This window comes from Bacteroides sp. D1 (assembly GCF_000157095.2).
In the GTDB taxonomy this organism is placed as follows: domain Bacteria; phylum Bacteroidota; class Bacteroidia; order Bacteroidales; family Bacteroidaceae; genus Bacteroides; species Bacteroides xylanisolvens.
In genome coordinates this window covers 1,050,379-1,108,049 of the sequence record NZ_JH114350.1, presented here as the reverse complement: position 1 = coordinate 1,108,049, position 57,671 = coordinate 1,050,379, and the positions used below count along the sequence as shown (strand labels likewise).

Genomic DNA, 57,671 nt, shown 5'->3' with positions numbered 1-57,671 from the left:
GGGCAGGCTTACCCCCACGAACAATAGAATAAGATGTCTTTTCATTTTTGTCCTCCTTCCTCGTTATTTCCAGCAGAAAGCTCCCGGAATGATTCCCACGTAAAATTCATCGATCAGCTTGCCTTGCGGCGAATAGCGATACACGATACCTTGTTGCTGGTAATCAATAGCGTCGGCCACATATACCTCCCCGTTGTTGGGATTGACCGTAAGGCCGTAGTATTTGGTGTCCCGAAACTCCAGAAAAGGCCGGACGGGAACACGGTCGGCTTCCACCGGCATTCGCCAAATATCGTTGTTGATCCAGTAAAGTGTATCCCGTGTACCGTTGAGCTGGACTTCCGAAGGCCAGTCGCCCAGCTTAAACTTGAACTGTTTCTCTACGGTGAAAGTCTCGGCGTCTATACGATAGAGAGACGGTGCCTCGTAACCGTATGGGCTGCCCTCGTAACCGCCATCCGTGATGGTCCACATCTTGTTGTATTTGTCCATGACCAGCGAAGTAGGTTGTATGCCGATGGTCAGTTCGTCCACGACCTTGTCCGTCTCCGTGTCGATTTTCAGGATGCGGTTCTGGTACGACCAGCAGTTCACATAGACGTACTTGCCGTATTGTACCATTTGTTCGGTGGAACCCGATTCCATGTCCATGTCTGGACATTCGATATAGCCGGTAATCTCGTATGTCTTGGGGTTGATGATGAAGATACGGTAGTCCCATATCTGCGTCACATAGGCTTTCTCATCCGACAGAAAATGGATATACCGGGGTGAGGTGAAACCTGTGATACGGCCCACTTCCTTGAAAGTATTGATGTCGATGGCGAAAATCACATGCGAGTTGTTCACCACGATCCAGCCTATACCGTCCCGGATAACCATAGACTGGGCCACATCGCCCAACTTGAACCCGTTGGCACGGTAAAACACTTCATTCTCCACTTCGCACGTGGCGGGATCGTAGTAGGAAAGCGTGGCATTGCTGTACTGGAAATTCCCCTCGTTGGTAATGAAAAGACCAGAGGCCGATACAGAGAAATCTTCCATCTCTCCGTAATCCCATTTCATGCAACTGCCGAAAACTGGCAGGCAGAAAAGAAAAAGGCAAATCCGTTGTATTGTTCTGCTCATTGTCATTCGGATAAAAAAGAGTACCCGAATCATTACGGGTACTCTGGTTAAGGTATAAGGTTTAATCCTGCTGCGTATATTGTTTGTCCTTCATATTTTGGAAGGTTGGGTTATACCCACATTTCGTCACGCTCCAACTTTCCCCCGTAATCATTCCGTTTTCTATAAACTTGCCGAAGAAAGTGTAGTCGGTAAATTTCGTCAAACCGTCAAAAACAACCCCATGCAAGGTCTCCAACTTCTCCATGGAAAGTGTTTCCTGAGAAAGAGAAGTCGCACTTTTTATCTGTAGCGTACCATCTATAGTCTGTAATTTATCACAAGTAATGCCTGTTGCTTTATTAACGAACAACCCTTCACCTCCTACGTGAAGCAATTCCGGAATATCCAGCGATTTACTTTGTAAAGATATTGCTAACGAACCCTCTCCCTCTTTATAATATACAGGAGAAGCTGAACAACAAACTTTGGATAGTAAGGGCAAGTTACAACTGGTAAAATTTCCAGATAAATAGAACTGTCCTCCCACTTCTTTCAAGACTGGCATTGTGATTGAAGCAAACATGGGTATTTGGATATATCCATATCCATCTATGATTTCCAAGTCGGGAAATTTGGCATTGCTTCGCATTTGGCCTGTCACATTTAGATTTCCATATACATGTTGAATTGTCGATATGGTATAATCGGTATTGTTGGTGGTTGGCTTACAAGTGAAGTCTTTGATATTCTTGAACGTGATTTCAGGGAACTTATTATTCGTGAGACTGGTGATGACAAAATTTACATTTGACAAATCTTCGGCTGTTTCAATTTTGGAGAGCTGCACCTTGTTTATAATTTCAATCTGGGGCGCTGTTTCTCCGAAGGTTTCAAATCGGGCGTTCGGCAACAGCAGTGTTCCGCTCACATCTTCAAGATAATCCAGCGTGATGCTTCCAAGTGTGGTGATCTTGCTCCAGTCGGGAAGTTGTTTGAGTGCCGTGAAATTCTTTATCTTTATCTGTCCCTTTATCGTTGTCAGTTTGTCCATTCCACCGAAAGCCTGAAGCACGTCATTTCGTTGGGGAACAAAACTACCGGTAGGAGGAGCTTCCATATTGGCTTCCATAATAATACTTCCGTTTACTGTTTCGATTTCCGGAAGGTTGATGGTTTCCAACATCACGGGGACGGTATGGAAATCAAGGCCACCGGTCTCTTTCAGCTTAAGGAAGCTCATGGAAGTCAGCTTGGCAAGATTGTTTACGGACAAGACCCCTCCGACACTTGTCAGTTCCGGTATTTCCAAAGACGCAATCGAACCGGCTGCTGTGTTCTCTTCATTGAGTCCTTGAAGATTCAGATCCTGACCTACAGTAGTCAGAACCGGAAACTCAAAACTCTGTAACGACGACGCATTGAACATCACGCTTCCTTCAATAGTTGCCAGTTTCTCGAATAGGACATACGTCACTTGGTCGTTATATACCGATATGTCTCCGGAGAGCGTTTCCAATGCTTTCATGGAAATCATGTGAAGTTCCGTAGCTTTCGAGGCGACATCGGTCGAACCTACCTGTAAACCTCCGGCAGAAACGATATTATCCAACCCTGTCAAGTCTGCACCGTTGTAACTGTTACGAATGACAATGTTGCCAGTAACCTCTTTCAAAGATGCCAATGCAGATATGTCAGTGATTTTTTCTGCCTCTTCCGCATCAGAGCCGATAATCAGGTTCCCTTTGACAACGGTTGTTTTGGTTGCGGCAAAAGAAGCTACCTCCTCGGTGGTCTTCAACTCCACATCTCCGTCAGATTCTATCTCGCTTTTCACGACCTTATAGGTATATTCGCGGGCATCTCCGTTATAGGATGTCACCCGGAAGGTTCGTTCGTTATCCCAGTCCGTTACCGTTTCAGGATCAGGTATGATTGTTGCAGAAGTTGTGTACTTGAATTCCACTTCGGCGTTGTTCAGCGATACCGTATAGGGAACGGTTATTGTTACTGTATTGTCCGTAATGTCGGCCGTGTACGATTTCCCGTCCACGGTCATCACGACCGATGTGATGAAATTTTCATCTGCATCTTCAGGTATAATTTCATCGTTTTTGTCACACGCTCCCAAAAAGAACAAGGATAGGAGCATGGGAAGAAAATAAATTTTCATACTTGTAATTTTTATTATTTGGTTAGATCCTCAAAAGAAAATACCTCCGTAGAAACTTCGCCCAGCCAGCCGCTTTTGGCCAGAACACCGCATTGTATTTTGATAAAGTCAATATATTGCAGATTGGCTTCCGTTCCATCGGCATGGATGGCATTGGAAATTTTGAAACCGTTCCTTTGTCCGCTTCCATCCACCGTACTGCCGCCTTCTATCTGGTCGTTTCCGAAATTATCCACGTACCCCCAGTCATAACTCTGATTATCCCAATAACCGGTTTGAGAATCTTGGGTGTTGCGGGCGGCCAGACAAGTGCCTGTCAGGGTATAACTGTTTTCCGAAATCCAAGCCGGATAATAATAGTCTTGTGTATGATAAGCGGACAGATAGTCTACCCAGCCGTTTCTACCGTCGGAACTGATCCATTGGACATCCATTTTTTTGCCTTCCGGACGGTAATAGGTCACTTCAAAATTCTGTATTGTTTCTTCCTTGCCTGCTTCAGATCCTTTCAGTTCGTACCACTCGTCATCCGGCAATCCGTTTCCGTTTATATCTTGCATGACCCATACGATACCCGGTTCGGAACTGCCGTCAAAGGCGTTCCCCTGAACACAGAAATCATATTGGTTACCCGAATTGGGAATACTGTGGTCGAAGCCGACGATGATATAACCCCCGAAAGAACCTAAAGAGACGTGCAGTTTGTCTTTCAAACGCTGTGTTGCCCATGCGACAGCCGCTTCAGGGGATGTTTCGTTGCCGGTCATACCGCCTATCGTGCTCGTCTCGTTGATAAATTGGCCGGGAGCTGGGGTATATTCATAGACTTTATTCCAGAGCTTGGAACTTCCCGAAGCCCGGAAGCCGTCTTGTTCCTTTTTGTCCACACAAACGACTTTTACGGTGGCAGTGACAGCCGTTTTCCCTTTGTCGATATTCCTGCTTATTTTTTCCGTCGGTGTGTCTTCCGACACAGTACAGGAGACGGTGTATTCTCCGGGTGCGGACGGCGTGAACTTGAACATGCGTTCCACTTCTCCTTCCATGACCTGACCGTCCACACTCCACTCAAAACGGGGATTGTCGAAATACTCCAACAACGGACGCAGGAAAACAGGACGGTCGGCAAAAGTGTACCTGTCCGTGGATGTTTGCAGGTAAGACGGGGTCGGGAATTTGACAACGTAGGGCATCGTTTCCACGACCTCTACGCTTACGTCTTTCGTTGTTGTCCCATCTATATTGGAAGCGTTGATTGTCACCGTATAAACACCGAGTTCTTTTTCATTGAAAGTATAAGTATTCTCGGTGGAAACGATTTTTCCTTCCCGTACCCATTCGATTTTGAACCCTTCGACATCCGAATGCTGAATATCGGGAGTAAATGTGTAATCGGTATTCCGGACGACTTTTAGCCCCTGCGAAGGTAGTGCCAGTGAGATGACCGGAGGGGTGAGTTCTTTCACTTCTACTTTCAGTTCCTCTTCGGCATAGCCTTCCGCATTGTCTACTCTTAGTTTGACATAAAAATCCCCGCATTCATTCCATGTACGTTGAAGAGACGGACCCGAAGAAACCAGCGTACCGTCTATCGTCCAAGCAAAAAGAGCATCTTCAACATTCTGGTATGTCGGGGCGATAGTCAATTCGTGATCGACCTTGACCGTGTAAATACCGGTCTCGCTGTCAAGTTCTATTATAGGTTGTCCTCCTACTTCTTCGGTAATGACTTCATCCTTGTTGCAGGAGGTGAACAGCATACAGGCAGAAATAATAAAATAGTGAAAACGATGCATGATGTGTGGATTTTAGAAAAATAACAGGGATACCCCCGACAGAAGGGATATCCTTGTATTCTTTTTATTGTATGGTGATATCATCAATACAGATATAAGCCGGAGTATTCAAACCGTATGCTCCCGAATCCGAACCCTCGAAGTTGAATTTCACACTTTGCACCCCTTCGGCATTGATTTCCCAATAATCCCATGTCGTGATAGGATCAACCTGTTGTTGGCCGTTACGATAATCGGCTAAAAGACGTTTGTAAGTGCGGATCAGACCGCCATTCGCATCATAACATTCCAGATTCACTTGGAAATACCCTTTCATCTCTTTCAGAGGAGTCGCTACCCCCGTAGAACCGAACTGATTACCATAAGTAATGACACCATAAGTGTATGAGGTGTTGCAGATCCACAGGCCGACCAATTTCCGGGGAACATTGAAATAAAATTCTGGTTTAGCCATCCATGCCTGATTGTAAGCATCCACATATCCGTAAACGACACCGAAATTGGAACCGCTGTGCCCGGCTTCCTTATTCTGTCCTTCCGCTTCCACCGCAGTGTTATAGACAGAACATTGGTTTAGATAAGAATACCACCAGTCTCCGGTATTTCCCGACTGATTGGAGCGGATGTTCCAGTTGGAAAGTGCGATGCCGCCGCTGGAATACTCTGTGCTTCCACCTACAGTATTAAACATTGAAAGGAAGAGATATTCTTCCGGAGTATTGTCGTAAATGGTGGTTACTTGAGGATACCCTTGGTACGAATAAAGATTTTCTCCGGCCGAGGTAGGTCCTGCTAACATGCCGGGATCGAAATCATCGAAAGTGATAGTTAAAGTACCGTCCGAATTTGTCACAGCACGGGTTTGCGAAGTTCCGGAATCAACCGGGTCCATCAAAAAGTCATCGTCCGAGCTACAGCCAGAGAACAAGGCGGTTGCGGTAAATAGACAGGCACCTGCCAGAAAGCGTAATTTTCTTTTCATAGGTCACTCATTTTAATGTAAAACATATTATTAACAAACACAAAAAATTCCCGTTCGTGCGGACTTACACGAACGGGAATATGTCTGTCTTCAAATATTGAATGGCCGATGAGCTATTCCTTATTTGATTACGACCCGTATATCCCGCAGGTGTAAATCTCATTCCGGTCATGGCAGGTCTTCTGACTCGTCCCGGTCATCGTGCCTTCCCGGTATTACACCAGTGGCAAAAGTTCGATGTCCGTTTTTGTGGACTCACAGCAGCGGGTACTGTCCCGGATTTTCACCGGGTTCCCTTTTCATTCGGAAGGCGTAAACCTCCCGAAACCATTTCCCGACTGCAAAATTATCTATATTACATATCAATTCCAAATAATTCATAATATTTATAATAAAACACACAAAGCATGACAACCGTACTGTTTTAATTAGAGCATTCAAGTTTACGACAAACGAAGACGGTAATTATCATACACAATATCCATAAACCAACAAAACAGCTTGCCATTTTCCATAACAATGCGTTCTGGAATAGATAACTGTTAGCTGCAATTATGCAAGCAAAAAAAGCAGACAGAATAATGACTATTAATATCATGCACCAGAAATTAATCCTATAAATTTATGGAAAACAAGTAAGGGAATGGAAGTTCCGTTGCCGCATGGATGCAGGTGAAGGACCTTCTCTTTTAACGTTGGATACGCCAATGCACGCCAACGGAAGACTCTGATATTATCTGTTTGGAAAGGATATAGGATGTGCGTTACTTTGTCGCATATTCAGAATCTTAAAAAGAATTTTAGTATGGAACTGACAATTATTGAAACAAGCGCGTATTAGGAGTTGAGAAAGCTGGTCAGCACGCTGGTCGTACAGATGGGCGACTTCCAGAAAAAGATTGCCCCGCCTGCGCCGGACAAGTGAATGGATGCGCAGGACGTATGTGATGGACTTATGCCCAAACACTTTCTGAAGAGTTTCCAGCAGCATCCCCTTGAGTATGGCCAGAACGGCAAATGCGTGGCGTCCGATGTGCGGGGTGACCTCGCCCCGGAGTTGCATTTCCTGCCTATGATTCCAAGACTGAGCCGCATGGCATTGTATTCACCTACCGGAAAGACACATTCGGGGAGTCTTTCTTTTCATCCGTACCCCTATATTTTTCAATCAGTTCGATAGCAATGGGCAATAATTTTACGACATACGCCACTCCCGTTTTTATACGGTTGCCCATCAGCCATGTACCGCCGTCGGAGTCGGTATGGATATTATCGTATGTTATGGCTTTCAAGTCCACATAGGAAAGACCGGTGAAGCACATGAACAGGAACATGTCGCGCATGGCACGCTGGCGTTTGTATCTCGGTTCTATATGGATTATCCTTTGCAGTTCCTCTTCGGAAAGGAAAGAACGCCTCTTGTATTCGGGCATACACTCGAATGATGCGAACGGATGAACCCGTATCCAGCCTTTTTCCTGCGCGATATACATCAGCCACTTCAAGGTATTGACACGCCCGAAGACAGTGGAGTTTGCCAAAGCGCATGTACCGAGCATCCAGTTGTAGTAATCCTCGATGAATGATTTCTCAAGTTCTTCGATGACAATATCCTCTGCATTCTTCTTGCTTTTCATGAAAAGCAGGAGACTCTTGTAATCGGCAACCAGACCGCAGTAGGTGCTTTCGGCTTTCTCTATGCCGATTTTCTTTTTATACGGTTCCAGCTGTTCCCTGAAAAGGTTCATAAGGGTGTGGCATTCCTCTGAGAAGCCGACATAGCGGTTATAGACTTTCTTGGCTGTAACAAAACTGTCGTGGTCGCAGATGTACTGGTAGTGCCTGGTGATTTGCGCCTTGATATTGTCAAGCTCCTGATTGAGTGTACGGGCCTCCTCGGACTTGCCTTTGGCCCGGTTGGTTTTGACGTCCCACAAAGCGAGGGACACTTCTTTCTTACAACTGAAACCGGCTTGGGTTCCATTGATGGTGATACGGCCCATAATCGGTGTCTTTCCGTTTTTTACAGACTGTTTATTCTCAAAACACTTAGCTATACATGGTCTGCGATAAGCTAAGAGAGATTCCCCTTACACAAAAGCATGGCATCTCCTTGTCGTATCTCGCCTTTATACTTTTATGTATAGTAGTCTACCGGATCGAATGAACAAGACCTATCCCATACATAAACCAATTTAGACTGCTATGTTATTTTTGAGGAAGAAGATGGAATGAGACCAGATACCCTCTTTAAGGCTGACTGTAAGTCGATTAAATGTAGAAAAAGATTGCTTTTGTCACAAGTAAAGTGTATATTTGCATTGAAAGAATCGTTCTTTGACAGAGGCAAAAGAAAACAGAATATTGTAATTCGCTCGTTTCTAAATCGTTACCTGATATTAATTAAACAGAAATAACTGTTTAATTTTCAATTAGATAGAGATTGTATGATGTTTCGCCGCATACGAGCTTAAATCAGAAGTCAATGCAAGTACTTGTTTCAGCAACAGAAGCTGATAGTTAAAATTACGCAAAGCTATCTGATATTCCCTGTAGGTAGCTTCGGTACTCTCTCCGCCAGTCAGTATGGGAAAAAGATAAGGAGAAGCAGAATCGGTGTTCATATACTTTTTTATTAGTTTCATAGTTTCCGGCAGAAGCGTCACAGTTAGAAGCCGCCCGGTTTTTCTACGACGATAAGTAAGCACATTCCCCACCATATCCTGCTTTTTAAGATAGGCAAGATCTACAAACGGCATACCACGAAGCATGAACATTAAGAAAAAATACGCGCGCGTACGTTGTAATTCTTCCCTTCCCTGATGAATTTGTTTGGGAAGCTCTTTCATCAATCGTTCCATATCCTCCTTTTCCAGTGCACGCTTTCTGTCAGCACGCGTTCCTGTATAAACATACCGGAAATGATGCGGTATATAAGATGCCATACGACGGTCAACCGCGCGGTTGTACACCGCCCTCAATGTACGCATATAGGTTGAAACCGTGTTCCAACTACAATCCTTTTCCCGCAAATACGTTTCAAAACTTTTAAGAAACTCCTGATTCACTTTCTTGAATGACAGATTCCTGCTCCCGTTAAATGCAATGATAGCATTCATGCTACTCCTGTAAACATGAGCAGTTCCATAATTCCCACTTTTTCGAAGCCCTTCAGCTACTTCCTTCATAAATGAAATCAAATTCCCCATTTTTATTAATTTTAGTTATCACTCAAGCACGTCCCTGAAGAAAAGCGCCCTCACCGCAATTCCCCCCAATGCTCTTAATTCAAAATCTCAAAGTATCATCATACAAATATGATGAATTATGTTTTCTTTATATACACCCGATGTGTTCCTCTGCCATCAATCCCGATACCGGAACCGGGCGTATACGCCCATTGGCGCAATTCATTGGTAGCCGCTGTGCGCAGCAGACCTGTCAGCTTCCGGTATTCGTAGACTGTCAAAAAAGGATGTTCCTCCAAATATCTGACAGCCAATGCAAGCCGTTGCGCCGGAGTATACTTCTGTGAAGAACGTTGCGACTTCCACGGAGCTCTTTCCAGCAGACATCTTCCATTGATACGCCTTATCATCTTCCTGTCTACACGAAAGTTCACGTTTCCCACCACAATGCTTCGTGCGTTACGATGGGTTTCGCCTTCTCCGGCCTTTTCACGCTCTTTATCTTTGCATAACGCCAACGAAGGAGAGAATGTTCCAATGCCATCCAGCTTCACAGACTTGCCTTCTGCCATCTGATGTGCCATCTCAATACCTATTTGTGTAATTACGCCTTCCACATCTCCGACATTAAAACCACTGCTGGATGCTATCTGACGTATCAGCTCCTCGGTAGAAACCTGATCCATCATTGCAAACCGAGGATAAAGTACTTGTTCGCCCGTTCCATGAATATCGGGCATTTCTTCCATTACATACATTGCCATAGTACTAAAGTTTATTTGAAATATTGATTACTAATAGAAAACATCCTTGCTATAGGTAGAAAACTTGTTCTCCCCTAGAAGAAAAGTTCTTTTTCCCTTAGGGCAAACTAAAACCGCAAGTTCTGGTTTTATAACTGAAACTTCTGATTACATAATCAAAAGTTCCGGTTTTATAATCAGAACTTGCGGTTATAGTTTTCTTACCAACAAAGATACGTTTTCCTGCCGGGATAAGCAAGTTTAATCCCTATGAAAAGAAAGTTTGATTACAATTCAGTTACTATCACCGTTTCTTTACTTTATATCCTTTCAAGGTAAAACCTACTTCAAACAAATTCAAAAGGGCTATCCGGATGTTATCTTCAATATAGGTTCCCATAGTATCATATTTCGCAAAGTTGACGGGAAGCAACCTGTTATTTCTCCTATAGTTTTCATCCGGTATTTTACCAGTAAACCGTTCTTTCTTCTTCACTCCCCAACGAACGGTTTTACTGCAAGGGAGAGGTATACCGATCGTCAACACTTTTTCTTTTGTTGCCGTATCGGTGATTCCATGTTTCCGGATACTGATATGATTGGCTCCCAAATAAGTACCGATATACAGGACAATTGTCAGCTTCCAATCGTCCAAAGCCTCATCGGTTTGAATGCCATTTACCAAATCAGAGAAATAGTCCTCAACCATTTCTTTGTCAAAACTGTTTAGTTCGGGCCATTCACATTTCTCAAACAACTGATGCACATTGACAGGAACCAGTAAAGTGGTTATTTCTAATTGATATTTCATTCATTTCATTTTTATACCATTGCATTTTAAATCGCCTCAAATATCTTACCGACTATAAATATACAATTTTATCAAATCAAATGCTAAAGAACAGAGCTTTTTTATCAAACCACTTTCTAAAAAGAAAAGACTGTTTGACATACCCTCACTTATATAAATAGGGTTTATCAAACAGTCCTTTCCTTTCGAGTTATCATTCGTTTTTTCCAGTGAAGAACGTTATCGTTTCCAGCCTTTACGGCATTTCAGTCTCCATTTGGAATTTACGGCTTACTTTCATTAAGTTGATGGTGTAAGTGACTACGTTCTGTGCTTCCTGAACCATCGTGAGATATACCATGCTAACCCGGATACTTCCTGATTGGCTTTGGATGCGTTGCAGTTCCTTACGTTTCAATAGCGAAAGCTGTCCGTTGAGGTCGTTGGCACGACGGATTTCTTCTTCCAGATTGTTGTACTCGTTGTTTTCCATTTTCTTACGGCATTGCTGAATCAGATATGTAATATCTTCGGCAACATCGCTGAATTCACCTTTCTGAATGGCATCCAATGGGTTGAAGTTGTTGTCGGTATGTTCCAGGCAAGGTTCGCAGAGACGAGAAATACTGTAAACCAGTTCGCTGGCAAAGTCGTTGCCTTGATAGTAATAAAGTCCCTTTTCGAGTACGGTGTTGTTGTCGAGGCGGCACATGGCTACGGTGCCGGAACGTTTCATCTGTTTGATGAGCTGTTTTTCAAATTTTGTGGAACCCATAGCACGACGCAGTCCTCGAAGATTTTCGTGGAGGAAAGAAGTGACGGTCAGTTCGAAGTTGGTTTCTGCATATTCCAGCACTTTGGAAAGTTCTTCGCGGGTGTGCTTACGCATCAGTTGCAGGGCTTCTGTGCTGTCTGTGGCTTGCATAAGTTGCTTCAGAGTTTCGCTACCTTGTTCTTTCGCTTTGCGTTTTTTGTACATCACTTGGCTACGGATCAGGATGAATACAGCTATACCGATGAGTGCGATGATAGAGATATTTCCTCCATAATGAAGTACGAGGGCTACGAAGAAACAGATGGTGAAGGCAGCTCCGGCAGTGATGAACCAGCCACCGATGACGCTTAATACGCCGGTAATACGATAAACGGCAGAATCACGTCCCCAGGCACGGTCGGCCAAGGAGGTACCCATAGCTACCATGAAGGTTACGTAGGTGGTAGAAAGAGGAAGTTTCAGGGAAGTTCCCAAGGCGATGAGCAGACCCGCTAATACCAGGTTGACAGAAGCGCGGACAAGGTCGAAAGCTGCTCCGTCGGCAATGATAGCTTCGTCTTTGCGGAAGCGGGAGTCAAACCATTCTTTGCTGCCACTTGGCATAATGCGGGAGATTCCGTTGGCAAGTGTCATACTGATGCGGACTACTGTACGGGCAATCGGGGTACTTCCGAATGTTTCTTCTCCTTCATCTTGACGGGAAAGGTCGACGGATGTTTTAATTACGGCATGTGCCTTTTTAGAAGTACAAAGGGCGTAGACCATAACGGCTCCGGCTCCGATAAGGAAATACCACGGGGTTTTGGCGGGCCCCAGCAGGGAGGTCATCAGGAAGCCGTTCGGATTTCCTCCTCCGTTGGCGGTATAGTCCATAAAAGAGGAGAAGCCTGCGAGGGGAACACCGATGAAGTTGACAAGGTCGTTGCCGGCAAAAGCGAGAGCGAGGGCGAAGGTGCCCATCAATACAATTACTTTGAAAACGTTGATTTTCATCCAGTGAAGGATTTGCATTAGCACGGTGAAGAACACGAAGAAGACGGCGATTAACATTAATGTGTTGTCTTGTATCCAGTGTTTGTTTTCGGGGGTCATGAAGGAGCTGTCTTTCAGTCCTTTGATAAGCATGAAATAGATGATGGCGGTAGCGGCTACACCTCCGAAGAGGGCAATGCTGTATTTCATCTTTTTCGTATAGTTGAAGGTGAATATCACACGGGCCAGCCATTGTACGATCATTCCGAAGAAGAAGGCGATGGCGACGGATACGAAAATGGCCATGATGACGGAAAGGGCTTTGTCGGTGTTTATGAGGTCGCCCAAACCGAGGGTGTCGCTATTATGTACTTTGATAAGTGAGAGGGCGAAGGTTCCTCCGAGTAGTTCAAAAACTAGTGAAACGGTGGTGGAGGTGGGCATACCCATGGAGTTGAATACGTCCAGCAGTACTACGTCGGTCAGCATGACGGCTAACAGGATGCACATGATTTCGGCAAAGTAGAAGTGCTCGGGCTGGTAGATGCCGTGCCGGGCTATGTCCATCATGCCATTGGATAGGGAGGCGCCAATAAATATGCCGACGCCGGCTATGAAAAGGATGGTTTTAAACGAAGCGGCTTTGGCACCTACCGCGGAGTTTAAGAAGTTGACTGCGTCATTGCTGACTCCGACTATCAGATCGAAGACGGCAAGGACGAAGAGGAAGATGATAATGCATAAATAAATAGTCTCCATAAATAATATGTGTATGTTGTTTCCAGTTGCAAAGGACGGGATTTGACGTTGCAGGGAGGTGTCATACATGTTACAATTGTATTACAATCATCTTTCTTTTATCTCGTAATCATCTTTCTTTTGTCTTGAAACAAAAGAAAGAAGCAAAGAAAAATTCAAGGCTGACTTTTTTCTCCTACTCGCTTCCTTCACTTCGCTAAAGGGCAGAAACTCGCTACGCTCAAACAGTCTGCCCTTCTTGACGCTACGTTACGGGCGCTCGCTTGACGGAGAAAAAAGTAGGCCGGGAAACCATGCGGGGTGCAGGTCATTGTGATCGTATGTACGATGGGGGGACTGGGGTATGGTTGTAATGATGTGTTTTCCGCAGCATAGTTGCTGCGGAAAGGATTTGATGTTAGTTGTTAGTTTTGTTTAGCCAGTCGTAGAAGGTGTATTGGGCTCGGACGGCAGGGGTGCCGGGTGTTCTTTTTTTGAATATGTTTTGCAGCTTATCATCTACCCAGCAGGCTTTTTGGTTGTCGGCAAGCTGGATATTAAGCATTTCGATCAGGCTGTCACGCAGGTCGGGGGCAAGAACGGGGGTGATGGCTTCGATGCGGCGGTAGAGGTTACGGCGCATCCAGTCGGGAGAGCCCATGAATACTTTGGGGGTGCCGTCGTTGCCGAAGTACCAGATGCGGGCGTGTTCGAGGAAACTGTCTACAATACGGGTGACACGGATGTTACGACTGTATGACTGTCCGGGGATAAGACAACAGATACCACGGACGATAAGGTCGATTTGTACACCGTGTTCGGAGGCTTCGTAGAGGCGGTCTATCATGGTAGGGTCTTGGAGGGCGTTCATTTTTAGGATGATGCGTCCTTGCTTGCCTTCGTCTGCAAGGGATATTTCGCGGTCGATCAGGCGGTTCAATTCGGGAATGAGGTTGAAACGGGCTACCAAAAGGGTGGTGAACTTCGGGTCTTCTTTTCCTTGCAGGGTACGGAAGAGGTTATAGAGGTCGGCCACTATTTCTTTGCGACAGGTGAAAAGACCGCAATCGGCGTAAAGGGTGGCGGTTTTTTCGTTAAAGTTGCCGGTGCTGATGTAGGCGTAGCTGGGGATTTTCTCACCGTTTAATCCGCGACGACGGATCAAGGCTACTTTGGCGTGCACTTTCAAACCAGGGATGCTGTAGATTATCTTGATACCGGCGGCTTGCATCATTTCGGCGGTGGCAAGGTTGTTTTCTTCATCAAAGCGGGCTTTCAGTTCCACAAATACGGTGACTTTCTTGCCGTTTTGGGCGGCGGCTATCAGGGTGTTGATGACGGCGGAGTTTTCCGCTACGCGGTATTGAGTTACCATGATTTCACGGGTTTCCGGGTTGTGCACGGCTTCATATAGGAAGTGGATAAAGTGCTCGAAAGAGTGATAAGGATAATATAATAACAGGTCCTTTTTGGCGACGTAATTGAAAATGGATTCTTTCTCATCGAGGACGGTCAGCTTCATCGGCTTCGGTTTTTCGAGGCTATGAAGGGATTTGTTCGGGTTGGGAAGATGACGCAGGTCTTCGAGGTTCAAATGCTTATCACCGGGGACAAGTTCGTCACGCTGAATACGGAAGGCATCCACAAGGAAGTCCAGGAATTCAGAAGGCATAGCACGGTCGTAGACGAAACGGCAGACGTCACCGATCTTGCGTTTCTTCACTTTCTTCTTGAGTTGAGCGACGAGGTCGGCACTGCTGGCGGTGTCGTCAATCAATATATCAGCATCACGGGAAATTTTGATACAGTAGCTGGAGTCGACATCGTAGCCGGGGAAGATCAGGTTGAGGTTTGCCTTGATGATGTCTTCGGTAAACATCAAATAATGATTTTTCTCGCGAGACGGAAGTTCGATGAAGCGGGGCACTTTGGCGTAGGGTTGTTTCATCACAAAGTAAAGGGGTTGTCGGAGGTCTGTTACATTTGGCCTTGCTGCTTCCATACCTACTTTTATACCTTCTCCGTCATTTCTTTCATTTATGCACTCTCCGGTATATTTTTCTATATTTTCTTTAGTTTCTTCTCCTTTGTTTTTTTCTTCTTTCTTCGGACAGACTCGTATTGCCAGGTAAAGGCGGTTATCCCGCAGGAAGGAGACAATTTTATCTTTGGATACAGGCACAGGTTGCAGGTAGGGAAAGATTTCCTCCCGGAAAAAGTCTTTGATAAACTGTTGGTGGAACGGTTCTACATGGTTGTCTTGATAAAAGATGATATGATTTTTGCGCAGGGCAGGCAGTATTTTTTGTTCATAGATGCGTACACGGTCATCCAGCTGGCGGGTGACTTCTTTATTTATTTCCTCTACCAGTTCGCGGGCTGACTGTACGGTTTCTTCATCGCTTTCCGTAGCGCCGGAAGCAACAGCTTTATGGTCGGCTACACGGATTTTGTAAAACTCTTCGAGGTTGGAAGAGTAGATAGAGATGAAGTTGATACGTTCGTAAAGCGGCAGACGCTCGTCCAGAGCCTCCAACAATACGCGGTAATTGAATGAGAGCCAACTTATATCTCGCTTGAAATAATTATATTTGCTTTCCATGTGCTTTAAGATTTTTCCAAATATAGTATCTTTGTGGGATTAAACAAAGAATTTTATGACAAGAATTGGATTATTATCTGATACTCACGCTTACTGGGACGAGAAATACCTGGAATATTTCGAATCGTGCGACGAAATCTGGCACGCCGGAGACATCGGTTCACTGGAAGTAGCGGAAAAGTTAGCCGCATTCCGTCCATTCCGGGCGGTGTACGGAAACATTGACGGACAGGAAATCAGAAAACTGTATCCTCAAATAAATCGTTTCACGGTGGATGGTGCGGAAGTACTGATAAAACATATCGGCGGTTATCCGGGAAAGTACGATCCTTCCATCATTGGTAGCCTGATGACGCGACCGCCCAAGCTTTTTATCAGCGGACATTCGCATATATTAAAGGTGAAGTATGATAAAACGCTGGATATGTTACATATCAATCCGGGAGCTGCAGGTATGTCTGGTTTCCATAAGGTGCGGACTTTGGTGCGTTTTGTTATCAATCAAGGGGCGTTTCAAGACTTGGAAGTTATCGAACTGGCGGACAAATAAAATAAATGTCCCCGCCTGACTGAAAAATTATTTTAAAATTTTGCCACGTCGGAATTCTTTCCGACCTTTGCACACTGTTAATGAATAACTCAGACGAACATGAAAGGAATTATTCTGGCCGGTGGTAGTGCCACCCGACTTTATCCGCTTTCCAAAGCGATTTCCAAACAAATCATGCCTGTGTATGACAAGCCGATGATTTACTATCCATTGTCGACACTGATGTTGGCAGGAATACGCGAAGTGTTGATTATTTCGACTCCACGTGACTTGCCTATGTTCCGGGATTTGTTGGGAACGGGTGAGGAATTGGGTATGTCTTTCTCCTATAAAATACAGGAACAACCTAACGGACTGGCACAGGCTTTCGTATTGGGAGCCGATTTCTTGAACGGTGAACCGGGCTGTCTGATTCTTGGGGATAATATGTTTTACGGACAAGGCTTTTCTGCCATGCTCCGCCGGGCTGCCAATATAGAAAAAGGTGCCTGCATCTTCGGCTACTATGTAAAAGACCCGCGCGCATACGGTGTAGTGGAATTTAACGAACAAGGGAAAGTTATTTCACTGGAAGAAAAACCGGAAGTGCCAAAAAGTAATTATGCCGTTCCCGGACTCTATTTCTATGATGCCAGTGTGACGGAAAAAGCAGCAGCTCTTCGTCCTTCAGCACGTGGAGAATATGAGATTACAGACCTGAATCGCCTGTATCTGGAAGAAGGCACATTGAAAGTGGAACTCTTCGGACGCGGATTCGCATGGCTGGATACGGGTAACTGCGACAGTCTGCTGGAAGCATCCAACTTCGTGGCTACTATTCAGAATCGGCAAGGTTTCTACGTCAGCTGTATTGAAGAAATCGCCTGGCGTCAGGGATGGATTCCGACGGAGCAATTGCTTCTGTTAGGTCAGCAACTCGAAAAGACCGAGTATGGAAAGTATCTCATCGAATTGGCAAAACAATCCTAAAATCAACATAATAGAATAAAATATGAAAACTTATCTAGTGACCGGTGCCGCAGGATTTATCGGGGCAAATTACATCAAATACATCTTGGCCAAACATAACGACATCAAAGTCGTGATATTGGATGCTTTGACGTATGCAGGTAACTTAGGAACGATTGCCAAAGACATCGACAACGAACGCTGCGTCTTTATCAAAGGAGACATTTGTAGCCGTGATGTGGTAGACGGTCTTTTTGCTGAGTATCGTTTTGATTATGTGGTGAATTTCGCTGCCGAGAGTCACGTTGACCGCAGCATTGAAAATCCGCAACTGTTTCTGATTACCAACATTCTCGGAACACAGAACTTATTGGATTGTGCACGCCGCGCATGGGTAATGGGAAAAGATGAACAAGGATACCCTACCTGGAGAAAAGGTGTACGCTATCATCAGGTATCCACCGACGAAGTGTATGGTTCACTGGGAGCCGAAGGGTATTTCACAGAAACAACTCCGCTTTGTCCTCACAGCCCGTACAGTGCCTCTAAGACTAGTGCAGATATGGTAGTGATGGCTTACCATGATACTTACAAAATGCCGGTAACAATTACCCGCTGCTCAAATAACTATGGTCCGTATCACTTCCCGGAGAAATTGATTCCGTTGATTATCAAGAATATCCTCGAAGGAAAACATCTCCCCGTCTACGGTGACGGCAGTAATGTACGCGACTGGCTTTATGTAGAAGATCACTGCAAAGCGATTGATCTCGTTGTACGTGAAGGTAAAGACGGAGAAGTGTACAACGTTGGCGGACATAACGAGAAAACAAACCTCGAAATCGTAAAACTGACTATTTCAACTATCCACCGTCTGATGGCAGAGAATCCCGAATATCGCCAGGTTCTCAAAAAGAAGGTGAAAGACGAAAACGGAAATATTTCGATCGACTGGATCAACGAAGATCTGATTACGTTCGTTAAAGACCGTCTGGGGCATGACCAACGTTACGCCATCGATCCTACAAAGATTACAAATGCTTTAGGATGGTATCCCGAAACAAAATTCGAAGTCGGTATCGTAAAGACAATCGAATGGTACTTAACCAACCAGGCTTGGGTGGAAGAAGTTACCAGCGGAGATTATCAGGGTTACTACGAAAAGATGTATGGGAAATGATTCTCAACTTACCAACATTCCTATTGCAATAAGAACACCCATAAACAGCATATTACGCGAAGTCTCGCCTAATATGCTGTTTAATTTTTTACCACTATATATTTTCACCATCCGTTTCCAGGTGAGGAAATGAGGAATCAAATAGAGTTGCGGAAGAAGAGCGGCTAAAAAATGACCTTCACGAAGGAAACACAGACAGAGAAGAGAAGCTGTAACACCCAGCATCAAATAAAAATAGCGGCCGAACTTCTCACCGAAACGAACGATCACTGTTCTTTTTCCACTGCGCGCATCCGCTTCCCGGTCACGGTAGTTATTGACTACCAGTAGCGTATCAATCAATAGTCCACAAATCAGAGAGGCGATAGTGACATCCGGCGTCCATGTTAGCGCTTGCACGTAATATGTTCCGCCAACAGGCACAAATCCAAAGAAGACAATCACCAGTACATCTCCCCAGCCGTTGTAAGAAAGAGGATAAGGGCCGGTGGTATAAAGAAAAGCGAATAATACACAAAGCACTCCTACGACAATCAGTTCCCATCCGGCAAAGAAAAGTAATGTGCAACCGATAAGACAGGCAAGAGCAACCGTAATAATAATCCCGGTTTTCATCGCTTGCGGAGAAATCCATCCCTGTGCACAAGCACGTTCGGGTCCCAGGCGATCTTCCCGATCTGTCCCTTTGAGGAAGTCGAAAAGGTCATTGATGAAATTAGCGGCAATTTGCATCAGACTTGCGAACAGACAGCAGATCAGTGCCGGCAACCAGTGAAAATGCCCGTCCATCGCAGCGAGAGCTGTACCTATCAGAACAGGGGTAACGGCTCCTGTAAGAGTTTTGGGACGTGCAGCTAATATCCATGCTTGTAGCGAGTTACGCTTTACTTCTTCCATACTTTAATATATTATAAAGAGTTTTGACGGACAAAGATACATGATTTTTCGTATCTTTGCACCCCAGAAAACTTCAAACTAAGAGAAGATGAAGAAAATAAATGCTCCTGTGATGGAGAAAATAAATACCCTATTGATGAAAAGAATAAATACCCCATTGATGAAAAAAATAAATATCCCATTGATGAAGAAAACGATTTATCCACTGACGAAGAAAACAATCTACCCTGTTATCCTGTTGGCATTGCTTTTGCTTGTTTCCTGCAAATCGAAAAAGAATATGGTGGCTAGCTTGCCGCACCCTGTCTTACATACTGATTCCATTTATCCGGATACGACTAACGCCATTGCCGGACTCTTCGCTCCCGACCACTCGAAACTCAAAGCACTGGCTGTTTCTAAAAACAAAAAGCAACATACAAAGAAAAAGGAGACTGATACCGACGCGGACAAATCCGACCGGATGCTCCGTGGAACCCCAATAACCTCTTCCAGCGTAGATGTGTCATCTGTTTATACAGGAGTGGATCGTGTAGTAAAATACGACTTCACCCACCGCGATGTACCTGAAGCTTTTGAAGGTTTCCGCATCGCTTTCATTTCCGATTTACATTACAAAAGCCTGCTAAAAGAGAAAGGATTGAACGATCTTGTCCGTCTATTGATTGCCCAAAAAGCAGATGTTCTTTTGATGGGTGGTGATTATCAGGAAGGTTGCGAATATGTAGAACCTTTGTTTTCCACACTTGCACGTGTAAAGACACTGATGGGAACCTATGGAGTGATGGGTAATAATGATTACGAACGTTGCCACGACGAAATTGTGAACACTATGAAACATTACGGAATGCGTCCGTTAGAACACGAAGTGGACACGCTGCGTAAAGACGGCCAGCAGATTATTATCGCCGGAGTGCGCAATCCTTTCGATCTGGGACGCAACGGAGTATCACCCACTTTGGCACTCTCTCCCAAAGATTTTGTCATCTTACTAGTTCATACGCCGGATTACATAGAAGATGTTTCAGTAGCCAATACAGACCTCGCTCTCGCAGGACATACACACGGCGGACAAGTCCGTGTATTCGGAGTCGCCCCGGCACTGAACTCACACTACGGCAATCGTTTTATCACCGGACTGGCATATAATACAGCAAAAATACCTTTGATTATAACAAACGGAATAGGAACTTCAAAGTTACCGATCCGTGTCGGTGCTCCGGCAGAAATCATCGTCATAACTCTTCATCGATTGACGGAGTAAGGTATCGTAACTTGGTACAATAACAAACAGAAATAGCAGCATCATACACTTTTCTGATACGACTTTCTGTAATATACCACACTTTTAGGGTCGACTTTTTGTTAAATACCACACTTTTAGGGTATGACTTTTTGTTATTATCCTTTTTAGTGCTTACATTTGTACCTATAAGTAGCTGACAATAAAAGAAAGAAGTATGAGAAGAAATGCAATGCAACAATTGTACGATTGGAAAGAAAAGTCTACACGAAAGCCTTTGATTATTCGCGGAGCCCGTCAGGTAGGAAAGACATGGCTTATGAAAGAGTTTGCGGCTACTGCTTACAAACAGTTTGCCTACATCAACTTCGAAGACAATGAAGTGATGAAAGAGGTTTTTCAAAAAGATTTTGATATCGAACGTATTTTGATGGCTATCCAGTTAGTAACCGGAAAAGTAGTAGATACAGATACCTTAATTCTTTTTGACGAACTTCAGGAAGCCCCACGCGGCTTGACAGCCATGAAATATTTCCTGGAGAAAGCGCCACAGTATCATGTTATTGCAGCTGGTTCTTTACTGGGCATCGCTATGCATCAAAATGACTCTTTCCCGGTGGGAAAAGTCGATTTTATAGACCTATATCCACTTTCTTTTTCCGAGTTTTTAGAAGCTATCGGACAAGAGTCTTTTGTCAGCTTGCTTGCAAAGCAAGATTGGAACCTCATTTCTACCTTCCGTTCTAAATTCACCGACTTCCTTAAACAGTACTATTTCGTAGGAGGAATGCCCGAAGTAGTCAATGCATTTATTGAGCATAAAGACTATACCGAAGTCCGCCAGTTGCAACAAAACATACTGGATTCTTATGACCGTGATTTTTCCAAACACGCTCCTATTGCCGAAGTCCCTAGGATTCGTATGGTGTGGCGTTCGGTTCCTGCACAACTGGCTAAAGAAAATCGCAAATTCATTTATGGAGTTATAAAAGAAGGAGCAAGAGCCAAGGATTTTGAACTGGCCATAGAATGGCTGATAGATGCCGGTCTTATTTATAAAGTAAACCGGGTAAAGAAAGGTGGAATACCTTTATCGGCCTACGAAGATTTTTCCGCATTCAAACTGTTTATGCTAGACACCGGATTAATGGGAGCAATGAGCGGACTCCCCCCACAAGCATTATTGGAAGGCAATGTTTTATTTACCGATTATAAAGGAGCAATTACCGAACAATATGTGTTACAACAACTGAAATCAGTGAAAGGCTTGAATATCTATTACTGGTCTTCAGATACTTCCAAAGGAGAATTGGATTTCCTTTTGCAAAAAGAAATCTGTATTATTCCGGTCGAAGTGAAAGCTGAAGAAAATTTACAGTCGAAAAGTCTGCGCTCTTTTGTTGAAAAGAATCCAGAACTACATGGCATCCGTTTTTCCATGTCAGATTATCGGGAACAAGAGTGGCTGACAAATTATCCGTTATATTCTGCCGGACACATATTATAATATATTCAAAGGCGTATATTATCTTTCTTGATAGCCTCCCAAACTCTTGGATGTAGAAAGTAGCGAATATCTTTCCCTTCACTCAAGGCTTCCCGAATAAAAGTGGAACTGATTTCAAAAACAGGGGAATGAACAAGACGCACGGTTTCCGGCAATTCCTCTTCTTTTACCGGAAAGCCGGGACGAGGATAAATGAGGAGTTGATTCTCTTTAATGATGCGTTCGGACTGGTACCAGTGTCCAAAACGTTCCCAATTATCGGAACCGATAATGAAATAAAATTCCCGGTCGGGATACGCTTCATGAAGTTTCTCCAGTGTATATACGCTATACGAAGGACGGGGCAAATGAAATTCAAAGTCTGAAGCTCGAAAACGAGGATAATCACTGATGGATAACTCCACTAAGTTAAGACGAAGCTCGTCACTCCATAACTCTGCCTTCGTTTTCAAAGGATTCTGCGGACTTACCATAAACCATATTTCATCCAACCCTTCATACTCACAAAGGTAATTGGCTAAAGCGAGATGCCCGATATGAATCGGATTGAATGACCCGCTGAAGATTCCGGTTTTTCTTGTTTTAACTTGATTCATTTTCCGCTATTCTTTCTTGCTTTATTTTCTTTCTCCACTTCGGTAAAACAATAGCTTGTCTGATTGTGAGAAGTAGCGCAATGCCGCTTATGACCCATTGTTGAAAATAAAGGCATACAATAAAAGCAAGAAGATTCATCACACCGGTGACGGCACACAGATACATCCATTTTCGGGTGTTACAGTTCTTCTTGTACATTCTCAAGTCTTATTCTTCGGCTAAAAACTCTTTGATTACTTTCAACGCTTCTGCCTTCGCAGCTTCCAAATCGTCATTGACAATCACACAATCGAATTGCGGAGCAAACCCCAATTCGTATTCCGCCTTAGCAATACGGCTTTCAATGACTTCCGGAGCATCCGTTCCGCGTCCTTCCAACCGGCAACGTAATTCTTCCACCGAAGGCGGTTGAATGAACACTGACAACGCACGGTCACCATAAAACTTCTTGATATTACATCCACCTACCACATCAACGTCAAACACTACATTCTGACCTGCTTCCAGTTGCTTTTCCACTTGTGCCTTCAACGTTCCGTAATAACGGTCCTTATATACTTCCTCATACTCCAAAAATTCGTTGTTCTCAATGCGACAACGGAATTCCTCCGGCGTAAGAAAGAAATATTCCACTCCGTGCTGCTCCGTACCACGCGGAGGACGGCTGGTAGCAGAAATAGAAAATGCAAGATTCAAATTCTGCGTCAGCAGATAATTGATAATAGTAGATTTGCCCGAACCTGACGGGGCAGAGAAAATAATTAGTTTACCGGTCATTATTAAAGTTTATTTGACATTAAGTTATTTACGATTAGACGATTTACGATGTACGATTGATATTATTTTTTGAATTTATAAATATCCAAATGTGTACACTATTATTTCGCAATACTAACTTCAATCGTACATCGTAAATCGTCTAATCGTAAATGAATTTATTGTGAGTAAATTACATCACGTTCAACACCTGCTCCTTAATCTGCTCCAACTCGTCTTTCATCTGAACAACGATTTTCTGCATTTCGGCATGATTGGACTTGCTACCTAACGTATTGATTTCCCGACCCATTTCCTGGGCGATAAAACCAAGTTTCTTACCTTGTCCGTTACCGCTTTCCATTGTACTGATGAAATATTTCAGATGGTTGCTAAGGCGTTGTTTTTCTTCATTGACATCCAGTTTCTCAATGTAATAGATCAATTCCTGCTCCAAGCGGTTCTTGTCGTAATCCACACTTAATGTCTTTTCGAGAGCATCCGTGATGCGTTCTTTCACTTTTTCCACACGCTCTTTTTCGTAAGGAGCGATCTTTTCGAGCAGGCTTGAGATATTGGCGATCTTTTCACGGAACTTCTTTTCCAGTGCAGCACCTTCCTGTTTGCGGAAATCTACCAGATGACTGATAGCATCGAGCACAGTGGCATGCACCATTTTCCATTCCTCGTCGGTCAGTTCCTGGATTTCCGTTTTAGTCATCACATCCGGCATACGGAGCAATGTCTGAAACCAGTCGGCAGGAACAGGAATACCAAGATTCTGCGAGATTGCCAAAATCTGTTTGTAGTAACCTTCCACCAATACTTGATTGATAGGAGTCGCATTTTCTGCCGTTTCTTTCTTCTCGATCCACAGGCTGAAATCAACCTTTCCACGTTCCAGCACTTTAGAAATCTCATTACGGATTTCAATCTCTTTTTCACGATACGCCGGAGCGATGCGAGTGGATAAATCCATTGCCTTGCTGTTGAGCGACTTGATTTCTACATTTATTTTTTTATCAGGAAGTTCGGCCGTAGCTTTGCCGTATCCTGTCATAGACTGTATCATAACCTTAAAGTTTTGTGCAAAAGTACACGAATATTTTAAGAATTGGAAATAATCATGTAAATTTGCGACAATTTAATAAGCTGATTTTTATGTCGTGTATACTGAATATTGAAACCTCTACCTCTGTTTGCTCGGTAGCGGCCAGTCAAGACGGACAGACGATTTTTGTGAAAGAAGATTTGAAAGGCCCTTCACACGCCGTGTCTTTAGGAGTTTTTGTAGATGAAGCGTTGTCTTTCATAGACAGTCATGCCATCCCTTTGGATGCAGTCGCAGTGAGCTGCGGGCCAGGTTCTTACACCGGACTTCGAATCGGGGTTTCTATGGCGAAAGGAGTTTGTTACGGACGTAACGTCCCATTGATCGGTATTCCGACGCTGGAAGTATTGACTGTTCCGGTGTTGTTGTATCACGACTTGCCCGAGGACGCTTTGCTTTGTCCGATGATCGACGCCCGCCGCATGGAAGTATACGCAGCCGTTTATGACCGCAGACTTCAGGTGAAACGTGCAGTAGCTGCCGATATTGTAGACGAAAACTCTTACTTGGAGTTTCTGAACGAGCAGCCGGTTTATTTCTTTGGAAACGGGGCCGACAAATGCCGCGAACAGATCACGCATCCGAACGCACATTTTATCGACAATATTCACCCGTTGGCTAAAATGATGTTCCCGCTGGCAGAAAAAGCAATAGCCGACGAAGATTATAAAGACGTGGCTTACTTCGAACCTTTCTACTTGAAAGAATTCGTTGCTTCCATGCCGAAAAAACTTCTTTAATTTTTAATTTTAAACTTTCAATTAAATAAATGCAATACAATACTCAACAGAAAAGAATGCCGCTTCCCGAATACGGGCGTAGCATCCAGAACATGGTAGATTATGCGTTGACCATTCAGGATCGTGCAGAACGTCAGCGTTGTGCTAACACCATCATCAACATTATGGGAAATATGTTCCCCCATTTGCGTGATGTGCCCGACTTCAAGCACAAGCTCTGGGATCACCTGGCTATCATGTCCGGTTTTGAGCTGGATATTGACTACCCGTATGAAATCATCCGTAAGGACAACCTGGTGACCCGCCCGGATCCGATCCCCTACTCCACTGCCCGTATGCGTTATCGCCACTACGGACGCACACTGGAAGTGCTGATAAAGAAAGCAATCGAATTCCCCGAAGGAAACGAAAAGAGAAACCTGATTGCCCTCATCTGCAACCACATGAAAAAGGACTACCTGGCATGGAACAAAGATACAGTGGACGACAAAAAGATCGCCGAAGACCTGTACGAACTCTCCAACGGGGAACTCCAAATGACTGACGATATCGTCCGGCTGATGGCAGAACGCCTGAACCAGAACTATCGTCCGAAGACGAACTATACCAATAATCGTCAGAACAACAAGAGAAGATACTAAGAAAGTAGGAAATAAGTATTAAGTATAAAGTATTAAGTATTAATCGCAGCCATTTGTTGGCACTGGTTGGATTTCTTTTACTTATTTACTTAGCGTGCGATACCGTACAGTTAATACTTAATACTTAACACTTGATACTTAATACTTTAATCACACTTAATACTTAAAAAATTAATGGCTTCATTTGTAATCGAAGGAGGACATCGGCTTTGCGGAGAGATTCACCCGCAAGGAGCTAAAAACGAAGTTTTGCAGATAATCTGTGCCACATTGCTAACCGCAGAGGAAGTAACGGTGAACAATATACCTGACATTCTTGATGTCAACAACTTGATTCAGCTCTTGCGCGAGATGGGAGTGACGGTTGCAAAGAAAGGCATTGATTCTTATAGTTTTAAAGCAGAGAATGTAGACTTGGCTTATTTGGAAAGCGATGAGTTTTTAAAGAAATGCTCCAGTCTGCGAGGCTCTGTCATGCTGATTGGCCCTATGGTGGCACGTTTCGGCAAAGCGTTGATATCCAAGCCGGGAGGAGATAAAATCGGTCGCCGCCGTTTGGATACTCACTTTGTAGGTATTCAGAATTTAGGAGCGGACTTCCGTTATGATGAAGGACGGGGCATTTATGAAATAACAGCCGACAGACTTCAAGGAAGCTATATGCTGCTGGACGAAGCATCCGTCACCGGAACAGCCAATATCGTAATGGCTGCCGTGCTTGCCAAAGGCACTACTACCATCTACAACGCTGCCTGCGAACCTTACGTGCAACAACTCTGCCGGTTGCTCAACCGGATGGGAGCGAAAATCAGCGGAATTGCCTCCAACCTGCTTACTATTGAAGGTGTGGAAGAATTGCATGGCGCGCAACACACCGTATTGCCCGATATGATTGAAGTCGGCAGTTTTATCGGTATGGCAGCCATGACAAAAAGCGAAATCACCATCAAGAACGTTTCTTACGAGAACCTTGGAATCATCCCCGAGAGCTTCCGCCGCCTGGGCATCAAGCTCGAACAGAAAGGAGATGACATTTATGTTCCCGCACAGGAAACCTACCAGATAGAATCATTCATCGACGGCTCCATCATGACGATAGCCGACGCCACCTGGCCGGGACTGACTCCCGACTTGCTTAGTGTGATGCTCGTTGTAGCCACACAAGCCAAAGGCAGCGTACTGATCCATCAGAAGATGTTCGAAAGCCGCCTGTTCTTTGTGGACAAGCTAATCGATATGGGTGCACAGATCATCCTCTGCGACCCTCACCGTGCCGTAGTCATCGGACACAATCATGGCTTCAAGTTGCGCGGTGCCCGCCTGACTTCACCGGATATACGTGCCGGTATCGCCCTTCTGATTGCCGCCATGAGCGCCGAAGGAACCAGTACCATTAGTAACATCGAACAGATAGACCGTGGTTATCAGAACATCGAAGGACGTCTGAACGCTATCGGAGCCAGAATCACCCGAATATGATAAAGAAAGAAGAAGTATATAAGATAGGATTATTCAATAAACCGCATGGTATTCACGGCGAATTGCAGTTTACGTTTACGGACGACATTTTCGACCGTGTGGACTGCGATTATCTGATATGCCTGCTCGACGGTATTTTCGTGCCCTTCTTCATTGAAGAGTACCGTTTCCGTTCCGACTCCACCGCTTTGGTAAAACTGGAAGGAATAGACACCGCCGAACGTGCCAGAATGTTCACCAACATCGAAGTTTACTTCCCCGTAAAGCATGCGGAAGAAGCGGAAGACGGCGAATTGTCCTGGAACTTCTTTATCGGTTTCCAAATGGAAGACATTCATCACGGACCTCTGGGAGAAGTGATAGATGTAGATAACACTACGGTAAACACCCTTTTTGTGGTTGAAAGAGAAGAAGAGGAACTACTCGTTCCCGCCCAAGAGGAATTTATCGTAGGAATAGATCAGAAACAGAAACTCATCACCGTGGAACTTCCCGAAGGGTTACTCAATCTGGAGGAGTTGGACGCGGATGACACAGCTCCCGGATAAATCAGGCACGAATGACACAGATTCCACGGTTTTCATTAATCAAAATTCACTGGGAAGCCGTGTCATCCGTGGCAAAACAAAGATTAGTCCGGCCGCAGCCCCTTTTAATAGTTTAATTTTTAATCTTTAATTACCAAAGATGCCAAAGAGAAGACGAAGTAAAGCTTTCTGGAAAAATTTCAAGTTCAAGTATAAACTAACGATCGTTAATGAAAATACACTTGAAGAAATTGTCGGACTTCGTGTATCCAAGCTCAATGGACTATCCGTTTTACTTTGCGTGCTGGCAGTGCTTTTCCTGATTGCTTCCTGCATCATTACTTTCACCCCGTTACGCAATTATCTTCCGGGATATATGAACAGTGAAGTCCGTACACAGATTGTAGACAATGCGCTGCGTGTAGACTCTTTGCAACAAGTGCTCAACAAGCAGAACCTCTACATCATGAATATTCAGGACATCTTCAGCGGGAAAGTGCCTATCGACAGCGTGCAAACGCTTGATTCGCTGACTGCTGCCCGTGAAGACACGTTGATGGAACGAACCAAGCGGGAAGAAGAATTCCGCCGCCAATATGAGGAGAATGAAAAATACAATCTGACCTCCATCACTTCCCAACCGGACGTGACCGGATTGATATTATACCGTCCGACACGAGGCATGGTGTCCGACCACTTCAATGCCGAAAAGAAACATTACGGCACTGACATTGCCGCCAATCCCAACGAAAGCGTACTGGCAACCATGGACGGAACCGTCATCCTTAGTACATACACCGCTGAAACCGGTTATCTGATTGGCGTGCAACACAACCAGGATTTAATTTCGATCTACAAACACTGCGGCTCTCTCCTGAAAAAGGAAGGTGAACGGGTGAAAGGAGGCGAAGCCATCGCCCTGGTAGGAAATAGCGGAACACTTAGTACAGGGCCGCACCTGCACTTCGAACTTTGGTATAAAGGTCACCCGGTAAATCCGGAAAAATACATCGTTTTTTAAGTTATCAATGATGAATGATGAGATATGGCGAATGATGAGATATAAGTGATAATCAGCGATGATATGTTTGTCAACAAAATAGGAAGAAATAGATAAAATGAATATAGAGACTAATAAAAAGAAAAAACAAATAGCTATCCTTGGCTCCACAGGTTCTATCGGGACGCAGGCTTTGCAAGTCATCGAAGAGCATCCCGACCTGTACGAAGCATACGCACTGACAGCCAACAATCGTGTGGAACTACTGATTGCCCAAGCACGGAAGTTCCAGCCGGAAGTGGTAGTGATAGCCAACGAAGAAAAGTATTCCGAACTGAAAGAAGCATTGAGCGACCTGCCTATCAAGGTGTATGCAGGAACCGACGCTATCTGTCAGATTGTGGAAGCAGGTCCTATTGATATGGTATTGACAGCCATGGTCGGTTATGCCGGACTGAAGCCGACAATCAACGCGATCCGTGCCAAGAAAGCGATTGCGTTGGCAAATAAAGAAACATTGGTAGTAGCAGGTGAACTGATTAACCAGCTGGCACAACAATATCGCACTCCAATTCTGCCGGTAGACTCTGAACACTCCGCCGTTTTTCAGTGTTTAGCGGGAGAAGTGGGCAATCCGATTGAGAAAGTGATATTGACTGCCTCCGGAGGTCCGTTCCGCACTTACACTTTGGAACAATTGAAGTCCGTGACTAAGACACAGGCCTTGAAACATCCCAATTGGGAGATGGGAGCGAAAATCACGATTGACTCTGCTTCTATGATGAATAAAGGTTTTGAAGTGATCGAAGCCAAATGGCTGTTCGGTGTCCAACCCAGTCAGATTGAGGTGGTTGTGCATCCGCAATCAGTCATTCACTCGATGGTGCAGTTTGAGGATGGAGCTGTAAAAGCACAGTTGGGCATGCCCGATATGCGCCTACCCATCCAGTATGCATTCTCCTATCCCGACCGTATCAGTTCTTCTTTCGACAGGCTCGATTTCTCCAAATGCACGAACCTGACGTTTGAGCAACCCGACACGAAACGTTTCCGCAATCTGGCACTCGCTTACGAAGCGATGTATCGCGGAGGGAACATGCCTTGCATCGTTAATGCCGCCAATGAAGTAGTGGTAGCCTCTTTCCTGAAAGACGGCATCAGCTTCCTCGGCATGAGCGACGTGATAGAGAAAACAATGGAACGGGCCACCTTCATTGCCAACCCGACCTACGATGATTATGTGGCTACCGATGCGGAAGCAAGAAAGATAGCAGCAAGTCTGATATAATTCATTTCGTAGAGGAATAAAGAAAATAGAGAAATTGATTAGTATTAATATAAATTGAAAATAGCCTTTATATCTTCTCTTTGGCAGAGAATCCAGTGAAGGCTTTAAATTGTAAATAGACTATATGGAAACATTTTTGATTCGTGCCCTGCAATTGATTATGAGCTTATCTTTGCTCGTTATCATTCATGAAGGCGGGCATTTTCTTTTTGCCCGTTTGTTTAAGGTGCGTGTAGAAAAATTCTGCTTATTTTTTGACCCCTGGTTCACCCTGTTTAAATTCAAGCCCAAGAAAAGTGACACAGAATATGCAGTAGGTTGGCTGCCATTGGGCGGTTATGTCAAGATAGCCGGTATGATTGACGAGTCGATGGATACCGAGCAGATGAAACAACCCGAACAACCGTGGGAGTTCCGTTCCAAACCGGCGTGGCAACGTCTGCTAATCATGGTGGGTGGCGTACTGTTCAACTTTCTGTTGGCCCTGTTCATCTACTCGATGATTCTATTTGCGTGGGGCGACCAATATATAAAGGTGCAGGAAGCTCCTCTCGGTATGGATTTCAACGAAACAGCCAAATCCGTAGGTTTTCAGGACGGCGACATCCTTCTTTCTGCCGACGGCGTTCCTTTTGAACGTTATGACGGCGATATGTTGAGCCAGATTGCCGACGCCCGCGAAGTAAGCGTTATCCGCAACGGTGCGAAAGCCTCCGTTTATATCCCTGAAGACTTGATGCAACGCCTTCTGGCAGACAGCATCCGTTTTGCCTCCTACCGTTTCCCGTATGTGATAGACAGTGTGATGGTGAATTCTCCTGCCGCACAAGCAGGCATCCAACCAGGCGACAGCATTATCGCCCTGAACGGAACACCGATTTCTTTCTCCGACTTCAAAGAAGCGATGGCAGAACGTAAGAAAAACGCGGAAACCCTGCTCAAAGACAGCATAGATCCGCGCCTGATTACACTGACCTATGTGCGTGGCGGCGTAACCGACACATTGAATATGCGTGTAGACTCCGCCTACCTGATGGGTGTAACCGCCTGTCTCGTCACAGACCGCCTGCTCCCTATGGTGAAAAAAGAATATACTTTCTTTGAATCCTTCCCGGCAGGTGTCTCCCTCGGCGTAAAAACCCTGAAAGGATATGTAGGAAACATGAAATACCTCTTTTCGAAAGAAGGAGCCAAACAGCTAGGTGGCTTCGGAACGATCGGCAGCATCTTCCCCGCTACATGGGATTGGCACCAGTTCTGGTATATGACAGCCTTCCTTTCCATCATTCTGGCTTTCATGAATATCCTCCCTATCCCCGCATTGGACGGCGGCCACGTGCTCTTCCTCTTCTACGAGATGATAGCTCGCCGCAAACCGAGCGACAAATTTATGGAATACGCTCAAATGACCGGTATGATTCTACTCTTCGGTCTGTTGATATGGGCTAACTTCAACGATATTCTAAGGTTCTTCTTCTAACAGACCAAACGACAGAAGAAAGACATAAAAAAGTATCCCGGATGAGAACAGGTATTCACTCCTCTCTCATCCGGGATACTTTTTTATAGTTGCTTGCCTTTAAATCTTCTAAATCTTCAACATCTTTTTTTCTCTTTCCAAATCCGTTTCATCCAACTTGGGTGAAGGCACTGTGCACGTTTTGATATAATCGCCCTCCTGACAGGTATAATTGTAGTACACCTCCAGTTCCGGAGTGAGCTCCGCTTTCGGCACCAGCCTCAGTTTATTTATTTTCAATTCGCCTGACTTTATAAGTTCTTATTTTCTTTTCAGAGTGGAAGGCTGCGATAGTCTCAAGCTGCTGACGATAGCCGCCACAACAGCAAATCCACTTCCTACCATAAGACAGACAGCCGTACTCCGGTCATGAGCGACAAAGCTGAAAAGCAATGCGACCAATGTTGTCCCGGTGGTCTGTCCCAACAGGCGGGCCATTCCCAACATACCACTGGCTCCGCCCGAACGTTGCGTAGGAGCGGAAGAGATAATCGTACTGTTGTTCGGTGTCTGGAACAATCCGAATCCTGCACCACACAGCATCAAACGCAGAATGATACTAATATCGGACGACTCGGCAGTCAGACTGGAAAGCGAGAAAAGCCCGACGGCAAACAGAGCCATCCCGACACTTCCCAAGATACCGGGGTGGATGCGCTCGACAAGATATCCTGCCAACGGAGCCGTGACAAGCGTAGCCAACGGCCACGGTGTGAGTAGAAGTCCGGTCATGACTTCGCTGTGTCCCAAAGTGTTCTGGAGGAAAAAAGGCAAAGAAACCATCGCTGTCATTTGTGCTATGAAAGAACAGATGGAAGTCAGGATGGACAGCCGGAAAATCGGAATCCGCAGCAGATCAAGAGGGAGCAGCGGAGTGGTCTGCGTCAGTTGCCGGCGCACGTAGTAGGTACCGACCACTGCCAACACAATCAGTTGAATGAAAAGGAAGTCCATTTTCTCATGGTGGGCAAATCCGTCCAGCGTGTAAATGAGCAGACCGAAAGTGACCGCATTCGCGATGGCACTGATATAATCGAATTTACGTTTCGTACGCTCCTCCTGTCGTGGCAGATGTTTGATGCCGAGAAGCAATGCAGTGAGTCCTAACGGCACATTGATGGCAAACAACCAGTGCCAACTGGCAATGGAAAGAATACCGCTCGCCACAGATGGTCCGGCGGCAGCCGATATAGCGACTACCATTGCATTAATCCCCATCCCCCGCCCGATCTGGCTCTTCGGATAGATGTAACGCAGCTGTGCCGTATTCACACTAGTGATGGCGGAAGCGCTGAACCCTTGAAAGATACGGGCAACCGTCAAAGTCCAAAACGAATCGGACAAGGCACAGATCAATGAAGTGACGCAAAACAGTCCGATGCCCGAAAGAAAGACTTTCCGGTAACCGATGATTTCACCCAAAGCGGAAAAAGACAGTAACGATATAACGATGGCCAGCTGATAGCCGTTGATAATCCAGGTGGTTACAGCGGGAGAAGTCCCAAAATCATGCGAAAGTGTAGGTAGTACGATATTGACGATGTTAATATCCAGTACTGACATACAAAGAGCAAAGCCGACAGACACCACCGCCCAAATACGTTTAGGCATTGGCAAGCCATCGGTCTCATCGTTTTTTTGAGTTGGATTTATTGATTGTACCATAAAAACTTATTCTTGTAAGTAGTCGTTTATTTCTTCACCATCAAGCAGACACAAACACAGACGCAAGCCCCACCGGCTACAAAAAAGCGCCGCGTTACTCTGTGATGAAAAATGATTCACTTGGTTTCGTAAAGGTAAACAAAACAACGGTACAGGTGTTTTTGTTTCCTTTGAAAAATAAGTTTTTTTAGTGCTCAACTACTGGATTCAACTTACTCTAAATGTCGAATTACATTTACTTCAGCTTCAAAATCCGCTGATTACTGCTTCCCCTGAACTCCAGATATGGAGAGAAAAGAGCCTGTTCGAAGCGTCCGTCCACCAATACATCAATATAATCAAGAGCGGCACTCAAACGAGGCTGCGCCTTAATTTCTTCGTATGTGTATCCGGTGTAGCACCACACGTTCATCCCTGTTTCCTCTTTCACCCGTTTCAGTAAAAGCAGGAACGCTTCCGGATGAAAAAACGGATCACCGCCGGAAAAAGTAACGCCGTCCAACAAAGGATTCGCTTTGATTTCACGGATGATGGACTGTATTTTCTCCTCCGTCAGTTCTTCCCCTGCTCCCGGATTCCAACTCTCCGGGTTGTGGCAACCGGGACAATGATGGGAGCAGCCGGCAAGATAAATAGAATACCTGATACCTTCACCGTCAACGATCGTTTCAGAATAAGTTCCTAGTAAATTCACTTCTTTAATAGCTAATGAAAAATAAAGATTTGAGAATGGATGATAACCATATAAATGTGGAATAAATACTCGTTACAGAACAGTACAAGATGAGAGTAACGTGCTGCAAGCAATAACCGAATAATGGATAATGAACCGTAACGCTTTCATCAAGCACCGTTCATTATCCATTCATCAATTATCAAACATTTATTCTACAAATGTTTTACACGGTCCTTCTCTTCTGCCCGCTTGGCAGAGTTCCAAGAGCTTAAATCGCCCGTCAGATAACCGGTGATACGGCGCATACGGAGAATACTTTCACTCTGGCATACAGGGCATTTATCGAAGATAACTCCCTTGTAACCACAGTTATGACAAGTGTCTACCGGGTGATTGATAGAGCCGTATCCAATTCCTTCGTCGTGCATCACTTTCACAATCTTGGCAATGGCACGCACATTCTTCTGCGCTTCACCGTCCAGCTCCACATACGTGATGTGTCCGCCGCGTGTAATAGCGTGGAACGGAGCTTCACGCTTGATTTTCTCAACGATGCTGATCGGTTCTTTCACGTCTACGTGGAAAGAGTTGACATAATAGTCGCGATCTGTCACTCCGGGGATTTTTCCATATTTCCGGCGGTCCATTTTCGTGAAACGTCCCGAAAGTCCTTCGGCAGGAGTAGCCAGAACGGAGTAGTTCAGGTTATATTTCTCTTTATATTCGTCTACCACTTTATTCATTTCCATCACCGCTTCATACAGCGTGTCCCATGCTTTCTGGCTGTGTCCGTGACCTTGTCCGTAGAGAGCCACCATCGCGTTATGCCCGCCGATAAATCCGATCCCCAGTGTACCGCTGCGCAAGGCGTCTCCTACCTGTTCATTCGGATTCAGTTCGCCACCGCCTTTCCACACATTATTTCCCATCATGAACGGGAACTGGCGTGCCAGGGCCGTACGCTGATACTGATAACGTTCGTAAAGCTGGTCGGCCACGAGCGCAGACATTTGGTGTACAGATTCGATGAAAATTTCTTTTGCTTTTTGTTCGATGGCGTCCTTGTTGCGTTCATCTTCTACCAGATTTTCCGCTTTGATACGGGCTTCGATAGCCAGTCTTGGCATATTCAGTGTGGTGAACGAAAGATTGCCACGTCCTAAAGAAGATTTTTCTCCGGCCACATTTTCAAAAACACGGGTACGGCAGCCCATTGTTGCCAGTTCGTAAATGTAACGCTGCGGATCGTCGGCTTTCCATTTCTCGTTCTTGTTGAAAGGTGTGTCGAGGAACATGAAGTTCGGGAACAACGCTTTCGCAGTAGTCTGGCAAGCCTTTAATAACAAGTCGAAGTTGGGAGCCTCATAACTGTCGGTCATTGCCTCTTCGATGTTCTCCGCTTTCATTGCTTTCTCAAAGTCTTTCTCCGAGTAAGAAACGCCGTCTTTCACCTTGAATATCTGGATAGGGAATACGGGCACTTCTCCTCTGGTGCCGAGGCCTTCAATGGTAGCTTTCAGCAGTTCTTCGATCACCATGCGGCCTTCGGCAGAAGTGTCTGTTCCGTAGTTGATGGAACTGAATACCACTTGGTTACCGCCACGAGAATGCATCGTATTCAGGTTGTGGATGAATCCTTCCATTGCCTGATGTGTATCTTTACGGGTCTGCTGGTAGGCTTTTTCGACGATGCGGGCAAGGTGTTCCTTATCTATAATGATCTGTAAAGCGACCAGAGCGATGCGCAATGTTTCGCGTTCGGCCTCGGTGGACTTGATAGACGGAAGGTATTCTTTAATCAACGTGCGGATGGATTTTTCATCGGCCTGATTTCCGTTTTCCATAGCCACATAGAAGTTGATGAACGATGCCAGATGCTTGCGGAAAGATTTGGCCACTCCTTTTGCCATGAAGAAGTCGAAAGCCGGAATCGCCTGTCCGCCATGCTGCTCATTTTGGTTGGTCTGAAAGATGATGGTAGCCAGCGTAGCATAGCTTTGGATGCTTTGCGGGGTGCGGATGCTACCGTTCTTTGTGCGGAAACCGCGTTCAAAGAGGTCATCCATATCATATTGGATGCAGGTTGTCGTCTTTGTCGGATAATAATCCAGGTCGTGGATGTGAATGTCTCCCAACTGGTGCGCTTCGGCAAAACGTTTCGGCAACAAGTATTTATAGGTATAATCTTTAGTTACTTCGGAAGCGAACGTCATCATCTGTCCGGCAGGCGTGTGACTGCTCATGTTGGCGTTGCTCAAATTGACATCGTTCTTGTCGATAGCCACAATACCGTCCATCACCTGTTTCATCTGGGTTTTCTTATCACGCTCCGTATTCCGCCATTCGCGATAGATGATGTATTTCTTCGCTACTTCCGGCCGCACTTTCATCAACGACTTTTCTACCAAGTCTTGAATCTCTTCTACGGTGATCGTGGGGGTAGCAAACTGACTGATAACATTCATGGTGATGTCAGCAACCAACTGCTGCTCATCCTGAATTCCACTTGCACTGAATGCTTTACTGATTGCATTCTTAATCTTACTGATAGAGAAATCTTCTCTTTTACCATCACGTTTGATGATACAAATTTCCGCGTAGTTCATAACTTTAACTCCCGAAAGCATTAATAAATTAAAAATAGAAAATCTCTTCGGCAGGTCTTCTGACTTATCCCTCCCCCGCAACACCTTCCCACACCGGCATCGATGCAGTGGCCTATTGTGCGGATTCTTAGAGAATTACAGCAGCGGGTACTGTCGCTGATTTGCACAGCGTTCCCTCATTGACTAAACCTCTTTTTAGTTCCGAAACCGGATACAAAGATAGGAGATTATATCATAGCTTGGTTAGCTTTTAACATTAAATTTCGGGAAACTTTTCTTTCTCGCTGATACAGAAAGTTTTCCAAAACGGAAAACTTTTTTCTGATTTTAACGTGGATAATATTCCAAATCCGTTTATTTCACCCCAAAGACATATATAGTTTTTAGATACTTTACTCTTAACGAAAAAAGGATGTGTTAAAAGTCTCCACAACTATCTTTTGCTTCATAAGTTATAGACTATTTTTTCACTTTCGACAAGCCTTTCTTCCCAATGGAATGAAAGAAATTATAATTTTTCTATTTCTTCTTTCGAAAGCCCGGTAGATTTCATAATAATATCGTCAGCCACACCTAATTCTTTCAAATTACGAGCTGTTTCTTCTTTACCTTTTTGCAAACCTTTCTGTAATCCTTTTTGTAAGCCTTTCTGTAAGCCCTTCTGTTCAGCAAAGTCCAACGTATTAAAATAATCGTTATAAACTTTCCATTCTTCTTCATACTGGGCTCTTTCCTCCTGGGTCATATTTGCTTTGGAAGCCAACTTTTCAAGTCGCTCGAAGACGGCCTTGCGAGCCTTGAAAGGCATCCGGTCAAGTGTATCCATATGCTTTAGTATATAAATCCAGCGTTCAAAATCATTTTCACATTCATCCTCTTCTTTGTTGAAGTTCGGTAGTTCGATAAAAATCTGCCGGAACTTACTATTGAAAAGCTTACCTGTATCCCTGTCAGAAAGAACGATATCCGTTCTGATTTTAGAGGGCATATCCTTATCCATCACGAAATTCATGAAGAACACTCCGTACACGGCATCCAACTGGAAGTTCCAAACTCCCCTTTTCGCTTGCTGCGTAATGGCCCTAGAAAGATAGAAGAGGGCACGATCTTTAAAATAAGGCTGTTCCCGGTTCTGCATTTCTACGATAATACGTTCACCGGTATCGGTTACGCAATAGATGTCGTAGATAAGACCTCGTTCTGTTTTTACTTCCGGCGGCTGTTCGTTGTTAAGGAACCTGATGTCGGTGATTACGTGCTCGCCTACGAGCAAATCGTTCAAGAAGTCGATTAACAACTCCTTTTCTACCTCTCTGCCGAATAAAAACTTAAAGCCAAAATCGGTAAAGGGATTGATAAATCTTCCCATTATATGCTGTGTCTCAATTATAAAACAAAGATAGAGTTTTTTTGTTGAATACGGTCAAGAATAGAAGAAAATAAATGGATACAAAAAAAGCTGCCTCATTCAGAAATATTTCTGTCTTAAAAAAATTATCATCAAAATTCTCATTTCCGCCATGTTTCCGAAAAAGTATTTTCGGAATACGAAAAAAGAAAAGCTGCCTCGTCCATTCGAGACAGCTTCTTTACTTGCTCCTTACTTATGTTTACTCTATGAGTTGCTACACGTTTATTTTTACTTGTTCCGCGAACTACGTGCAGACGGCACGTTCTATGTTTTTACGTCATTCCGTTTCATACCTTTTTTTTCAGGTATGCCAAGCCTTTTCCAGCTAGCTAATCCTTTTCTGCCTTGCCGTTTCTCCGGTGGCGGAAACGCAGAACTGCTTCAAGAATATCCAGCAACTTCTCCAATAATAGTCTCATCCGTTTTCTTTTTAAAAGTTAATAATCCGTTTTATGTCCGTTGGGATTCGTTTATATATCCGTTGGGATTTGACCGTCAACCGTCGGTCGTGTCCGGCTGACAGTCAAGTTACCGGTTAAGCTGCCGGGTCCGGCGCTTCTCCGCTTCCACCGCCAGGTTTATTATCGTCATCCGGGTCTTTGTCAATGGCATCGTCGGCCACAAACGAACCCGCTACATCCTTGATGTGCACAAACTCCACTCCGGTGGTCAACGCACGGGTAGCACTTCCGTTGGCGGCACGAGTGTATTCGGGCGTAAACTGGTAACGCAATGAAGTGATCTGCGAACTGCTGACCTTATTTTCCAACTCTACCCCTTTCCCGTTTGCCTTGGCAATCATAGTAAACGTCCCCAAGCCTTCGAGGCGCACCGTGCGGCTATTGAGCAACTGTTCACGCATCACCGACATCAGGTTACGAATAACGTTATGAACATCACCCGCTGTCAGCGAGGCTTTTTCTGCAATCAATTCCGCCATTTTCTGCGTATTGACCATTTTCCCGAATTTCACCAGACGGGGATAATAAAGTTTCTGTCCTTCCTTGTTGGCAAGCGTTGCCTGATACGGTTTGTAAATTAATGGCATACTTTTTTCCTTTCTTCTTTTTAATGATTAATGAATAAATTCTATCTGTAACCGATTACGAAGGCAAAAGTATAGGAAAGGAAAAAAGCAGAGGAACACAATGTGACAACTCGTCACAAGAGACAACTCAAAGGCACAATTTCTACACAAGCTATGCCAACAGAGGCTTCTGTACAAAGCAGAACCACTTGGCATAAAAAAGCGTATCTTCGCATTCACACAGGATAAACTTAAAAGAAACAGATAAGTTCCTGTCACTGATTAATGGCTATTTTTTTAGGAGTAATCCGTGCCTAAATTATGATATAAACTAATTATGAACACCTACTAATAATAGAAAGTACCGACAATGAAAACAGAAACAACAGCAAGCTCCGTCAGCCCAAAAGAAATGCCGGAGACGGCAAACTCTACCCGCATACAGACTTACAGCAAAAGTCAGCTGGCCACACTTTATCTGCCTCACATACAGCCTGCCTCGGCACGCCGCACCCTCCGCAGTTGGATTGCCCAAAATACGGCATTACAAGCCGCACTCGCCCAAACCGGCTACAGCGAAAAGGCAATCTTACTTACTCCGGCTCAAGTTGGACTATTCTTCAAGTTTTTGGGAGAACCCTAAAAAACAAATACGGCACGGAAAGGAATGAAAATAGAGTGATTTAAATGGATATTTGACATCGTAGTGTCCGAGCAGGATTTCCCTTCAGCCTACAAGTCATTTTTTAGACACGGATGACGCGGATTTTTAAAGCTGCACAGCTATTTAAAAATCCGCGTCCGTTATCCGCGTCTAAAAGATAAATTCATAACCGGGCAAGAATATCGCCCGAAGCCGCCTTATTCCGAGGGTTCTTCTCCCGACGGTTTCATTAAATCGGCAGTGACCTCCGCTTTAAAACGGACACCGTCATGAAGCCGCAGATTCAGTTTGACAGTTACATTCGTTTCGCTGTTACGCTGCACATAAAACGTCCCTGTGACCTTTTTATACTGCGAGTAATAATAAATTGGATCTTCGTAGATAAAAACATACTGGTCGTTGTGATAGAGCGAAGAAGCATCCACCACCTGCCCTTCCCAATACAAATGAAGAGAAAAAACAAAATAAGTATCAGCCTTTCCTTCCTCCATCTTTTCCGGCGAAAGAACACAAGTTAAATAGTCCCCATCCACAGAAGCCACACCGGACACAATATTATTCGCCACTCCCCGAAAAGAATAAGTACCGATGGAAGGCACTTCCTCCACGCCCGGTCCGGGAGTTACCGAATCATTATCGTCGCTGCATCCGACGAAAGCCAACAGTAGCCCCGACAAAGCAAACAGGTTCAAATATTTCAGTAAAATTTTCTTCATGAATATACTTCATTTAATCATTATTCTATTACGGTCGTCGCCCCCTTATAGTAACCGGACAAGCTGCTATTATCGTACTGTACAATAGAGAAAATATTGAATGTCATTTCAATTTCACTCCCTTGAAGAGCCACAGAAGCATTGCCGCCTGCAGCCAAATGACCGTTCGTCGTATTAGCCTGATTATAAGTGACTCCTTCGTAGGCGATCGATATCTTCGCATTTTCCGCGCTACCGGAAAATCCGTGAACAGCTCCCTCCATCATGCTCTTCGGCACACGTACCACCGCATCCGCTGCCGACATTCCGGCTACGGTAGTGATACCTGCCTGCCGGGAAATATAAATAACGCAAATATCCACATCCGTCTTATCTACCACTACCGACTGGATAGTCACCGGAGTGCCGCCCGCCCCCAACTGATATTGATTCGGGATCGTCGTATCATATACTTTGAAAGTACCGTTGTAGTTGCCCGATATTTTAAGACTATTATCTCCCAAATATTTGAGGTCGAGCGTCAACGAGTATTCATTATCCGCCGATTTCGACACGCTGAATGTACCTGCCGCGTCTTCCAGATATCCTTTAGAAACTTCGATTCTTTCTTCATCATACGGATTATAATAAGTAAACTCAAAAGCCAGATTCGTAGTTGTTATATCTACTTCCTGTCCGTCCAGGCCTGTATTCGGAACAAAAAGACGTACGTAATATGTATTTACATTATTCAGATCTGCAGCAGATGAAATCCCTGACGGAGTGAGATACAAGGCAACTCCTTCATTGGTCTTTTCATAAAAGGTAGCCTTGATGTCACGCGTACTTTCTCCATTCAAAGTCAAAATATTGGTAGTACTTTGCTTTATATCAGTGTAACTACCTTCATAAGAGCCTTTGAACTTGTCACCCGAAAGCAACGTAAAGCTGAAGGTTATTTTCACGCTTTCATCTGTCTTTTCTACTTTGAGCTTACCAGCCGAACATAGTTCAGACCATCCGTAAGGATCTACTGCATCAATATCATCGGCTCCCAAGTTTGTCATATTATAGAAAGCATACTCCGCGTCTCCACTAGAGGTTATATCAATTTCTTGTCCGATCATTTCGGGAGTAATGGCCAGCATCAGATATTCGGCATCAGATATATCCTCTACCGTAGTCAACCCGGTCTCCGGGCTTAAATAAACATACTGGAAACCTCCCAGCGTGGTAGCGACAACCGACTTCAACGGGCGCACCTCGTCCCCAAAAGAATATTCACTCGGAAGCTTTTCCGGAGCTTTGTAAACGCAATCCGCCTCACCCGTAAATTTGCCGCCACTTTTCAGTGTAAAGTCGAAAACAGCTTTCACGGCCGATGTTTCATTTTCTCCCGGTACCATTGTCACGGTGATCTTTCCCTGCGTCAACACGTCTTCCCATCCATCAGGGCTAACGGCGACAATCGCCTCTCCGTCGGCATCCATGTAGTAAAACGCATAATTGTCGTTATCAGAATTACCTACCGTGACCGGAGTGCCTACCAGTTTTTTATCCACTCCCAACATTATATATTCCTTACCGCTGTTCATAAAGTCTTCCATCGTTTCCAAACTTTGCAACGGACTCATACATACGTATACAATACCTTCCTGTTCAAAGCAAGATACCGATTTCGCTTGTACCGTCTTATCTTTGTACGTATACGTATTAACCGTTTCCACCGGTTCCGGTTCAGGCTCCGGTTCAGGATCGGGTGCCGGATCATCGCTACTACATGCCATAAAACAACTCATGGCCAACATGAATAAGAAAAAGGAAATAAATCTAATTTTCATATCTTTCGTTTTTGGGGTTAATTATAAAATCGTATAATTGAAAAAACAATGCTATCGGACAGATAACGCCATCACCCAAATGAGGCGCTCCGTTCTGATTTACGGATGATAGCCGAACACATTGATGGGAGTATCCTGCGAAAAGGTGCTACGCACATGATGCGGGTGTGCTTTATCACAATCGATAAAGTCTATGGTCAGCGTATGTTTGTCACCGTCACGCACCACGGTCATCGTTCCGGCGTCTATACGTGCATATTCCTTCATGGTTCCGTTGGATATTTTCTCGTACCAGGTTCCTGCCGGATACGTAAATACATTGGGATAACCCGAAGCAATGCCTCCCGGTTTCAGGAATTCTCGCGGAATCCCCTTCGATTCTTCGTCACGTGCCACTACTTTATACGTACCAGCCGGAATACCTTGTGTCACATCCGTAGCCCATTCTACAAAAAATTCCACCTTCAGCACTCTTCCGTTGCCCGTCGGCCATGTTTCGGCAAGTCCTACCCCCTCTTCTGCCAAGTAGAGTTCGAGTACCCGGCACGATTCGTCTTGCAAATAATAAAAATCGGCCTTATCTTGCAGACGGGCCTGCGCCCATTCGTTCAGAGTGAGATCGGCGTTCAGCGTAGAGTTCGGAATTTCTTCCGTACTTCCATGACGGTCGATAGTAGTCAATTTTCCCGTATAAGTGAAATAACGTTTGAGCGACAAGTCACCTACCAAAACGCCACTGATTGTATATTCGCCGTCGGCACTCCGTTTCACGGTCATTTTACCTCCGGAAAGCAAGTCGGCATCGACACTGGTGGAGTGTGCTTTCACATCACCGTAGAAAGAACCGGCAGGCACCTCCACTTTCCCGGTTGGCAGATCCATTTGGTTCATGTAGCCAAGGTTGAATGTCCATTCATTAAACGTGTATCCGTTCAGTGCCGCATCAAAGGTTCCTTCGGGAAGCGGAAACTCCGTGGTTCCGGAAGCAAACGGAGGAACGTTCAGGCTGAACGCCATTATCTTGCCCGGCCCTATCGGATTACCGGCAGCATCCACTTCCATATCCGTATAAAGAGTGAGTACAAAGTGATCCGTCCCCACTCCGTCTTCATCTCCCCAGTACACCAGGTTGGAGTTGATAAACTCTACGGTTTCAGGAGTCGGTTTTCCATTTTCTCCGCCGGTTTTTTCGCCCTCCGGATTTTCTGTGTCATTGTCGCTGCAAGCGGTCAACGCACATACAGACGCAACAGCGAACAGCCAGACACCTAATAAATTCATTAATTTTTTATCCATATAAGAGTTATTTTATATCGTTACAACATTAAAAAGAACTTCCGTAGTCCCCCTGGAGGCAATAAAAAAGGCGGGGTAATCCCGGGAAAAAAACTCCCGTTTTCCACACGGGTAGTCCTCCCCGCCTGTCATATATGTAAAGTTAAAATTAAGAGAGAGTTATTAACCTCTCATTCCGTTTCACAACGGTAGTTCTTTTCTTCATACATCTATTCCGGAAACGTTATATCCGGTTGATTCATAAGTTGCAAGTTTCCAACTATTTAAAGAGCGCAATGTCAGGGAAAAGAATATAGTCTTTCAATGCTGCCGTAGAAAACTGCTGTCCGTCGAACAATGCTATCGCAAGATAACACCCGCTCTCCGGCGCACCGGCTACATCCTGATAACTCATCCCGATAGAACCATCCTGATAAAGCACAGGAGCAAATCCGAAATTACCTTTCGCATAAATGTTGGAGGAAGCTGCTACGGAAAAGCCGTATAATGTTTGTAAAACGACATCCTCTTCCAGTGCTGTGTCATCAGCTGTCCGGTTCATTGCATTATTGGCCGTTCCATCCACCTCCTGCGTCAGGACAAAATCTTTCTGCGCTGCGCCGATAGGAACCACAAAAGCTCCATCCTCGTAGGTTGCCTGCAATGAAATCGTGGCCTTCGAGGGATCTTTCAGATACGGTGCCACCGGAGTACCGACTAACGACATATTGATCGTATAACCATCACCTTCCGCATCTTTCGTCACCTCCGTAGCCGAGAGACGATATGCCTTATCTATCTTTTTCGTATCCCATTTCACATAAATCTGGCTGTCCCTCCATGCTCCGAGCAAGTCACTCGCTTCATACTGGTAGACATAATAGAAAAACTTCCGTCCCTCATTCGTACTGACCATCAGTTGGCAGACACGCGGATTTCCGGTTTTGTTCTCTTTCAGTACGAGCAGGAAGCCTTCCTCTTTCGAGGCTGTAGGGACTTCCACCCAATCGACTCCTTTCTGTATACTCACCTTGAAATCAAACGAACTGTTGACCCGCACCACAATCTGTGAAGGAGCATTTCCGAGCCGCAACACCTGTTGGTCGGTATCGGGCGCAAAAATATTACCAGCCTGTGTCACCACAATCTTCTGTTCGTTGCTACCATCGCTTACGGTCACTTGCGTGGCACGTGACACATATTCATAATTAGCCCTGGCGAGTAATGTGATTTTCTCGTTTGTCACTTCGATCACCCTGCACCAGTCCGCACCGGAAACAGCCGTCAGTTCTCCGGCAGCCTGCAAAGCCACTTCCACCGTTCCACCGCCGGCAACCAGATCGACATCCGTGTCCACAATGCGGAAGCCCTGCGGCGTTTCATCGTTTTCCGTGCCGCACGCTGTCATCAGCAGGCAGCATACGGATACTACTATCATAAATAACTTGTTCATCATACTATTCTTCTATTGTTTTTTTTACCAATCTGATTGACGCAACTGCATCCGTGTATCCGATGAAAGCTGCGTCCTCCTCCTGCGAGTTGTACACTCCGAAGATGAATCCGGAAACTTCCCCCATCCAGACTCCATTGTCCACCAGGTAAATGCCGTTAGTGGTAGCATAGCTAATCAGTCCGATAGACTTATTGCGGAGCACATAATCGTTCATTACGTCCCACATAGCCAGATAAACATATCCGCCCTGTACCTTTTCGAGAAGTTGCGGAGAGACGGAAAGTCCGCCACGCGGCTTGTCATACATCACCAGAATATCATATTCCAACCCTTTGAGCCAGTAACTCTTCCCGTCTTCGTTCTTCAATAGCCGGACTTCCTGCGAGGCCACTTCCAGTTGTCCCGTTTCATCGTTCAGGCGGTAAAAATCCATCTGATAAGTGCCCGGATAATAATCATAGCTTTGATACCCGGCAGTGTAGACACCCGCCAGTTTGACTCCCGTAGCCCCTTCGTCGGTACAGACAAAGCTGATAAGCTCGTTCTTCCAGACAAAATTCTGCATCGTCTGCCCGTCTATCGTTACCGGTTCATGGAAACGTAGTCCGTCGGCGGTAAACATAAAAGGCACGGTTTTCTGATGCACTTTTCCTATTTCGTCGTAATAAGTCACGATAAACGTATAGTTGCTGCGAATCATTTGTCCTGTGTAGAGTCCGTCCATCAGTAAATCATATTCATAAAAGAAAGCATCGTCCTCCACCTTCTTAATTTTGGTGAGATATTGCTTCCACGTCTGGTCTTCGGTAAGTGCCTTCATCACAATCCGGTTGCCGTATTTTTTGCCTTTCAGTTCGATACGCTCGGCAGAAGCACTCGAAATAATAAATTCGTAGTCGCCTCCGAGCGTCCCGTTCGGGTCGTCAGACATACTTCCCTGCGGCTGCCCGAAATAATGCACCAGATAATTATAGGTATCGAATGACAACATCGTCGCCTGTTCCGACTTAACGCTATAGAGCGAACTGACCGTCTCATCTGCTTCCGACATCTGCGAAGCCATTGTCACCCGCTGACCATCAAACCTGCAAAGCAGGGTGATGCCTCCAAGCGAATAATCCTTGCCGATGTAATATTCCATCACCCAGCCATTCGGAGCCGCTTTCAAAAGTTCGCTGCACCGGTTCACATCGGCTGTGGCACGGTTGGCAGACGAATCGTCAAAGTAGTTCTCCTCCTGAAAGAGACATGACTGCAAGCCCAGGCAGGCAAGAGCTAACAAGAGGTATATTGTTATATTCTTCATAGTGATAATGTATAATTAAAATTCATACTCATTGAATCGTACTCAAGTCAATTTCGGTAATTTCCTGCTGACGACGCAGTACGATTTTGCGCAGTTCGTTGAGGTCGATTCCCCAAGTATCCCGCATATAGTTGTAAACAATAGCAAACTTTTTATTGATAGTGGCTGCACCCGTTTCTCCGGCAGCCCTCAACATATTATCCCAGTAGGTCTGCGTGTGGGTGACGTACATGGCTATGTTTTCCACGAAATCCTCGTTCGCCTGATTCATGGCATAGGCGGTCACGAAGCCGTCGGGCCACGCTATATCGTTTGTACGGGGCATGGCTCCCTCTGCAGTCATGTAGTAGTACCAGTCGGCTCCCACATATTTCCCCTCCGAGATCCGGTTGAAAGAAGGGTCGAAGTTCCGTTTCTGGTGCAGGATATGAGCGAACTCATGGTGCATCGTTTCAAAGTAATAGTTGTTCAGTTTTTCGATATTGATTTTCTTCACGTTGAGGTCGTTCACGTTGTAAAGCGTGATTTTCTTTCCGCCTTCTGCCGTACCGAGTACCATATTCCCGCTACTTTCGTAAGCAGGCGATCCGATGAGATGAAAGGTTTTAGGCACATATACGCGGAGAAAATCGATTCCAGCCAGTTCTACATAAGCGTCCATCCAGACGTGCTTGATGATTTTGGACAGTGCCACCGCTTTATCATAATCGGCAGGTACAAGATTGTATTTATGGTCGCTTTCGATGTCCTTCATGCGATACATGAAATCGATGTTGTAGGGATATGTGTAGTTGTCGAGCAACCAATCGTCGAAAGCGTTCCTCTCCATCGGTTCGGTGGAGAAAATGCTGTGCGCGGTGTCTATTTCGTCGCCATTGTTGCAAGCCCCCAGGCAGACTGCGGTAAGGGCAAGCAAAAAATAAATGAGCTGTTTTTTCATAACTTCCACTTTTTTCTTTGTTAATTTCTTCTCGGGTTGGGTTGTATTCCCGCCACGATCACACTCCGCGGAATTTGGATTGCGTAACGCAAGTCGTTCGGAGGCATTTCGTCGGTGACACGCTGGTTGGCCATATCACGGCGATAAATCAGGATGCCATATCGCTTGATGTCGGGCCAGCGCATCCCTTCGTGCAGGGTGGTGATACGACGGATATGCAGGATGCAATGGATGAGATTTTCCTGCATTCCCTCCTCAATCGTAAAGTCGGGGGCCAGTTGCTTTTTCGGTGTCTGTTGCGTGAAGGGGGTGTAAAAACTCATCTTGTTATAATAGGCGTTGATCTGTTCGGGTGTCAGCACCGATTTGTTGCGGGTGTAGGCACGTTGCCAACTCGTGATGTCGGCTGCCGACTGGGAATACATTTTCTTCAGCGCGTATGCTTCGGCACGACAGAGCAGGGTTTCGTCCGTAGAAAACAGTACAGGCATATAATAAAGGTATGTGCCCTCATAAAGTCCGCTCTTACGCAGGATACTGGCAACAAACCCGTTGGTGGAGAAAGGTTTCAGATAGAAATAATCCGAACTGCCCCACAACCCTGACGACAGACAGGTTTCGCTGGTGGCGAGCGTCTGGTTATGGAAGTAACGCGGACCTATCAGATAGTCACTCCCGATTGCTCCCCAGTTGGAAATGGTACTGCTTATCAACAGGTTGGCTTCATTGGAAGAGGCGATATAGGCATCTGCCTGCACGTTTCCGTTCACGGAAAGATTACCCAACGCTTCCCAGTTGCGCAGCAGATCGGCAGGATTAGTCCCCAATACACGGGTGGCAAAATCAATCACACGGTCGCAATTGGAGAAATCGGGCTTCATATAATAAAGGTAGAAACGGGCGGCAAAAGCATAAGCGGCTTTACGGGTGAAGTGATATTTGGGTACGGAGTAGCTGTCGTCCGAAATCAAGCCGATCCCTTCGAGGAGGTCACGCTCCACTTTTCGGTACACTTCTTCCAACGTGCCCCGCTCGTAACGGGGAGATACGGTGGTTTCTACCTCTTCCATATAAGGCACTCCTAAAGATTGGGAGGCATGAGTGTCATAGGCGTTGCAGAAGATATTCGCCAACATGAAATGACAGTAGGCACGGCACACGAGCGCTTCACCTCTCTGTGGGTCGAGTGACGCCGGATTTCCTTTTTCTTCGATGGCATTGAGCGCCATATTGGCGGCGGCTATTGCGCTGTAGTAACCTCCCCAAAGAGAATTGGGCGTGTCCTGATATTCTTCCTTGGTGTCTTGCCAGTGGTAGCACTCTTGTTCGGAAAGCTTGTAGTAACCGTAGGTAGGGCCACTATCATCAGAGTTATCGCTGTAAAGCTCGAACAGTTCGTTGGGCGACACGTCGGCATACGCCGATACAAGCAGTTTGGCTATTTTCTGGTCGGTGTTCAACTCCGTACGGTTGTCCGGCATTTCGTCCAGAAAGCCGTTGCAGGAGACGGTGGTCAGACCTAAACTTGCGGTCAGTACCAGTGCAGGGAGTATATGGTTTATCTTTTTCTTCATCTCTCGTATGTTTTTAGGTTGATTCTCTATTCTTTACTTACAGTCCCAGGCGCAGGGTGAGGGTGAACTGGCGGGGTACGGGCGATGCTACACCGCCGGTATTCACAAATTCCGGATCCTGCCCGTTCAGTTTCTTGTCGGCATAAATCAGGAAGAGGTTAGTGGCCTGCAACTTAAGCGACAAGTTGGAAATTTTGGCAGGGGCAATCCAGCTTTTCGGGAACTCATACATCAGTGATATTTCCTTCATACGGATAAAATCGCCTTTGGCAATACGCTCCGTGGAGTAGTTGTAAGCATTGTAAGCAAGATAGAGCGAGGTATTCGCCTGATATTGCGGGTCGCTTATTATCACTGGTATATTGGTTTTCGCCTCATCGCCGGAGACCGTCCAACGATTCTTAAACTCACGCGGCATGGCGGTGAGGTCGGAGTATTTATAGTTGAACACAGGGTCCAGTCGAACTACGTTGCCGAAAGAATAGGTCATAAAGACATTCAGTTTGAAGCCTTTGTAAGTGAATACGTTACCGAAACTTCCTGTGACAGTAGGGTCGGTAGGACCTTCATATTTCAGATAATCAAGTTTCTCCCGTTCCTGAAAGTTGACACCGGTAGTGGTCAGTTTTCCGTCAATCAGATACTGTGGAATACCGTCCGCGTCGAGCCCTGCAAAAGGGATGGAAAACAGTCCGCGCACGGGATAGCCTTCACGGGCGAAACCGTTGCCGGATACCAGTTCCATCATGCTGGTGAGTCCTTTCAGTTGGGTCACTTCATTTTTGGCGTAGGAGAAGATAAAGTCCGTATTCCACGAAAAATCTTTCGTGCGAATGTTGCGGGTGGAAAGGGTGAACTCCACACCGTGGGATTTCATCGTGGCTACGTTGGCATATTTGTTGATGAAACCGCCCACTCCCTGCGTGGGAACTACACCGATCAGGTCATAGTTGTTGCGCTGATACCAGTCGGCAGAGAAATTGATCCGGTTTTCGAGCAAACCGAGGTCGATGCCGATGTTCAGTTCATGCTTTTTCTCGTAGGTGAGTTCGCTGTTCTCAATGTCCTCGATGTAAAGTCCCGTTTCCTGAATATCGGTAAAAGGACGATAGGGAGAGAAACTGCGGATGATGGCTTGCGAATTGGTTACTTCCGCCGGACCGCGATCGGCAGTAAGAGAGTAAGAAGCTTTCAGAGTCAGGTTGGAAAGAGTGGGTTGGAGCGCTTTAAAAAAAGCTTCCTCATGCACGTTCCACGCACCGGACAAGTTCCACGTGGGCAGCCAGCGTGACGAACGGCTGCGCCCCATGCGGTTGGTTCCTTCATAACGAAAAGTTCCGTTGAGCGTGTAACGGCCGTCATAAGAATAGGTGGCGTTGAGAAAGCTCGCAATGCTACGGGTTTCGGAGTGCCCCAGACTGTAATAACGCGAACCGGACTCTATTCCGTTCTTGAAAAACTGATAGACGTAGGAAGGAATTTCCCCCATCGAATATTGCATTCCCCAGCCCTGAAAGGAAGAATATGCCTTTTTAAGACTGTTCACTTCCATACCGGCAAAGAAGTTAGTGATGTGTTTTTCGGCAAAAAGGTGATTCCATGAGAGGGTTCCGCGGAAATCGAGCCCCAACATACGGCGGTCCTGGCGCTGGTAGATTCCCCCCTCGGGCAGCAGGGTGATAGGCAGGGCGTATGGATTGTCGGGGTCTTTATAAAGCAATCCGTTTTGTTCGCGGATGGTGGCGTCGTCCATACCGGTACGGTAGGCAACGGCTTGGTTGGCATCGTCGAGCACGTTGTGTTCCTGCGACGAGGTCTGGTATCTCACAGCTCCGAGGGCACTTAATTCAAGTCCTTGAATCACTTTCCATTTCAGCTCGCCTTGAAATTTCACATCTACCATGTTGATTTCGATGTAGTTATTATCCAGTTCGTGAAGAATGTTGAATGGAGCGTAGTTGCTGATATAATCCGCAGACGGGTCGAGCGTACGGCTCGTATTGAGCGCGTAAGAATAAGGGTTGATATCGAATCCGCGTGACATCTTTCCGGAAGCGATGTCGAGGGTAGAGCTCATCGTTCCCGGTGCGTTTTGCTGACGGTAGGAAGCGTTAGAAATCAGGTTGATCGACAGGTTTTTATAAAGATTATAGGTGGTGTTTACATTGGCTGTGTAACGCTTCACTTTGCTCTGCTTGTACCAGCCCGGATCGAGCATAGCGCTCAACGAGGCATAGAAGGATGATTTTTCCGTTCCGGCGGTGACGCTGACGGAATGATTCTGCGAAATGGCATTGGTGAAAAGCACGTCGAACCAGTCGGTGTTACGCATTTCCGCTTCACGGAGATAAGCATTGCGGGATTCGGGGGTGTTGAGAAGTCCGCGCTGGCCGTTGCTGTTATTATACTCGTCGATGAGACGATACATACGACCGTACACTCCCGTGTCTTTGGTACGGAAAAGGTCGGCACTGTTCAGCCAGCCTTTCTGCTCCATCTCTTTATAGATACCCATCTGTTCCTGCGAATTCATGATATTGAATTCTTTGTAACTGGGTATGGCACGGGTGGTAAACTCACCGGTATAACTGATTTTGCTGACTCCGGCACGGCCTTTTTTGGTGGTGACCACAATCACGCCTGCCATCGCACGTGCACCGTAAATGGAAGTCGCCGATCCGTCTTTCAATATCTGAAAGCTCTCGATGTCGTCGGAATTCAGCCCGGCTATGGCGGAACTGATTAATGTCTCCGCATCACCGGAGGAAAGATCGTCGGGACCTACGTCGATGGCATCTTCAAGAATCACTCCGTCTACTACCCAAAGGGGCTTGGAACTTCCGTAAATGGAAGTAGCACCGCGCACACGAATCTTAGGAGCGGTACCGAAAGTACCCGAAACGTTCTGAACGGAAACTCCTGCCGCACGACCTTCCAAGCCGCGACTGATGTCGGGCAGACCGTCCAGTTTCACATTATCGGCATCCAATTGTTTGGTGGCTCCCGTAAACAGGCGTTTGTCCATCTTTTGCATACCGGTCACCACCACTTCCTGCAATACTTCGGAGTCGGATTTCATCATCACCTTGATTGTCCCCGGCTTAATAGGAACATCCTGCGGCTTCATGCCGACATAGGTGATTCGCAAAGTTCTTGATGAACTTATACGTTTCATAGCCCATTCCTCCGCAAATATCTAAATATAAAGTCTTTAATAAACATAAAAAAGAAGATACCTAAAGAGAATACAAGCAAACAAATGCGGAACTATAAGATAAAAATAATCTTCTTTTTTTGCCTTTAATCTACTTTTTTCGTCTTTTACCGGTTTACTGAAGAGGTAGAAAATATCTTTTATATAATGACCTTTCCAGTTCCCAAATAGCTTTTATCCTGAACTCCAAGTGACAATATAAAAGATAACGGTCACGAAATTCATAATCTTCCCGAAAACTATCCTTTTTCTACCGATAGATGCTAATTAATGATTTTTCATGTGTTATTAAACATCTTATCAGGCTATTTTATCACATTTAAATATCAAAAAGAAACTTCTTTTGAATTATCAACCATCACAAAGGCATAGAAATTCACTTTTACACACTCGTTTCATCTGCATTTCTTTTTCATCAATAGTATTTTGTCTATACAGTTCAATTTCGCATTTTTTTTCATATTTTTCTTTGTTTTTCTAAAAATGTGCTTACTTTTGCAAATAATTAAATAACAAAACAGACTATTCTACTATATAAAAACTATATGAAAAGAAAACTAACGCTGTTATTAACTTGCTTATTAGCAAGCATTAGCCTGACAATTGCCCAAACCTCTAAAAAGGTAACAGGCGTTGTCTTCTCCGAGGAAGACAATCAACCTGTCATAGGGGCATCTGTTGTAATTAAAGGTACATCTATCGGAACTACCACTGACCTTGATGGAAAGTTCGTGATTAGTAATGTACCAAGTTCATCAAGAACTTGGTAATCATTAGTCCATTCCTTCTATTTTCGTCTTTAATTCTACTTTTTATTGTTCCTCTTTCTCCCTATCTCCTTCCTTTTCCATAGGATCCTTAACCAGTTTTTTGGAGGTATGAAATCGAATTTCAATGTCTATATGGCAGTCATTATCCACCGTGCAGTCTATATCTGCCGAATCGTCAACAATTAGATTTAAAACATGACACAACACTTCGGGAAATCCGGGAATAAATTCAGACTTTCCAATGATACAAGCAGAATAATTATGAATAGTTGTCCAATCGGGGATAGGACTCTGACCGTCAAATTTACATTTACACATACGTCCTATTGAAGAGCGCGAACAATTCGAATGGTTCGCCACATATCTTTCCGGAATATTATTCAACTGTTCTATCTTAAAAATACGATCCACCACCGCTTTCTTCACATCGTCGTCACTATGACGGACACCGGTTGTTTTACTCTGTTTATCTCTACTTTTTACTTTAAATTTCTTGCTTTCCTTTTTCATAATTTATTTTTATATTATTCCACAAAAGTCCGATATTTCTTTTAACATTTGTGTTCAAGCATGACACATTCGTTCTTATTCCATGAATAAATTTAAATATGGATAGATTTGGAGGTACCCATTTTCTACCCAACTGCCATAATCAAAAAAAAAAGGTCGAATCTTTTAATGCATCGACTCATTCAAGCATGACACATTCGTATCCATTCTTTTTTTATGCGTCAAGCTTGGACAACCTTTACGCAACTCATCTTCTACCTTTGCCACCGTAATCAAAAATAAACCGAATAAAAAAAATGACTGAAATCAAAAAGAATCATTCACTTCAACGGATACGGCTTATGAAGCAGGCCGCTGTCATCCGGCAAAGTAATGGCATGAGCCGACACGATGCACTCGTCACGGCTCACCGGATAGGAAAGCTTATCCGACAAATGCATCACGGAAACGTCTGTTTCCGATATACCAAGCAGGATGGAACCATCCGTCGTGCCACCGGCACACTCATCGGCTACGAACATAGTTTCCGCCGCCCGTACACACCAAAACCGGAGAACACATTTGTCGTCTATTACGACATCGATGCCAAAGGCTGGCGCACCTTTCATGCTGAAAATTTTCTGGATATCGAAGTGGAATGAACCTACAAGAAAAAGGAATGAATCAGCAAGAACGAAAAGAGTGGGAAGCTCTTTGCAGACAGTATAATGTAGACTCCCTGCAAGAAGCGATTCAAGGTTGCCGAGAAGAATTAGAATTTCTCATTCACTGTGCCGAACGGCTCGAACCTCGTACAGAGCAAGATGAAGACAGCAAGAAACGCCGTTTAACACATACAAGAAACGCCGCTTTTCCACACTAGGAAGCGCCGTTTAACAGATGCAGGAAACGCCGTTTCTCCTTGCTAAATTCAGAGAAGCGACTATTTTTTAACAGAGTATAATTTTATTAACATTTATCAGTATCAAGTATGGAAAATTGGAGATTTATTGAAGAGAACCCCGACTATATGATTTCAGATCATGGGCGGGTATTGAGTTTCAAGGGCAAATCGAAGTTAATTCTTTGCACCAAAATTATCGGGACCGGTTATGAAACAGTATCACTCCTAAATAAAGGAATTTGTACCGATTACCACGTCCACCGTTTAATTGCAAAAGCATTTATTCCCAACCCGAAACATCTGCCGCAAATAAACCACCTTGACGGAAACACAATGAACAACCACGTGTCAAACCTTGAATGGTGCGATGCATACACCAACACGATGCACGCCATCCGCACAGGATTACGCCCCACCGGAACAGGTTCCCGCAAAACTCCCTGCGCCGTAACGGATGCGAAAGGAATCATTTTACGTGCCTACCCGTCTATGAAAGAAATGGGCAGAGAGGAACGTCTGAAACCGTCACACCAACACTGGCTCATCCTGCAACTGAAACATCCGGATCGTGTATGGCTACATAACCTACGTGCAAGGCAACATCGGGGAAACGATTTCATGAAGGTTCCCTTTGCCAATTCATCGGCTTTATCCAAACTGCCTGTCTTTTTAAACTCATCGGCAATAACGGATACGGCTGTACCACCGATTCACGCTCCCTTCACTCCGGTGCACCACTCGGTGACAAAGCAATATTACCGTCAACTGTCTGCAGAGGAGGCTGCCGCCTTCGGATTCACCTCCCCTACTATACGCAAACAAGAAAGGAGGATTTCACAATGAGAGACACCATCATCATCCACTGTTCCGCCACTCGTGCGGGACAGGATTTTACCGCTGCCGACATCGACCGCTGGCATCGTCAACGCGGCTTCCGTTCTATCGGTTATCACTTCGTCGTTCGTCTCGACGGCACGGTTGAACCGGGAAGGGATGTTGCCCTCGACGGAGCGCATTGCACGGGATGGAATCATCGGTCTATCGGTATCTGCTACATTGGCGGACTGGACAAGAACGGTCGGCCTGCCGACACACGAACGGAAGCGCAGCGTGAAGCACTTGTCCGGCTGGTAGAAGATTTGCGCCTTGTCTTCCCTTCTCTGCAACAGGTGATAGGACATCGGGACACCAGTCCCGATCTTAATGGAGACGGTATTATCTCACCGAACGAGTATATAAAATCCTGCCCCTGCTTCGATGTAAAAGCGGAGTTTATTCAATAATTATCAGTTATTTATTATCAATTATTTACAATCAGTAATTTATCATCATGGCCCGCATTTCCAAACCCGGATTAGATTATTTTCCCCTCGATGTCAATTTTCTGCAGGACAGAAAAGTACGCCGCATCTCCTGTCGCCACCATGCGGCAGGGATTGCTGCGCTCACTTCACTGCTTTGCCTCATTTATAAAGAGAAAGGTTATTATATTTCGTGGAACAAAGACACGCTCTTCGACATCGCCCAGGAAGCGTGTTGCGAGGAGGAGGAAATGCAGGCCATCATTGATGATTGCCTGGCGGTGGGGCTGTTCGACAATCTTATATATAAGGAGTACGGTGTATTGACCTCACAGGCCATTCAGGAACAATATCATAAAATCATCACCGACAGCCGGAGAAAATACAAATTACCTCTGGAACATTTCTGGCTTATCAAGGAAGATTTTAAAAATGTAACAGAATCCCATGATTTTGCTACAACAATGCCACAAACAAAAGAGGAAACGGATACAGATATCAAAGGTAAACAGGAAATGGATATGGAAAATGAGATCAAATCTGAAATCAAAAAAGACAAAGAGACAGAGAGACAAGGAAAATGTGAAAAAGAGAATGAGAGGATAATGCCGCCCGTTCCGTCAAACAGCGTTTTTCAGGCTTCGCCTGTCGTTGTAGAGGGTTTGTCTTTGGATAAATCGATTGGAAGAGAAAAAACGGAATCTACTGCGGAGACGGTTTCTGAAACAACTTCGGGAACAGCCCCGGGAACAGTCTTAGAAACAGCTCCGAAAACGATTTCGGAAGGGATGCAAACGGGAGGGGGATCGGAAGCTATACTTCTACTAAATATGCAAACAATCGGTATCCGGAACGAACAGACAGTGAAAGCGATTGCCGCCCTTGCCCGACGTAAAGAACTGGGAGGTCCCGGCGGGATTTTATGGAAAATCCTTAGTTCCCAATACCGCCCTACCCTACTCAAAAAGAACGAACCGGGTGATTACATTCTTTGGGCGCTCAATCATCCGACGGAATTTGAAAACACATACAACGGGACACTGAAAAAGCTAATCAGGGGAAGATAAACCGGGAAAAAGTCTGAATATAAAAACGAAACATGCCATCATCATTCGTTTATATCATAAATTCAGGCAAAGAAAGATAGAAAACCAAGAACTATCGCTTCTTATCATACAAGGAAAAGGCCTCGACTTGTAGAGCCAGTATTTGTAACTCGAGAAACCAAAGAATAAAGTAAATCATAAAAAAGGAAGAAAAAGAACCTATCAATTTGTTATTCTAAAAAAGATTTGTACCTTTGTGGTACAAATTACCCCTCTTAGTTGAGAAATACTAAGGCTGACCCATCAATTAAAGATGGGTTTTTTTTATATATAACGCTATGGAAGACAAAAAGAAAGTAATAGTCTATGTAGACGGTTTTAATTTCTATTACGGGCTGAAGTCTAAAAAATGGAAAATGTGTTATTGGCTGGATTTAGTCAGCTTCTTTAATAGTTTTCTAAAGTCCTATCAAGAATTGGTAGAAGTCAATTATTTTTCAGCTCGTCCAACAGATGCAGGCAAACACGATAGGCAAGATAAACTATTTCAAGCAAACAAATGTAACCCTAAATTTAACTTGATATTGGGTAAATACCTCAAAAAAGAGATTAAATGCCGTTATTGTGGTGGTATCATTCATTCTTTTGAAGAAAAAGAGACAGATGTACGAATAGCTACAAAGATTCTGTCGGACGCCTATAAAAAGGCTCAGTCTGAAACCTTGGGGGATTGCGTTAAAATTCTTATTTTTGCATCATGAAAACATCCTCTTCCCAAACGATTGATCCTGTTGCTTCTTTAAGCTTGTTCTTGCCTTCAGGAATCCTTGATTACTTTACCCTAGTCAATCATGTTTCTCAGGATACTTGCTTTATTCTTTATTTAGAGGAGAAAGCCACTATTCCTGCTGAGTACTCTGATCTCCATCTTCACTCAAAAGGTTTCCTCCCTGAGATTG

Annotated in this window: 49 protein-coding genes, 3 pseudogenes and 2 riboswitches (1 of these 54 running past the window's edge); of the genes and pseudogenes, 21 read left to right on the top strand and 31 right to left on the bottom strand. The window is 45.0% G+C overall.

Features of this window, described 5'->3' with window-relative positions:
* The 12 genes and pseudogenes from BSAG_RS00620 to ppk1 all read right to left on the bottom strand — a co-directional run.
* Window positions 1-45: the 5' portion of a TonB-dependent receptor plug domain-containing protein gene (locus BSAG_RS00620; protein WP_008770771.1), read on the bottom strand. It extends 2,034 nt beyond the left edge of the window; the window shows 45 of its 2,079 coding nt (coding positions 1-45); the start codon lies at window positions 43-45; the stop codon falls past the left edge of the window.
* 18 nt (window positions 46-63) lie between these two features.
* Complete coding sequence (locus BSAG_RS00625; protein WP_004293828.1) at window positions 64-1,164, bottom strand: YncE family protein; 1,101 nt, start codon at window positions 1,162-1,164, stop codon at window positions 64-66.
* Between the two features lie 28 nt (window positions 1,165-1,192).
* Window positions 1,193-3,283, bottom strand: a complete 2,091-nt coding sequence (locus tag BSAG_RS00630) for a lipoprotein (protein WP_004311297.1) — start codon at window positions 3,281-3,283, stop codon at window positions 1,193-1,195.
* Window positions 3,284-3,297: 14 nt separating this feature from the next.
* Entirely contained in the window at window positions 3,298-5,079 is a 1,782-nt protein-coding gene (locus BSAG_RS00635; protein ID WP_004293827.1) for a PKD-like domain-containing protein, read from the bottom strand.
* A gap of 64 nt (window positions 5,080-5,143) precedes the next feature.
* The gene (locus BSAG_RS00640) at window positions 5,144-6,061 is read right to left on the bottom strand and encodes a DUF4465 domain-containing protein (protein ID WP_004289228.1); all 918 of its coding nucleotides are present in this window, start codon (window positions 6,059-6,061) and stop codon (window positions 5,144-5,146) included.
* A gap of 154 nt (window positions 6,062-6,215) precedes the next feature.
* A riboswitch (cobalamin riboswitch) is annotated at window positions 6,216-6,408 on the bottom strand.
* Between the two features lie 386 nt (window positions 6,409-6,794).
* Window positions 6,795-7,124 (bottom strand): hypothetical protein, encoded by a 330-nt coding sequence (locus BSAG_RS25845; RefSeq protein WP_004289226.1) that lies wholly within the window; start codon window positions 7,122-7,124, stop codon window positions 6,795-6,797.
* 46 nt (window positions 7,125-7,170) lie between these two features.
* The gene (locus BSAG_RS00645; RefSeq protein WP_004289225.1) at window positions 7,171-8,064 is read right to left on the bottom strand and encodes a phage integrase SAM-like domain-containing protein; all 894 of its coding nucleotides are present in this window, start codon (window positions 8,062-8,064) and stop codon (window positions 7,171-7,173) included.
* Window positions 8,065-8,511: 447 nt separating this feature from the next.
* Window positions 8,512-9,270: pseudogene (locus BSAG_RS00650) on the bottom strand (tyrosine-type recombinase/integrase); the annotation flags it as partial.
* Between the two features lie 116 nt (window positions 9,271-9,386).
* On the bottom strand, window positions 9,387-10,013 hold the full coding sequence (locus tag BSAG_RS00655; RefSeq protein WP_004314900.1) for an HU family DNA-binding protein: 627 nt from the start codon (window positions 10,011-10,013) through the stop codon (window positions 9,387-9,389).
* 283 nt (window positions 10,014-10,296) lie between these two features.
* Window positions 10,297-10,803 carry an Imm9 family immunity protein gene (imm9, locus tag BSAG_RS00660; protein WP_008641277.1) on the bottom strand — a complete coding sequence of 169 codons (507 nt, stop codon included), beginning with the start codon at window positions 10,801-10,803 and terminating at the stop codon, window positions 10,297-10,299.
* Between the two features lie 235 nt (window positions 10,804-11,038).
* Window positions 11,039-13,288, bottom strand: a complete 2,250-nt coding sequence (locus BSAG_RS00665; RefSeq protein WP_008017861.1) for an inorganic phosphate transporter — start codon at window positions 13,286-13,288, stop codon at window positions 11,039-11,041.
* A gap of 397 nt (window positions 13,289-13,685) precedes the next feature.
* Window positions 13,686-15,869, bottom strand: a complete 2,184-nt coding sequence (gene ppk1, locus BSAG_RS00670; protein ID WP_004316986.1) for a polyphosphate kinase 1 — start codon at window positions 15,867-15,869, stop codon at window positions 13,686-13,688.
* 55 nt (window positions 15,870-15,924) lie between these two features.
* Between ppk1 and BSAG_RS00675 the strand changes: the two genes are divergently transcribed.
* The 3 genes from BSAG_RS00675 to rfbB all read left to right on the top strand — a co-directional run bounded on the left by BSAG_RS00675 (window position 15,925) and on the right by rfbB (window position 18,547).
* Window positions 15,925-16,419, top strand: coding sequence for a metallophosphoesterase family protein (locus tag BSAG_RS00675; RefSeq protein WP_004316987.1), 495 nt, complete (start codon window positions 15,925-15,927; stop codon window positions 16,417-16,419).
* A gap of 99 nt (window positions 16,420-16,518) precedes the next feature.
* Window positions 16,519-17,388 carry a glucose-1-phosphate thymidylyltransferase RfbA gene (gene rfbA / locus BSAG_RS00680; protein ID WP_004316988.1) on the top strand — a complete coding sequence of 290 codons (870 nt, stop codon included), beginning with the start codon at window positions 16,519-16,521 and terminating at the stop codon, window positions 17,386-17,388.
* A 22-nt stretch (window positions 17,389-17,410) separates the two neighbouring features.
* Window positions 17,411-18,547 carry a dTDP-glucose 4,6-dehydratase gene (rfbB, locus tag BSAG_RS00685; RefSeq protein ID WP_004316989.1) on the top strand — a complete coding sequence of 379 codons (1,137 nt, stop codon included), beginning with the start codon at window positions 17,411-17,413 and terminating at the stop codon, window positions 18,545-18,547.
* 3 nt (window positions 18,548-18,550) lie between these two features.
* Here rfbB and BSAG_RS00690 read toward each other — a convergent pair whose 3' ends face one another.
* On the bottom strand, window positions 18,551-19,444 hold the full coding sequence (locus tag BSAG_RS00690; RefSeq protein ID WP_004316990.1) for a 1,4-dihydroxy-2-naphthoate polyprenyltransferase: 894 nt from the start codon (window positions 19,442-19,444) through the stop codon (window positions 18,551-18,553).
* 160 nt (window positions 19,445-19,604) lie between these two features.
* Between BSAG_RS00690 and BSAG_RS00695 the strand changes: the two genes are divergently transcribed.
* Both BSAG_RS00695 and BSAG_RS00700 read left to right on the top strand, forming a co-directional pair.
* Entirely contained in the window at window positions 19,605-20,708 is a 1,104-nt protein-coding gene (locus BSAG_RS00695; RefSeq protein WP_369744401.1) for a metallophosphoesterase, read from the top strand.
* Between the two features lie 196 nt (window positions 20,709-20,904).
* Entirely contained in the window at window positions 20,905-22,194 is a 1,290-nt protein-coding gene (locus BSAG_RS00700) for an ATP-binding protein (RefSeq protein ID WP_004316992.1), read from the top strand.
* 5 nt (window positions 22,195-22,199) lie between these two features.
* Here BSAG_RS00700 and nadD read toward each other — a convergent pair whose 3' ends face one another.
* From nadD to BSAG_RS00715, 3 genes are all read right to left on the bottom strand, one after another.
* A complete protein-coding gene (gene nadD, locus BSAG_RS00705) occupies window positions 22,200-22,790 on the bottom strand; it encodes a nicotinate (nicotinamide) nucleotide adenylyltransferase (RefSeq protein ID WP_004316993.1) in 591 nt (196 codons plus the stop codon).
* A gap of 208 nt (window positions 22,791-22,998) precedes the next feature.
* On the bottom strand, window positions 22,999-23,568 hold the full coding sequence (gene gmk, locus BSAG_RS00710) for a guanylate kinase (protein WP_004316995.1): 570 nt from the start codon (window positions 23,566-23,568) through the stop codon (window positions 22,999-23,001).
* Between the two features lie 172 nt (window positions 23,569-23,740).
* Complete coding sequence (locus BSAG_RS00715) at window positions 23,741-24,619, bottom strand: YicC/YloC family endoribonuclease (RefSeq protein ID WP_004316996.1); 879 nt, start codon at window positions 24,617-24,619, stop codon at window positions 23,741-23,743.
* Between the two features lie 89 nt (window positions 24,620-24,708).
* Between BSAG_RS00715 and tsaB the strand changes: the two genes are divergently transcribed.
* From tsaB to rseP, 7 genes are all read left to right on the top strand, one after another.
* Entirely contained in the window at window positions 24,709-25,398 is a 690-nt protein-coding gene (gene tsaB, locus BSAG_RS00720; RefSeq protein WP_004316997.1) for a tRNA (adenosine(37)-N6)-threonylcarbamoyltransferase complex dimerization subunit type 1 TsaB, read from the top strand.
* Window positions 25,399-25,427: 29 nt separating this feature from the next.
* On the top strand, window positions 25,428-26,039 hold the full coding sequence (locus tag BSAG_RS00725) for a DUF4290 domain-containing protein (protein ID WP_004316998.1): 612 nt from the start codon (window positions 25,428-25,430) through the stop codon (window positions 26,037-26,039).
* Between the two features lie 174 nt (window positions 26,040-26,213).
* The gene (gene murA / locus BSAG_RS00730; protein ID WP_004316999.1) at window positions 26,214-27,518 is read left to right on the top strand and encodes a UDP-N-acetylglucosamine 1-carboxyvinyltransferase; all 1,305 of its coding nucleotides are present in this window, start codon (window positions 26,214-26,216) and stop codon (window positions 27,516-27,518) included.
* On the top strand, window positions 27,515-28,066 hold the full coding sequence (gene rimM, locus BSAG_RS00735; protein WP_004317000.1) for a ribosome maturation factor RimM: 552 nt from the start codon (window positions 27,515-27,517) through the stop codon (window positions 28,064-28,066). Before murA ends, rimM begins: the two co-directional genes overlap by 4 nt.
* 139 nt (window positions 28,067-28,205) lie before the next feature.
* Entirely contained in the window at window positions 28,206-29,066 is an 861-nt protein-coding gene (locus BSAG_RS00740; protein ID WP_004317001.1) for a M23 family metallopeptidase, read from the top strand.
* Between the two features lie 97 nt (window positions 29,067-29,163).
* Entirely contained in the window at window positions 29,164-30,333 is a 1,170-nt protein-coding gene (locus BSAG_RS00745; RefSeq protein ID WP_004317002.1) for a 1-deoxy-D-xylulose-5-phosphate reductoisomerase, read from the top strand.
* A 124-nt stretch (window positions 30,334-30,457) separates the two neighbouring features.
* On the top strand, window positions 30,458-31,813 hold the full coding sequence (rseP, locus tag BSAG_RS00750) for an RIP metalloprotease RseP (protein ID WP_004317003.1): 1,356 nt from the start codon (window positions 30,458-30,460) through the stop codon (window positions 31,811-31,813).
* Window positions 31,814-31,921: 108 nt separating this feature from the next.
* On the opposite strand, the gene BSAG_RS25095 is transcribed toward rseP, so the two are convergent.
* From BSAG_RS25095 to BSAG_RS00780, 6 genes are all read right to left on the bottom strand, one after another.
* Window positions 31,922-32,092, bottom strand: coding sequence for a hypothetical protein (locus tag BSAG_RS25095; RefSeq protein ID WP_153882593.1), 171 nt, complete (start codon window positions 32,090-32,092; stop codon window positions 31,922-31,924).
* A 21-nt stretch (window positions 32,093-32,113) separates the two neighbouring features.
* A complete protein-coding gene (locus tag BSAG_RS00755; RefSeq protein ID WP_008026570.1) occupies window positions 32,114-33,517 on the bottom strand; it encodes an MFS transporter in 1,404 nt (467 codons plus the stop codon).
* Window positions 33,518-33,752: 235 nt separating this feature from the next.
* Window positions 33,753-34,211 (bottom strand): anaerobic ribonucleoside-triphosphate reductase activating protein, encoded by a 459-nt coding sequence (gene nrdG, locus BSAG_RS00760; protein ID WP_004313428.1) that lies wholly within the window; start codon window positions 34,209-34,211, stop codon window positions 33,753-33,755.
* Between the two features lie 194 nt (window positions 34,212-34,405).
* The gene (locus tag BSAG_RS00765; protein ID WP_004313429.1) at window positions 34,406-36,799 is read right to left on the bottom strand and encodes an anaerobic ribonucleoside triphosphate reductase; all 2,394 of its coding nucleotides are present in this window, start codon (window positions 36,797-36,799) and stop codon (window positions 34,406-34,408) included.
* 31 nt (window positions 36,800-36,830) lie between these two features.
* A riboswitch (cobalamin riboswitch) is annotated at window positions 36,831-37,020 on the bottom strand.
* Window positions 37,021-37,307: 287 nt separating this feature from the next.
* Complete coding sequence (locus tag BSAG_RS00770) at window positions 37,308-38,168, bottom strand: Rpn family recombination-promoting nuclease/putative transposase (protein ID WP_004313430.1); 861 nt, start codon at window positions 38,166-38,168, stop codon at window positions 37,308-37,310.
* 577 nt (window positions 38,169-38,745) lie between these two features.
* Complete coding sequence (locus tag BSAG_RS00780) at window positions 38,746-39,258, bottom strand: HU family DNA-binding protein (protein ID WP_008770765.1); 513 nt, start codon at window positions 39,256-39,258, stop codon at window positions 38,746-38,748.
* A gap of 349 nt (window positions 39,259-39,607) precedes the next feature.
* Between BSAG_RS00780 and BSAG_RS00785 the strand changes: the two genes are divergently transcribed.
* Window positions 39,608-39,880, top strand: a complete 273-nt coding sequence (locus tag BSAG_RS00785; RefSeq protein ID WP_004314025.1) for a DUF4248 domain-containing protein — start codon at window positions 39,608-39,610, stop codon at window positions 39,878-39,880.
* 218 nt (window positions 39,881-40,098) lie between these two features.
* Here BSAG_RS00785 and BSAG_RS00790 read toward each other — a convergent pair whose 3' ends face one another.
* The 8 genes from BSAG_RS00790 to BSAG_RS00825 form a co-directional block, all read right to left on the bottom strand.
* Window positions 40,099-40,617: a hypothetical protein gene (locus tag BSAG_RS00790; protein ID WP_004314026.1), complete on the bottom strand. Its 519-nt coding sequence runs from the start codon at window positions 40,615-40,617 to the stop codon at window positions 40,099-40,101.
* Window positions 40,618-40,637: 20 nt separating this feature from the next.
* Window positions 40,638-42,437 (bottom strand): hypothetical protein, encoded by a 1,800-nt coding sequence (locus BSAG_RS00795; RefSeq protein WP_008770764.1) that lies wholly within the window; start codon window positions 42,435-42,437, stop codon window positions 40,638-40,640.
* Between the two features lie 99 nt (window positions 42,438-42,536).
* Window positions 42,537-43,733, bottom strand: coding sequence for a hypothetical protein (locus tag BSAG_RS00800; protein WP_004314028.1), 1,197 nt, complete (start codon window positions 43,731-43,733; stop codon window positions 42,537-42,539).
* 259 nt (window positions 43,734-43,992) lie between these two features.
* Entirely contained in the window at window positions 43,993-45,168 is a 1,176-nt protein-coding gene (locus BSAG_RS00805; protein ID WP_004314029.1) for a BACON domain-containing protein, read from the bottom strand.
* A 1-nt stretch (window position 45,169) separates the two neighbouring features.
* A complete protein-coding gene (locus BSAG_RS00810) occupies window positions 45,170-46,480 on the bottom strand; it encodes a DUF4302 domain-containing protein (protein WP_165450623.1) in 1,311 nt (436 codons plus the stop codon).
* A 22-nt stretch (window positions 46,481-46,502) separates the two neighbouring features.
* Window positions 46,503-47,414 carry a putative zinc-binding metallopeptidase gene (locus tag BSAG_RS00815; protein WP_008770762.1) on the bottom strand — a complete coding sequence of 304 codons (912 nt, stop codon included), beginning with the start codon at window positions 47,412-47,414 and terminating at the stop codon, window positions 46,503-46,505.
* Window positions 47,415-47,434: 20 nt separating this feature from the next.
* Complete coding sequence (locus BSAG_RS00820; RefSeq protein WP_004314032.1) at window positions 47,435-48,988, bottom strand: RagB/SusD family nutrient uptake outer membrane protein; 1,554 nt, start codon at window positions 48,986-48,988, stop codon at window positions 47,435-47,437.
* A 37-nt stretch (window positions 48,989-49,025) separates the two neighbouring features.
* Window positions 49,026-52,163, bottom strand: coding sequence for a SusC/RagA family TonB-linked outer membrane protein (locus tag BSAG_RS00825; protein ID WP_004314033.1), 3,138 nt, complete (start codon window positions 52,161-52,163; stop codon window positions 49,026-49,028).
* Between the two features lie 584 nt (window positions 52,164-52,747).
* On the opposite strand from BSAG_RS00825, the gene BSAG_RS00830 reads away from it, so the two are divergent.
* Window positions 52,748-52,972: a carboxypeptidase-like regulatory domain-containing protein gene (locus BSAG_RS00830; protein ID WP_004314034.1), complete on the top strand. Its 225-nt coding sequence runs from the start codon at window positions 52,748-52,750 to the stop codon at window positions 52,970-52,972.
* Between the two features lie 42 nt (window positions 52,973-53,014).
* Here the strand turns inward: BSAG_RS00830 and BSAG_RS00835 are convergent, their stop codons facing one another.
* On the bottom strand, window positions 53,015-53,482 hold the full coding sequence (locus BSAG_RS00835; RefSeq protein WP_008770760.1) for a hypothetical protein: 468 nt from the start codon (window positions 53,480-53,482) through the stop codon (window positions 53,015-53,017).
* A 296-nt stretch (window positions 53,483-53,778) separates the two neighbouring features.
* On the opposite strand from BSAG_RS00835, the gene BSAG_RS00840 reads away from it, so the two are divergent.
* From BSAG_RS00840 to BSAG_RS25840, 7 genes and pseudogenes are all read left to right on the top strand, one after another.
* Window positions 53,779-54,123 carry an SH3 beta-barrel fold-containing protein gene (locus tag BSAG_RS00840; protein WP_008770759.1) on the top strand — a complete coding sequence of 115 codons (345 nt, stop codon included), beginning with the start codon at window positions 53,779-53,781 and terminating at the stop codon, window positions 54,121-54,123.
* The gene (locus tag BSAG_RS00845) at window positions 54,120-54,344 is read left to right on the top strand and encodes a hypothetical protein (protein ID WP_008015864.1); all 225 of its coding nucleotides are present in this window, start codon (window positions 54,120-54,122) and stop codon (window positions 54,342-54,344) included. The genes BSAG_RS00840 and BSAG_RS00845 overlap by 4 nt, the downstream gene beginning before the upstream one ends.
* A 108-nt stretch (window positions 54,345-54,452) precedes the next feature.
* Window positions 54,453-55,208, top strand: coding sequence for an HNH endonuclease (locus BSAG_RS00850; RefSeq protein WP_004314037.1), 756 nt, complete (start codon window positions 54,453-54,455; stop codon window positions 55,206-55,208).
* On the top strand, window positions 55,205-55,648 hold the full coding sequence (locus tag BSAG_RS00855) for an N-acetylmuramoyl-L-alanine amidase (RefSeq protein ID WP_004314038.1): 444 nt from the start codon (window positions 55,205-55,207) through the stop codon (window positions 55,646-55,648). Before BSAG_RS00850 ends, BSAG_RS00855 begins: the two co-directional genes overlap by 4 nt.
* Before the next feature lie 47 nt (window positions 55,649-55,695).
* Complete coding sequence (locus BSAG_RS00860) at window positions 55,696-56,733, top strand: DUF4373 domain-containing protein (RefSeq protein ID WP_004314039.1); 1,038 nt, start codon at window positions 55,696-55,698, stop codon at window positions 56,731-56,733.
* Between the two features lie 317 nt (window positions 56,734-57,050).
* Window positions 57,051-57,419 (top strand): annotated as a pseudogene (locus BSAG_RS00865) (NYN domain-containing protein); the annotation flags it as partial.
* A 50-nt stretch (window positions 57,420-57,469) separates the two neighbouring features.
* A pseudogene (locus BSAG_RS25840) lies at window positions 57,470-57,671 on the top strand (transposase); the annotation flags it as partial.

Coding starts and splice junctions, on each gene's coding strand:
- BSAG_RS00845 (WP_008015864.1), top strand. CDS start 54,120: ATGAACCTACAAGAAAAAGGAATGAATCAGCAAGAACGAAAAGAGTGG.
- BSAG_RS00725 (WP_004316998.1), top strand. CDS start 25,428: ATGCAATACAATACTCAACAGAAAAGAATGCCGCTTCCCGAATACGGG.
- BSAG_RS00820 (WP_004314032.1), bottom strand. CDS start 48,988: ATGAAGAAAAAGATAAACCATATACTCCCTGCACTGGTACTGACCGCA.
- BSAG_RS00640 (WP_004289228.1), bottom strand. CDS start 6,061: ATGAAAAGAAAATTACGCTTTCTGGCAGGTGCCTGTCTATTTACCGCA.
- BSAG_RS00745 (WP_004317002.1), top strand. CDS start 29,164: ATGAATATAGAGACTAATAAAAAGAAAAAACAAATAGCTATCCTTGGC.
- rfbA (WP_004316988.1), top strand. CDS start 16,519: ATGAAAGGAATTATTCTGGCCGGTGGTAGTGCCACCCGACTTTATCCG.
- murA (WP_004316999.1), top strand. CDS start 26,214: ATGGCTTCATTTGTAATCGAAGGAGGACATCGGCTTTGCGGAGAGATT.
- BSAG_RS25845 (WP_004289226.1), bottom strand. CDS start 7,124: ATGCAACTCCGGGGCGAGGTCACCCCGCACATCGGACGCCACGCATTT.
- BSAG_RS00790 (WP_004314026.1), bottom strand. CDS start 40,617: ATGAAGAAAATTTTACTGAAATATTTGAACCTGTTTGCTTTGTCGGGG.
- BSAG_RS00830 (WP_004314034.1), top strand. CDS start 52,748: ATGAAAAGAAAACTAACGCTGTTATTAACTTGCTTATTAGCAAGCATT.
- nadD (WP_004316993.1), bottom strand. CDS start 22,790: ATGAATCAAGTTAAAACAAGAAAAACCGGAATCTTCAGCGGGTCATTC.
- imm9 (WP_008641277.1), bottom strand. CDS start 10,803: ATGAAATATCAATTAGAAATAACCACTTTACTGGTTCCTGTCAATGTG.
- tsaB (WP_004316997.1), top strand. CDS start 24,709: ATGTCGTGTATACTGAATATTGAAACCTCTACCTCTGTTTGCTCGGTA.
- BSAG_RS00675 (WP_004316987.1), top strand. CDS start 15,925: ATGACAAGAATTGGATTATTATCTGATACTCACGCTTACTGGGACGAG.
- BSAG_RS00815 (WP_008770762.1), bottom strand. CDS start 47,414: ATGAAAAAACAGCTCATTTATTTTTTGCTTGCCCTTACCGCAGTCTGC.
- BSAG_RS00655 (WP_004314900.1), bottom strand. CDS start 10,013: ATGGCAATGTATGTAATGGAAGAAATGCCCGATATTCATGGAACGGGC.
- BSAG_RS00700 (WP_004316992.1), top strand. CDS start 20,905: ATGAGAAGAAATGCAATGCAACAATTGTACGATTGGAAAGAAAAGTCT.
- BSAG_RS00825 (WP_004314033.1), bottom strand. CDS start 52,163: ATGAAACGTATAAGTTCATCAAGAACTTTGCGAATCACCTATGTCGGC.
- rfbB (WP_004316989.1), top strand. CDS start 17,411: ATGAAAACTTATCTAGTGACCGGTGCCGCAGGATTTATCGGGGCAAAT.
- BSAG_RS00690 (WP_004316990.1), bottom strand. CDS start 19,444: ATGGAAGAAGTAAAGCGTAACTCGCTACAAGCATGGATATTAGCTGCA.
- BSAG_RS00835 (WP_008770760.1), bottom strand. CDS start 53,482: ATGAAAAAGGAAAGCAAGAAATTTAAAGTAAAAAGTAGAGATAAACAG.
- BSAG_RS00770 (WP_004313430.1), bottom strand. CDS start 38,168: ATGGGAAGATTTATCAATCCCTTTACCGATTTTGGCTTTAAGTTTTTA.
- BSAG_RS00715 (WP_004316996.1), bottom strand. CDS start 24,619: ATGATACAGTCTATGACAGGATACGGCAAAGCTACGGCCGAACTTCCT.
- gmk (WP_004316995.1), bottom strand. CDS start 23,568: ATGACCGGTAAACTAATTATTTTCTCTGCCCCGTCAGGTTCGGGCAAA.
- BSAG_RS00860 (WP_004314039.1), top strand. CDS start 55,696: ATGGCCCGCATTTCCAAACCCGGATTAGATTATTTTCCCCTCGATGTC.
- ppk1 (WP_004316986.1), bottom strand. CDS start 15,869: ATGGAAAGCAAATATAATTATTTCAAGCGAGATATAAGTTGGCTCTCA.
- BSAG_RS00795 (WP_008770764.1), bottom strand. CDS start 42,437: ATGAAAATTAGATTTATTTCCTTTTTCTTATTCATGTTGGCCATGAGT.
- rimM (WP_004317000.1), top strand. CDS start 27,515: ATGATAAAGAAAGAAGAAGTATATAAGATAGGATTATTCAATAAACCG.
- BSAG_RS00645 (WP_004289225.1), bottom strand. CDS start 8,064: ATGGGCCGTATCACCATCAATGGAACCCAAGCCGGTTTCAGTTGTAAG.
- BSAG_RS00800 (WP_004314028.1), bottom strand. CDS start 43,733: ATGGATAAAAAATTAATGAATTTATTAGGTGTCTGGCTGTTCGCTGTT.
- BSAG_RS00635 (WP_004293827.1), bottom strand. CDS start 5,079: ATGCATCGTTTTCACTATTTTATTATTTCTGCCTGTATGCTGTTCACC.
- BSAG_RS00755 (WP_008026570.1), bottom strand. CDS start 33,517: ATGGTACAATCAATAAATCCAACTCAAAAAAACGATGAGACCGATGGC.
- BSAG_RS00625 (WP_004293828.1), bottom strand. CDS start 1,164: ATGATTCGGGTACTCTTTTTTATCCGAATGACAATGAGCAGAACAATA.
- BSAG_RS00855 (WP_004314038.1), top strand. CDS start 55,205: ATGAGAGACACCATCATCATCCACTGTTCCGCCACTCGTGCGGGACAG.
- BSAG_RS00780 (WP_008770765.1), bottom strand. CDS start 39,258: ATGCCATTAATTTACAAACCGTATCAGGCAACGCTTGCCAACAAGGAA.
- BSAG_RS00740 (WP_004317001.1), top strand. CDS start 28,206: ATGCCAAAGAGAAGACGAAGTAAAGCTTTCTGGAAAAATTTCAAGTTC.
- rseP (WP_004317003.1), top strand. CDS start 30,458: ATGGAAACATTTTTGATTCGTGCCCTGCAATTGATTATGAGCTTATCT.
- BSAG_RS00630 (WP_004311297.1), bottom strand. CDS start 3,283: ATGAAAATTTATTTTCTTCCCATGCTCCTATCCTTGTTCTTTTTGGGA.
- BSAG_RS00850 (WP_004314037.1), top strand. CDS start 54,453: ATGGAAAATTGGAGATTTATTGAAGAGAACCCCGACTATATGATTTCA.
- BSAG_RS00785 (WP_004314025.1), top strand. CDS start 39,608: ATGAAAACAGAAACAACAGCAAGCTCCGTCAGCCCAAAAGAAATGCCG.
- BSAG_RS00665 (WP_008017861.1), bottom strand. CDS start 13,288: ATGGAGACTATTTATTTATGCATTATCATCTTCCTCTTCGTCCTTGCC.
- BSAG_RS00765 (WP_004313429.1), bottom strand. CDS start 36,799: ATGAACTACGCGGAAATTTGTATCATCAAACGTGATGGTAAAAGAGAA.
- BSAG_RS00695 (WP_369744401.1), top strand. CDS start 19,605: ATGAAAAAAATAAATATCCCATTGATGAAGAAAACGATTTATCCACTG.
- BSAG_RS00840 (WP_008770759.1), top strand. CDS start 53,779: ATGACTGAAATCAAAAAGAATCATTCACTTCAACGGATACGGCTTATG.
- BSAG_RS00805 (WP_004314029.1), bottom strand. CDS start 45,168: ATGATGAACAAGTTATTTATGATAGTAGTATCCGTATGCTGCCTGCTG.